Genomic DNA, 55,306 nt, shown 5'->3' on the forward strand with positions numbered 1-55,306 from the left:
CGCGCCGCCGGTCTCGGCCGCGTGGTCGAGGATGGTCAGCGGATCCATGCGCACGATGCGCCCGCCGACATTGCCGTAGCGGTCGCAGGCGCCGGTGCGGCCGTCGGCGATGTAGCACATCACCGGACAGGCATCGCAGCGGATCTTCTCCGCCACCTGCTTCTCACCGGGATCGTGGGTTTCGAAACGTTCGGCAAGCTCGCTCATCGGCGCGCCTCCTTTTCGCGGATCGCCGCCAGGATGCGGCTCGGCGTCGCCGGCACTTTGGTGACCAGCACGCCGGTGGCATGTCGGATGGCGTTGAGGATCGCCGGCGCGGTCGGGATCAGCACATGCTCCCCCAAACCCTTGGCGCCGAAAGGTCCTTCCGGGTCCGGAACTTCCACCAATATGTGCTCGACCGGCGGCACGTCGCCGATGGTCGGGATGAGGTAGTCGTGCAGGTTCTCGGTGCGGCCGGGGATATATTCCTCCATCAGTGCCATGCCGATGCCTTGCGCGATGCCGCCCTCGATCTGCCCCTCGACCAGTACCGGGTTGATGGCCTTGCCGACATCATGCGCGGCGGTGATCTTGAGCAGCTTCACCGTGCCCAGCTTGAGATCGACCTCAAGCTCGGCGATCTGGGCGCCATAACCATAGACGGCGTAGGGCTTGCCCTGGCCCTTGGCGTCGAGCGGCAGCGTGGGCGGATCGTAGGTCTCTTCCGCGACGAACACCAAGCCATCGGCATCGATCTTCAGTGTACGCAGATCGATGCGTCGCGTCGCATCCACCTCGCGGATGGAGATGCTTGCGCCCTCGAGCGCGATCGTTGCTTGATCGGACACATTGGCGAAACGCAGGATCTTTTCGCGCAGCGCGCGGCCCGCCTTCTCCGCCGCCTTGCCGGTGACAAAAGTCTGGCGCGAGGCGGATGTCTTGCCGGCGTCGGGCGTGATGGCGGTGTCGGCGCTCTTCAGCCTGAACTTGTCCAGCGGCAGGCCGAGCGCGTCGGCGCAGATCTGGCTGATGACCGTGTTGGAGCCTTGGCCGATGTCGACGGCGCCCTGGTGCAGCACGACATCTCCGGAGGCCGAGACGCCGACCTTGATCGTCGAAGGATTGGGCAGCGAGGTGTTGCCGCAGCCATACCAGCAGGAGGCGACGCCGACGCCGCGCTTGCTTGCCGTGTTGATGGCGTTGAAGGCTTCCGCATCGCCAAGCGCGCGCGCCCAATGCTGCTGAAGCCTCTCCAGGCATTCACTGATGCCGACGCCCGACTCCAGCCGTTGGCCCGTGACCGTTTCGCAGCCGTTTCGAAGGCAGTTCTTCAGCCGGAAATCGAGGCGATCCATGCCAAGCTTGCCAGCGAGCGCGTCGTAGAGCGTTTCCTGCATAATGGTTGCCTGCGGCACGCCGAAGCCGCGGAAGGCGCCGGCGATCGGGCCGTTGGTATGGATGGCCCTGCCCGTCGCCCGATAGTTCGGCGTCTGATAGGGGCCGGAGGCATGCACCGGCACGCGGTTGGCAACCGTCGGGCCCCAGCTTGCATAGGCACCGGTGTTGAAATCGCCCTCAAAGATCATTCCGGTGACGCGGCCCTCGGAATCGGCACCGATGGTCGCCTCCATTTCGGCCGGATGGCGCTTGGTGGTCGACATCATGGATTCGTTGCGCGTGTAGGCGAGTGCCGCCGGCCTGCCGGTCTTCATCGCCACAAGGCCGATCAGAGGCTGAAGCGAGACATCGAGCTTCGAGCCGAAGCCGCCGCCAGTGGCGGTCGGCACGATGCGCACCTTTTCGACCGGGAGGCCTAGCACCTTGGCCGTGTCGTCGCGATCCATGTAGGGCGCCTGGGTGCAGGCGACGATGACGAGCGTGTCGCCATCCATGTAAGCGAAGCCGGCCTCCGGCTCGATATAGGCATGCTCGACGAAAGAAGTCCCGAAGGCGCCGGAGACGGTGACAGCCGCGGCGGCAAGGGCGCCGTCGGGATCGCCACGCTCGACATAGCCGGAGGTGAGCAGGTTCGCCGGCCGATGCCGGTGGATCAGGAGTGCGCCGTCGGCTTTCGCCTCGCGGGGCTGCAACACATGCGGCAGTTCCGTCCAGGCGATCGGAAAATCCGTCAGGTCGAGGTCGGGGATGGCTTCGCGCTCGCCCGCCACCAGCGCGACCGCCTCGCCGCGAAGGCGCGCGAAACCTTCGGCGAGGGCCGGCTGATCAGCAAAGGGGCCGATGACCCCGAAGCAGTTCCTGCCCGGAATGTCGGCGGCGGTGAAGACGCCGGCAATGCCGGGATGCGCTTTGGCCCAGGCGTCGAGATCCCCGAAGCTGAAACCGGCGTGATAGTAGGGCGAGCGGACGACCAGCACCGACAGCGCGTCGTGCGGAAAGGAATCGCCGCCGAATTTTTCGTCGCCGGTAACCTTCGGCACGCCGTCGAGCCGGATCGGCGAGGCGCCGACGGCGCGGCCGACCTCCGGCAGGCGACGGTCGAAACCGTCCATATGCTGCGAGGCATGCATCACCGCCGCGACGATTTTCCGGTACCCCGTGCAGCGGCAGAGCACGCCGCCCAGCGCATCCTGCGTCTCGGCTTCACTCGGCGTTGGGTTGCGCTGCAGCAGCGCGGTAGCCGCCACCAGCAGGCCCGGCGTGCAGATGCCGCATTGCGCGGCGCCGTGTTCGAGGAAGGACGCCTGCAAGGCCGACAGCCTGCCGTTGGCGAGGCCCTCGACCGTCGTGACGGACGCGCCGGAGACCGAGGCCGCCGGCACAAGGCAGGCGCAGACGGGATTGCCGTCGACCAGCACGGTGCAGGCGCCGCAATCGCCGGCGTCGCAGCCGACCTTGGTGCCGGTCAGCCGCAACTCGTCGCGCAGAACCTGCGAGAGCCGCCGCACCGGCGGCACCGACACGCTGACAGCCGCGTCGTTGACCTCGAAGGCAATGTCGGTGCGCTCCATTGTCATGCGGCCACCTTGCCTTCGCCCAGGCTGGTCGCAGCGCACACTGCGCGGACAACGATCTCGCGCGCCGCATGCTCCCGGTATTCGGCGCTGCCGCGCACATCGGCGATTGGCGACAGTTCGTCGATCGGCGCGGACAGCACCGCATCGGCGAGCGCGGCGGTAACCGGCTGGCCGCGCAGGGCCGCCTCGACGCCGGCAAGACGACGGGCGACGGCGGAGCAGGCGCCGACAGCGATAGCAGCATCGGCGACCACGCCATCTTCGATCACGAGACGCGCCGCCGCCATGGCGATCGAGATCACGAGATAGCGCCGCGCGCCAAGCTTGACGAAGGCGGACGAGCCGACAGCCGAACGTTTCGGCACACGAATGGCGGTAACCATCTCGTCCGGCTGCAGCGCCGTGCGGCGATTGCCGAGAATGAACCCGCCAAGCGGCAGGTAGCGCGTGGCTTTCGCCGACCGCAATTCGACTTCGGCATCGACCACCTGCAGCGCCGGAACGCCGTCGGCGGCGGGCGAGGCGTTGCAGAGATTACCGGCGACCGACGCGACGTTCTGGATCTGGACCGAGCCGACTTCGCGCGCGGCCGCCTTCAGCGCATCGAACGCCCTGGGCAGCTTGTGGCGCACGACGTCGGTCCAGGTGGTGCGGGCGCCGATCCACCAATAGTCGTCCGTCTCGGCGATGCCGCGCAGCGCGGCGAGACCATTGATGTCGAGAATGTTGTCGCGGAATGGTTTCGCGCCCTGCGCCGGATAGAAATCGGTGCCGCCGGCCAGAATGCGCCAGCGGTCCTCGCCAAGCAGAGCGAGCGCCTCGTCGACCGTGGTGGGTTTCGCGTAACGGATCACGCTTTGCCTTCCCAGAAAGGGGCCTTTCCGAGGGAATCTGCCGCCGTCCAGCCGGGCAAATTCATTCGTATGCAAATGATATCAACTTCGCCGCGATTGTCAAAGCGAAGTGGTCGGCCACGGCTTTGTTATGCCTGTGGAGGTTGACGCAGCCGGCCATCTGGTCAAGGTTCCGTGTCCGGTCGCGTCAACTGGAGCCCAAGCCGAGGAAGAAGGGAGGCCGCATGGCCGACGAAGCGCTCATCGTCATCGACCTGCAGAACGACTTTTGCCCCGGCGGCGCGCTGGCCGTGGCCGGGGGCGACGAGATCGTGCCGCTGGTCAACGACCTGATCCGGCGGACCGATCACGTGATCCTGACGCAGGACTGGCATCCGGCCGGCCATTCGAGCTTCGCTTCCAGCCATCCAGGCAAGCAGCCCTTCGAAGCGATCGAGATGCCCTACGGGCCGCAGACGCTTTGGCCGGATCACTGCATCCAGGGCAGCCTTGGGTCCGATTTCCATTCCGGGCTCGCCTGGACCAAAGCGGAACTGGTCATCCGCAAGGGTTTCCGCACCGCGATCGACTCGTATTCGGCTTTCTTCGAGAACGACCACACGACCCCAACCGGCCTTGCCGGCTATCTCAAGGAGCGCGGCATCGACACCATCACCTTGGTCGGCCTGGCCACCGATTTCTGCGTCGCCTTCTCGGCACTCGATGCCGCCAAGCAAGGTTTCAAGACGACGGTGCGGCTGGATGCCTGCCGCGGCATCGATCTCAACGGCTCGGTCGGCACGATGCTGAAACGGATGCGCGAGGCCGGGGTGGTGCTCGAAGATCACCTTTCGGACTGACCGCGCCGTGAGGCATCGAGGGGGCTTTGCGACATTGGCGAAGGTGTTGGCGGCAACCATGACGGCCGCACTCCATCTCGCCTTTCCACAAGCGGTTTTCGCAGCCGAGGCGCATGAGCTGCCCGGCGCGGCGATGTCGCTCTGGTGGGCGCTGCCCTTTGCCGGCCTGTTGCTGTCGATCGCGACCGGGCCGCTGCTGTTCCATCATGTCTGGGAGCATCATTACGGCAAGATCGCCGCCGCGTGGGCGGCACTTGCCGTGGTTCCGCTGGCGATCGCTTTCGGCATGCCGGCGGCAAGCGAGGCGGTGCTGCACACGCTGCTCACCGAATATCTGTCCTTCATCATCCTTTTGTTCGCGCTGTTCACCATTTCCGGCGGCATCCTGGTCGCCGGCAACATCCACGGCACGCCGCTGGTCAATTCAGGCTTGCTGCTGATCGGCGCGATCCTCGCCTCGGTCATCGGCACGACGGGCGCCTCGATGATCCTGATCCGGCCGATGCTGCGCGCCAACGACAACCGCCCGTTCAACGCGCATGTGGTGATCTTCTTCATCTTCCTGGTTTCGAACATCGGCGGCTCGCTGACCCCGCTCGGCGACCCGCCACTCTTCGTCGGCTTCCTGCGCGGGGTCGACTTCTTCTGGACGACCGCGAACCTCTGGCGCGAGACGCTGTTCACCGGCGGGCTGGTGCTGATCATCTTCCTGGCGCTCGACATCGTGCTGCATCGCCGCGAGGGCGGCTTGCCGAAGATCAAGGACCCGACACCGGACACGAAGGTGCGCCTGCGCGGCCTCGCCAACCTGCCGCTGCTGGCCGGCGTGATCGGTGCGATCCTGCTTTCCGCCAGCTGGAAGCCGGGCATCAGCATCCCGATCCTCGGCATCGGCCTGGAGCTGCAGAACCTGGTACGCGACGCGATCATCCTGGCGCTGGCCTTTCTGTCGCTCAAAGTCTCGTACAAAAACCACAGGGAAGCGAACGGCTTCAGTTGGGGGCCCATCGCCGAGGTGGCGAAACTGTTTGCCGGCATCTTCATCTGCATCGTGCCGGTTATCGCCATCCTGAGAGCCGGGCACGATGGGGCGCTGGCGCCGCTGGTTTCGCTGGTCACCTCGGCGGACGGCCAGCCCGACGATCTCGCCTATTTCTGGCTGACCGGAGCGCTGTCGTCCTTCCTCGACAACGCGCCGACCTATCTGGTGTTCTTCGAGCTTGCCGGCGGCGACGCCAGGCACCTGATGACGGAGGCGGCCTCCACGCTCGCCGCGATCTCGGCCGGCGCCGTGTTCATGGGCGCCAACACTTATATCGGCAATGCGCCGAACTTCATGGTCTTTGCTATCGCCAGACATCGCGGCTTCAAGGTGCCGGGCTTCTTCGGCTACATGGCGTGGTCCGGCCTGGTGCTGATCCCGACGTTTTTGATCGCGGGGTTTTTGTTTTTTAGGTGAAGCGGTGCAGAGCTTTACCTCCCCTTGTGGGGAGGTCGGGCCAGGTCCGGGTGGGGCTCGGCGCCAGCTCCCGCTGCTTCGCAGTGACCTTCAGCCCACGCCCACATAGCGCCGAACCGCGGAGGGGTCGGCGCGCAGTTCCTCGACATCGACGGTCTCGCGGTTGCGGCCGTTCTCGATGAATGAGATGCGGTCGGCGACCGACAGCACGGCGTCGACGCGCTGCTCGACCAGGATCGTCGAGACGCCCAGATCGCGCAGCTTCGCCACCGTCTCGCGGATCTTGGCGATCATCGAGGGCATCAGCCCTTCGGTGGGCTCGTCGAGAAGAAGCACCTGCGGCTCGAGGCAGAGCGCACGCGCCATGGCAAGCATTTGCTGCTCGCCTCCGGAAAGCGTGCCGGAGCGTTGCTTCAAGCGCTCTCGCAACAGCGGGAAAAGGTCGAGGACGCGTTCCCGCGTCGCCTTGCCCTTGCCGCGGGTCATCAGGCCGATCTCGACGTTTTCCGCCACCGTCATGTCGGCGAATAATCGCCGGCCCTGCGGCACATAAGCGACGCCCGTCTTCGGCACGTCATGCGCGGCAAGTCCGGTCAGCTCCTTGCCGGCCAGTCTGATCGAACCGGCAGCGGCCGGAACCAGCCCCATGATCGCCTTCAGCGTCGTCGTCTTGCCGGCGCCGTTGCGGCCGAACAGGCAAAGCACTTCGCCCTTGTTGAGGACAAGGTCGAGCCCGTAGAGCACCTGCACCTCGCCGTAAAAACAGTCGAGGCCGGAAATGGCGAGCAGCCCGCTCTCGGTGCCGGGGAGATCAGCCATGGGTCGCTCCGAGATAGGCATCCTGCACCTCGGCATTGGCGCGGATCTGCTCGGGCGTGCCCTCAGCGAGAATCTTTCCCGAATTGAAGACGGTGATGCGGTCGGCAAGCTGCATGACCACCGGCATGTTGTGCTCGATGAGCAGCACGGTGGCATGCTTGGCGATCTCGCGCACCAGTAGGACGAAATTGTCGATCTCGCTGTCGGCCAGCCCTTGCGTCGGCTCGTCGAGGATCAGCAGGCGCGGCCTCAGCGCCAGGCCCATTGCCACCTCCAGCAGGCGCTGGTGGCCGTAGGAAAGCTGGCCGGCCGGGGTGCCGGCGCGGTCGGCGAGGCCGGTGCGTTCCAGCGCCGCCATGACGCCGCTCCTCACCTGCCCCTTCGAGCGGCCGTCGGTCAGCGTGCGCTGCACCGGCAACGCGACATTGTCGTAGGCCGTGAGATTGGCGAAGACGCTGGTGATCTGGAAGGTGTAGGCAACGCCGAGGCGAACCCTTTTGTAAGCCGGCATGGTCGTGATGTCGGCGCCGTCGAAGACGATCATGCCGGAGGAGGGTTGGATGCGGCCGCTGAGCAGACTGACGAAAGTTGTCTTACCGGCGCCATTGGGGCCGATGATGGCGCGGATTTCGCCCGGCATCAGCGCGAAATCGACGCCGTCGACGGCGCGCAAGCCCCCGAAACGGCGCGAAAGACCCTTGGTGGTGAGCAGCGGCATCACGGCAACCATCCGAGCCAGCGCTGGCGGACGCTGCCCAGAACGCCCTTCGGAAAGAAGAGCACCAGCACGATCAGCGCCACGCCGACGATCAAAAGATAGGCGGAGGTGAAGCCGCTGGTGATGTCGGTGACATAATACATGAACAGCGTGCCGATGAGCGGCCCGAGAATGGTCGCGGCGCCGCCGAGCAGCACCCAGAGCAGTGGCAGGATCGAATACTGCACCGACGCGAAGCTCGATCCAATATAGCCGAACAGCAGCGCGTAAGCCGCACCGGACGCGGCGCAGATGGCGCCCGAGGCAATGACGGCGACGAGCTTGTTGGCGACGGTGTCGTAGCCCAGCATCTTCGTGCGCTCCTCATTCTCGCGAATGGCGACCAGCACGCGGCCGAAGCGGGAGCGAACGACAGCAAGCGTGATGAGCAGCACGACCGAGAACAGCGCCAGAGCGCTCATGTAGCGCACAGTCGGATTGGTCAGGTCGAGCGATGCGCCGCCGATCGCGATTATTCTCGACGGCTGCTGGATGACAAGGCCCTGGTCGCCGCCGGTCCAGGCGGCGAAATAAAGGATGAGCAGATAGAAGACCTGCGCGAACATCATGGTGACGATCATGAAGGCCACACCCGATGTGCGCAGCGCGAGCAGGCCGATGACCAAGGCAAGCAGGGCGCCGCAGGCAACCCCGGCGACGAAGGCTTCCGGCACGCCCCAGCCCAATTGATAGACAGCCAGCCCGGCACCATAGAGGCCGGCCGAGAAGAACATGGCGTGACCGAGGCTGAGCAGGCCGACATAGCCGAAGAGCAGGTTGTAGCCCATGGCGAAGACGGCAAGCGCCATGATGCGCGCGAACAGGCCCTGATGATAATCGGGCAGGACGAAATTCAGCGCGAACAGGAGCGCGATGACGCCGATATGCAGCGCGTAGGTCTTCGCGGGGGAAGCATCCTTCATCGCGCCGCCGTCCCGAACAGGCCTTGCGGCCGGAACACCAGCACCATGGCGACCACCAGCGTGGCGATGATCTTGGCCAAGGTCGGCGAGAAGAACACCGAGACGATGCCGTCGGAGAGGCCGATCAGGATGGCGGCGACCACCGTGCCGCGCAATGAGCCGAGGCCGCCGATGATGACGACGATGAAGGACAACAGCAGCGGGTCCTGCCCCATCAGGTAATGCGCCTGGCTGATCGGCACGATCAGCACCGCCGCGATTGCCGCCAGCATGGCGCCGATGGCGAACACGCCGGCATAGACGCGCTCGACCGGGATGCCGAAGGCCTGCGCCGTCTCGCGGTCATACTGGGTGGCGCGCATGATCAGGCCGATTTTCGTCCGTGTCAGCACCAGCCAGGTGATCACCAGCAGAACCGCGGAGGCGGCAATGACCGAAAGCTTGTAGCCTGAATAGCCGAACCACGGCAGCAGGATGCGGTAATTGAAGGGTGGCTCGACCGGGCGCGCTTCCGGGCCGTAGAAGGTCAGCGCCAGTTGCTGGATGATATAGAGCATGCCGATGGTGGCGACGATGGTGCCTTCGGGATTGTAGTTCAGCCGGCGCAGCACCAGCCATTCGGCAAGAAACGCGACCAGCCCGACCAGCAACGGCGCGATCACCAGCGCGGCGACGAAGCCGATAGCGGGATGGCCGGAAATCGCCGTCGAGATCGCCCAGGCAAGCACGGCGCCCAGCATGAAGAACTCGCCATGCGCGACATTGACGATGCGCATGACGCCGAACACCAGCGACAGGCCAAGCGCCGTCAGCGCCAGCACGGCGGACGTGACGAGGCCTTCCAGGGCGGCGAGCAGGAGGTGGGGTCCGAAGTGCATGGGCTAGATACCGGCGGATGCGCGAGGCACCCCCCACTGCCCTGCCGGACTGTCCGGCAGGACAGAGGGGGGTGGCTTGGCGCTCACGCTCGGTGAAACGTCGAAGCTCACAGCGCTTGCGTCGTGTAATCCCCTTCCGGCTCGTAGAGGCCGTCCTCGATCTTGGTCTTGTGGACGACCTTCAGCTTGCCGCCTTCGACCTTGGAGATGTTCTGGATGCCGAAGCATTGGTGGATCTTGCCGTTAAAGGTTTTCGGACCCTGCGGATGCTCCGGCCCTTCGGCGAATTCCTTCAGCGCTTCGGTTGCCTCGACCAGCTTGGCGCGGTCTTCCGGCCCCTTGTAGCCGGCATCCTCCATCGCCTTCTTGACGACATAGAGCGTCTCCCAGCAGCCGAACATGTGGGCAGCGGTGGAGACGTCCTTGGGGTCGCCGACGGCGGCGCCATTGTCGTCGATGCCGACGGCGGCGCGATAGGCCTTCTGCGCGGCCGAGTCATCGGGCTGCGCGTAGCGCGGCGAGCCTTCCCAGAAATGGCTGCCGTCGAGGAATTCGAGGCCGGGGCTGTTGATGTCGACGGCCTCGAGGGAGTCGATGAAGCCGAAGAGCTGCGGCCTTTGCGAGCCGTAGAACTCGCCGAGTTCCTTGACGAACGTGAGCACGGCCGGACCGACCATGACGTGGTAGATCACCTCGGTCTCGGCCGGGATCTGCGGGAAGTATTTGGTGAAGGACGACTCCGTCGGGGGGATGGCGATCTGCGCGATCACGTCGGCGCCTTGCGCCTTCAACGCCGGCGGCAGGTAGTCGCGATGGTCGTAGCCGAAGGCGAAGTCGGGGAAGATCTGCGTCACCTTCTTGCCGGCATTCGCCGCGATCCACGGCGCCATCGACTGGATCTGGCTCTTCACGTCGGTGATGCCGGGCTGGAAGACGTAGCGGTTGAGCTTGGTCGAGGCGACGTGGTGGCCTTCGCTGACCACGAAATAGGGGATCTTGTTTTCGCCGGCGGCGGGCGCCGAGCCGATCACCACATGCGAGAACAGCGTGCCGAAAACGATGTCGGTCTTATGCTGCGTGGCGAACTTGCCGACCACCTCGGCGCCGCGGGCAGGATCGGTGCCATCATCTTCGATCACCAGTTCGACCTTGCGGCCGCTGATACCGCCGGCATCGTTGATCGCCTTGACGGCGGCAGCGCTCGTCTTCTCGTACCAGCGGCCGTAGGCGGCGCCGATGCCGGTGCGGTGCGACTGGAAGCCGATCTTGATCGGCGCCGAACTCTGCGCCTGGCTGTAGCGAACGAAGCCGGGCGCGAGCGCCAGGCCGGCGCCGGCGGCGATGCCTTTCAGCGCTGTGCGGCGGGAAAGCGTGCTTTTGGAGAGGTCGAAAAATCCGTTCTTGTCAGCCATGTCCGTTCCCCTGTTTTCAGTTTTTTGACCAGCGATAAGGCGGCTCGATCCTCCGCGCTCGGAGGACGCGAAAATTGCATGTGTACAAACTAAATCACCAAAGCCGTGACGTGGCAAGCGAGCTTCCACTCCAGCGCCGCCGCGCGTCCTCTAGGGGACGCGCAAAGGACGCTGGAGCACTTTCATTTTGCGCATGATCCTTTCCGAAAATCGAACCCGATTTTCGGGGTCATGCGCGCGTCATGACGGGCCCTTGTCTCATCCGGCCGTCGGCGTAGCAAGCAGCCATAGGCCGAATATGGTGTAGGCGATCATCAGAAGCGTCAGCGGCAGCTGGCTGAGCGCCGCGCGCGACGGCTGCGGGTGGAGTCGCCAGGCTAGGCCGTGTGCGATCAAGACCGCTAGCACATGGCCGACGATGATGACGCCGGCCTGCAGATTCCAGAGCCACCAGGCCGACTCGGCGCCGGCGACAACGCCCGCCTCGACCATCCTGTCGGCGGTGCCGAACAGGTTCCAGCCGAGCGCGAACGGGTCGGACAAAGCGACCAGCGCGTATTGGCCGTCGACGAGCAGCGCCGTGAGGTAGTGGGCGATGTGGTAGGCGAGCGCGATCGGCACGATCGACCAAACCAGGAGGCCGGCGGCTTTCTCGAACGGTTGCCCGTCGCCGGCAAGGCGCTGGCCGAGTGAAACGGCAAGCGCGAACACGGCCGCCAACAAGATGAATGTCAGCACCAAGCCAAAGCTGCCGATGCCGATCAACGCGGTGCGGCCGGGAAATTCCAGCGGATTGACGCCGAACAGGCCGAGCCAGAAGAAGGTTTTGGAAAGACCGTCGAAGGATACGGACGAGAGCGCCAGCAGCAGGAACGCCGTGCCGCTTGCCGGCAGCGACGAGGCGGAAAGCAGCTTCGCACCGGGCCAGCCGAGGTGGAGCCGGCCTTTCTCGCGCTGCAAAGGCGCGAAGCGGGCGACCATGGAGAAAAAGACGGTGAGGAATTCGCCGCGCCGACTCCAGTCTCCGTAGCCGAAGACGCATATGGCGGCGAAGCTGAGCAGCCAGTAGATGCCGGCGGCGAAGGCCAGGCGCGACGGATCGTCGGGCGCGGGATCGATGAGCTGGAACCAGGCGAAGCCGAAGAACAAGACGAACGCCGGCCAGTAGCCGAGCCATTTGGGAAGGCGCGATGGGTCGGCTTCGTAAGTGCGAAGGCTGAAGACGCGAGATGCAACACGCCAGGGGCCGTACCACGGGTTGAGCCAGGACCAGAGATCGCCGAGTGCGCCCTGCAGCAGCGTGAAACCGGCCCAGAGCAGTGTCCAGATCACCAGAGGCAAGGGGTTGGAGAGTGGATCACGGCTGCCGAACAGGCCGGTGGCGATGAGAAGCACGAAGCCGGCAAAGGAAAGCAGGCTGAGGACGGTGCGCGGGTGATCGCTGACAGTGAACAACGAGAGGCGCCGGCGCCAGAAGCGGTCAAGAGCGGCGGGCGGCAGCAGCGCCAGCGTCAGAAAGCTGAAAGCGACCGCAAGCGCGCCACCAGCGATGTAGTAGCCCGTGGGAAGAAGCAGGACGTGGCCGCGGTCAGAGGCGTGGGCGAAGGCGGGGGTGGGGAGGAGAGGTATGAATGAGGCCGCCATTGCGAATGACGTATTTCGAAGCCGTCGATTTCCACCGACGTGCTCCTTCGCACCCACCTCTGTCCTGCCGGACATCTCCCCCGCAAGGGGGGAGATCGGATGTCGCGCGCGATTTCGCCAATTTTGACCGCCGCAGAAAGAGGCAGATTGCGCGAAACTGCCAATCTCCCCCCTTGCGGGGGAGATGTCCGGCAGGACAGAGGGGGGTGGGCGGGAACTCAAGTTATCCGGTTATCCGAAATTCTATTCGAGCAGTCCTCACACCTTGACCAGCTGCTCCACCCGCCCCTTCTCGCCGAAGATGCGCAAATAACGCTTGACCTCCTTCTCATCGCCGGTCGACTTGGCGGGGTTGTCGGAGAGCTTGACCGCCGGCCGGCCATTGGCTTCGCTGACCTTGCAGACCAGCGAGATGGCGTCGAGGCTGTTGGTCTCGGTCGGCGCGCAGCCTTCGAAATCATTGGTGAGGTTGGTGCCCCAGCCGAAGGACATGCGCACCTTGCCGCGGAAATGCTTGTAGGTCTCCTCGATGGTCTCGACCTCGAGCCCGTCGGAGAAGATGAGCAGCTTCTGTTTCGGATCCTTGCCCTTCTCGCGCCACCAGGCGAGGATCTTCTCGCCGCCTTCGATGGGCGGCGCGCTGTCGGGGCGGAAGCCGGTCCAGTCGGCGATCCAGTCCGGCGCGTCGCGCAGGAAAGCGGACGTGCCGAACGTGTCGGGCAGCACGATCAGCAGATTGCCGCCATAATAGCGCTGCCAGTCCTGCAGCACCTTGTAGGGCGCCTGCCTCAGCTCCTCAACGGAATTGGCAAGTGCCGCAAACACCATAGGCAGCTCGTGCGCATTGGTGCCGAGCGCCTCGAGGTCGTTGTCCATGGCCAGAAGCACGTTCGACGTGCCGGTGAAAGCCTCGCCGATGCCTTCCTTCAGCGCCTCGACGCACCAGCGCTGCCACAGGAAGGAGTGGCGGCGGCGGGTGCCGAAATCGGAAATGCGGATGCCGGGCAGTGCCTTCAGCCGCTCGGTCTTGGCCCACATCTTGGCCTTGGCGCGGGCGTAGAGCACGTCGAGCGCAAACTGGCCGAAGGAGCGCATGGCGGCGCGCGAGCGCAGTTCGTTGATGATGGCGAGCGCCGGTATCTCCCACAGCGTGGTGTACATCCAGGGACCGGGGAAGGACAGTTCGTACTGGCCGTCGCGCTTGGTGAGTTCATAGTCGGGAAGGCGGAAATCCTCCAGCCAGGCGAGGAATTCCGGCTCGAAGATCTGCTTGCGACCATAGAAGGTGTTGCCGCCGAGCCAGATCATCTCCTTCTTGGTGAAGCGCAAGGTGCGAGCGTGGTCGAGCTGCTCGCGCAGTTCGCCTTCGTCGATCTCGTCGGCGAGCCGCACCGAGGTCGTGCGATTGATCAGCGTGAAGGTGGCGTCGACGTTGGGGTACATGCCCCAGATCATCTGCAGCATCAGAAGCTTGTAGAAATCGGTGTCCAGCAGGCTGCGGACGATGGGGTCCAGCTTCCAGGTGTGGTTGTAGACGCGCCGCGCTATATCGGTTCGTGCCATATCTGCTCACCCAAAAAGCGCGTCGCGCTTGCGTGATTCCAAGCGCGGCGCCTCAAGTCCCTGTTATGAAGCATTCCGGACGGAAAACCGCCGCGCAGCTCCCAGAATTGTTAACCAGCTGCGGTCTTAGCATTGTATTTTTGAAAGCGCTTCCTGCTTTGCAAGCAGGCCCGACAAAAAGCAGCTATGCAAGTCCAGCGATCATGACGCTGCGCCAGAGCATTTCACCGTTGCACGGCAACCGCGAAATGCTCTTGGCTTTCTTGTTGTTGACGCGAATCTCCGGACGGAAGACCGCTCACACTTTTCCTGGAATCGCTCTAGCCCCGATCACCTTGAGCGCCGGGCGCTTCCTGCGGCTCGGCACACGGCCGGCGACCGGGGCATCGGCGCGGCCCTCGTCCTGCTCCTTTTCGGCAAACAGCCAGTCGATGAAAAGCTGGACGATCGGCGCCGAGCGCATCTCGTTGCGGCAGACGACATAGAAGTCATCGACCGCCGGCACCGACAAAGCGAAGGGCGAGACGAGCATGCCTCTGGCGAGCAGGGCGCGCGCGGTCACGGAATCACCGAGCGCCACGCCGTGGCCGTGGACGGCGGCCTCCACCGCTATGCGCGCGTCGCCGAGGTGATGGCGGCGGCCGCGCTCCAGGTCGAGCGCGTCGGCGGCGGCCAGCCAGGTGTGCCACTCGCGGCCGTCGTCGCCATGCAGGAAAACGTGGTCGGCAAGGTCGCGCACACTGCGGATCGGGCGGTTGTTGATCAGCGTCGGGCTGACCACCGGAAACAGCTCGAGACCCGACCATTTGCGTATCCAGCAGTCGCTCCAGCTGCCATCGCCATAATGCACGCAGACGTCGATGTGCGGCGCGCGGATGTCCCTGGCGTCGTTGGAGGGGATCAGCGTCAGCTGGATGTCGGGATATTGCGCGGTGAAGGAGCCGAGCCGCGGCGTCATCCACAACAGGAGCAGCGCCGGCACGCAGGACACCGACAGCACACCGGTGCTTGCGGGGCGTGTCATGCGTTGCGTCGCGGCGGCGATGCCGTCGAAGGCCGCCGAAACCGCCGGCAGGAACTCAGCGCCGTGCGGCGTCAGCTTCACGCGCTGACCCGCGCGCTGGAAAAGCTTTACGCCGAGCGATTGCTCGAGCGCCTTGATCTGGTGGCTGACCGCGCCATGCGTGACGTTGAGCTCGCCTGCCGCCTTGGTCAGCGAGGCATGTCGCGCCGTCGCCTCGAAAGCGCGCAACGGGTTCAACGGCGGCAAGCGCTTGGCCAAGGACAGCTCCCGACTTTGTGAGATTTTCTCACAGCAAAGACCCTAACAATATCAATTGATTTTTCAATACAGTTGCCCGACACTTTTGCCCGGAACAGCTCAACAGACGTAGATTTCGCAGGCGCCGGCGGGCAACGATCAGCCGGATGACTGCTGGCTTGGCAGGCGTCGGTGCAGCCGCCGCGCTGCAAGCAGTCACGGAGGAGGACCGGACATGGGTTACGATCGCGGCAAGCTCGAAGCGTTGCGCCGCAAATATGGCGAGAGCCATGGCGGCGAGATGTTCGATCCGAAATTCCGCAAGGTCGCCGACAAGATCTTCAGCAAAAGCGGCACCCGGCTAGCGCCCTATTCCGGCATCCCGACCTTCCTTGCCGCGCCGTACCGGCAGGTGGCGGCCGACAATCCGGATTTCGGCGACTTGCAAGTGGCGATGATCGGCGTGCCGATGGACCTTGGCGTCACCAACCGGCCGGGCTCACGCTTCGGGCCGCGGGCGCTGCGCGCCATCGAGCGCATCGGCCCCTACAATCACGTGCTGGAATGCGCGCCGACGCATGAGCTGCGCGTCGCCGACATCGGCGACACGCCGTTCCGCAGCCGTTACCGGCTGGAGATCAGCCACGAGGACATCGAAAAGCGCACCAACCAGATCGTCGACGCCGGTGTGCTGCCGCTTTCGGTCGGCGGCGACCACTCGATCAGCCATCCGATCCTGAAGGCGGTCGGTAAGCAGGCTCCGGTCGGCATGATCCATATCGACGCCCATTGCGACACCAGCGGGCTGTTCGACATGACCAAGTTCCACCACGGCGGACCGTTCCGCAACGCGGTCCTGGACGGCGTGCTCGATCCCACCCGCACGATCCAGATCGGCATTCGCGGCTCGGCCGAGTATCTGTGGGAGTTCACCTATGAATCCGGCATGACGGTGGTCCATGCCGAGGAGGTGACCGGCCTCGGCATACCCGCCATCATCGAGAAGGCGCGGAAGATCGTCGGCGACGGCCCGACCTACATCTCCTTCGACGTCGACAGCATCGATCCGGCCTTCGCCCCGGGCACCGGCACGCCTGAAGTCGGTGGGCTGACGACGCGCGAGGTGCTCGAGCTGCTGCGCGGCCTGAAGGGACTCAACATCGTCGGCGGCGACGTCGTCGAGGTGGCGCCGCAATATGACGCGACCACCAACACCGCCCATGTCGGCGCGCAAGTCCTGTTCGAGATCCTGAGCCTGATGGTGTTCAGCCCGGCAATCAAGAAAGGCTGACACGAGAGCGTTTCACCGCTTCATGGAATCGGCGAACCGCTCTAACGCTTTGTTTCTACGCAATTCCGGACGGAAGCTATACGAAGTCGCCAAGCGTAGACCGCTTCCCGCTTTTCCTGGAATTGCTAACCAGTACGGCCGTCGCGCTGGAGCCGGCGGCCGGTTTCAACAACAAGCTTCCAGCAGGGGAACTAAAATGACTCTTCGAAACACACTGAAATCCGCACTTGCGGCACTCATCATGCTCGGCGCCGCCGGTCTTGCCTCGCAGGCCAAGGCCGACGCCATCGACGACATCACCAAGGCCGGGGCCATCAATGTCGGCATCTTCTCCGACTTCCCGCCTTTTTCCTCGGCCAGCGCCGACATGAGCATCAAGGGCTATGACATCGACGTCGCGCAGGCGATCGCCGATTCCTTGAAGGTGAAGCTGAACCTCGTCAGCGTCACCGGCCAGAATCGCATCCCGTATCTCACCGACAAGCGCGTCGATATCCTGATGAGCGTCGGCTATTCGAAGGAGCGCGAGCAGGTGATCGATTTCGCCGCCGCCTACGCGCCCTATTACATCGCCGTCATCGGCCCGGCCGAGCTTGCCGTCAAAGGCAAGGACGACCTTGCCGACAAGTCGATCGCCGTCAATCGCGGCACGCTGGAGGATACCTCGCTCACCCAGGCGGCGCCCGCCTCGGCCGACATCCGCCGCTTCGACAACTACAATTCCGTCATCCAGGCCTTCATCTCCGGACAGACGCAGCTCATGGTGGTCGGCAACGATGTCGGCGCGCAGGTGCTGGCCAAGCAGGTTGCATTGAAGCCCGAGCAGAAGTTCCAGCTGCTGACCTCGCCCTCGCATATCGGCCTCAACAAGAACGAGGATAGGCTGAAGAAGGCGGTGAACGATGCGGTCGCCAAGATGCTGGCGGACGGCAAGCTGGACGAGAGCTCGAAAGCCTGGCTGAAGACGCCGCTCAATCCCGACAACCTCAAGGATTGATCTCGCTTGGCGGTTCAGCGCGCATGAAGCGCTGAACCGCTCCCGTACTTGTTTCTTGCGCTACACGCTTTCCAACAGGGCCAATCGCGATGGGCTACAGCCTGGACTTCGGCTGGCTTGCGGGTGCAGCGGGCGTGATCGCGCGCGGCGCGGCGATGACGCTGCTTCTGATCGTCGTCACCACGCTGGCCGGCACTTTCCTCAGCATCCTGGGCGCCGCCGGACGCCGGAACGGCCCGAGGCCGCTCAAGCTGGCGATCGGCTGGTATGTCGAGGTGATGCGCAACACTCCGTTCCTGGTGCAGCTGTTCTTCATCTTCTTCGGACTGCCCAGCCTCGGCATCCGACTCGATCCGATCCTGGCCGCCATGCTGGCGATGACGCTCAACATGGCGGCCTACACGATCGAGATCGTCGGCGCGGGTCTGGACGCGGTGCCGCGCGGGCAGACGGAGGCAGCACTTGCGCTCGGGCTCAGGCCCAGGCAGGTGTTCATCAAGATCGTGCTGCCGCAGGCGCTGAAAGTGATCTATCCGGCGCTGACCAGCCAGATCGTCATCATGATGCTGGAATCGGCCGTGGTGTCGCAGATCGCGGTGCGTGAACTGACCTACGAGGCCGACATGCTGCAGGCGCGCACCTTCCGCGCCTTCGAAACCTATCTGGTGGTGACCATGGTCTATCTCGGCCTGTCGATGGGGCTGCGCCGGCTGCTGGTCAGCGGCGGACGCCGCGCACTCGGAGCCGGCGTGTCATGATCGAATTCACCCTCTGGGACATATTGCGCAACCTTCTGCTCGCCGCGCGGTGGACGGTGCTGTTGTCGCTTGCCGCCTTCGTCGGCGGCGCGCTGGTCGGGCTGGTCGTGCTGTTCTTCCGCATAGCCAAGAACAAATGGATCAAGCGGATCGCTTCCGGCTATATCGCGCTGTTCCAGGGCACGCCGCTCCTCATGCAGCTTTTCCTGATGTTCTTCGGCCTGCCGATGTTGGGGCTGCGCATCGAGCCATGGACCGCCGCGGCGCTCGGCCTCACCTTCTTTGCCAGCGCCTATCTCGCCGAGATCTGGCGCAGCGGTGTCGATGCGCTGCCGCGCGGCCAGTGGGACGCCGGCGCCAGTCTCGGACTGCATTATCTGCAGGAACTCAGGCTGATCATCCTGCCGCAGGCCTTCGCCATCACGCGCGCCCCGACCGTCGGCTTCCTGGTGCAGCTGATCAAATCGACGGCGCTGACCTCGATCATCGGTTTCGAGGAGTTGGTCAGGACCTCCAACGCCATCAACAACGCGACCTTCGAACCCTTCACCGTCTACGGGCTGGTGGCGCTGATCTTCTTCGTGATGTGCTTCCCGCTGACGCAATATGCGCGGCGGCTTGAGCGTGTCGCCGCACACTGAAGGTCGACGAGGGCCGCCGCCTGACCGGCGGCCGCTCTTCTCAATGGCTGAACGACAGCGCCGGCGCGATGCGATCGCGCCGCAGCCAACGGACGAGCAGGAGCACCGCCACCACCGCCAGGCCTGACGAAAGGCCGATCCAGATGCCGACGCCGTTGAAGCCGAAATGGAAGGCGAGCAGCACGCCGAGCGGAAGGCCGACCCCCCAATAGCCGATCGCGGCATAGATCATCGGCACCTTGGTATCGTGCAGGCCGCGCAGCATGCCGGCGGCCACCGCCTGCGCGCCGTCGAAGATCTGGAACAGCGCGGCAAACACCAGGAAGGACACGGCAAGCGTGATCAACCTGGCATTGGCCGGATCGGCGAGATCGATGAAGGCGCTGATCAAAAGATGCGGCCATAGGATCATCACCAGCCCCATCAGCGCCATGAAGGAGACGCCGATGACAAAGCTGGTCCAGCCGGCGCGCGAGACGCCCTCGGGATTGCCGGCGCCATGTGCCAGGCCGACGCGCACGGTGACCGCCTGGTTGAGGCCGAGCGGCACCATGAAGGAGATCGAGGCGATCTGGATGGCAATCGCGTGGGCTGCCAGCGAATCCGCGTCGATCAGACCCATCAGCAGGGCTGCCGCATTGAAGATCGTCACCTCGAAGGCGAGGATGCCGGCGATCGGCAGGCCGAGCCTCAGCAGGCCGCGGAAGCGCGGCCAGTCGGAGCGCCAGAAGCGGCCGAAGAGGTGATAGCGGCGGAATTTTTTCTCCAGCACCACCACGGCCGCCAGTCCAACAAACATCAGCATGCTGGAAAGCGAGGTGGCGAGGCCCGAGCCGGCGATGCCCATCGGGCGGACGCCGAGGTTGCCGAACATGAAGACCCAGTTGAAGAAGGCGTTGCAGGCGACGGCGACGAAAACGATGATCAGCGCCCAGCCGGGCCGCTCCAGCGCCGAGATGAAGGAGCGCAGCACGATATAACCGTAAAAAGGCAGCACCGCCCATTGCAGCCAGTGCAGGTAGATGCCTGCCTGGTGCGCGAGGTCCGGCTTCTGCCCCATGGCCAAAAGCACTTCTTCGCCATGCCAGAGGAACAGCCAGATCGGGATCGAGACGAGGACCGCCAGCCAGAGTCCTTGGCGCACGGTGCGGCGCAGGTCGCGCACCGAATGGCGGCGGCGGCCGAGCTCGGTCGCCATCATCGGCGAGGTGGCGAGCATCAGGCCAAGCCCGAAGATCAGCGGCATGAAATAGAGGTTGGAGCCGAGCGCGCCGGCGGCCAGCGTGTCGGGTCCCAAACGGCCCATCATCATGACGTCGGTCGCGGTCATGGCGGTCTGGCCGAGATTGGTGAGCACCATCGGCCAGGCAAGCGACAATGTTGCCCTGATTTCCTGACGCCAAAAATTTTCCGGCGCGCGAGCGCCGGCTTCGATCGCAGACATTTTCCGCTCTTCAGACCACGGCGCGTCGGGACTCGCCCGGAAGCCGCACGCAAACGGCGCAAAATGGCGCCGTTTGCGCCGTCTTGTGAACGAAATGCGACATATTGGCAAGGAGGAGGAGCGGCGACCTATTGAGCCAGCGGGAAGCGCAAGAGCCGGGCCTTCTATTGGATGGTGTCGAGCGCCTGCCGCTGGCGGTGCATTTCGAGGAAGATGCGATAGTCGCGGTCGAAGCGAGCGCCGGCGGCCGGATTCGGGGGCCGCGTCCTGCCGCCCTGCTGCATGGCCACGCAAGCGGCGTTGAGGTCGGGGTAAAGCCCAGCGGCGGTCGCAGCGACCATTCCGGTGCCGAGCAACACCGCCTCGTCGGCCAGCGGCTCGATGACGGTGCAGCCGGTGGCATCGGCATAGAGTTCCATCAAGAGCGGGTTCTTGGTGTGGCCGCCGGTGACGTGCAGCGTGTCGATCAAATAGCCGTTCTCGTTCAGCGCCTCGAGCACATGGCGGACGCCGAGCGCGATGCCGACGGCGGTGCGCCAGTAGAGCTTGCACAGGCTGTCGAAGGACGAATCGAGTGTCAGCCCGCTGACGACGCCAACCGCGTGCGGGTCGGCGAGCGGCGAGCGATTGCCGTGGAAATCCGGCAGCACATGCAGCCGCGCCGCCAGCGCATCGCCCTCGGCGGCGCGCAGTTCGGCGACGCGCTCGGCGATCCTGGCATGCATTGCCGCATCCGGCTCGCCGCCGGCGCCGTGCCAGCGGATGATGTGGTCGAGCAGAGCGCCGGTCGCCGACTGGCCGCCCTCCGACAGCCAGAGCTTTGGCAACGCCGCGCCATAATACGGTCCCCAAACGCCGGCGAAGGGCTGCGGATCCTGCGACATCGCCATGACGCAGGACGAGGTGCCGGCAATCAGCGCCAGGTGCCGGCTGATGTCCTTCTCGTCGCCGGCGAAGCCGCCGAGCACACCGAGCGCGCCGGCATAGGCGTCGATAACCCCGGCGCCGACCCGGCATTTCTCCGTCAGGCCGAGATCTGCCGCCGCATCGGCCGTGAGTTGCCCGATATCGATGCCGACGGGGCTCGCCTTTTCCGGGAGATTGCCATGCTCGAAGAGATCGCCGATGCCGACGAGCTTGAAGAAATCGCGCCGCCAGCCCGTCTCCTCATGCGCGAGATAGGTCCATTTGGCCGTCAGCGTGCATTGCGAGCGGGCGAGCGATCGGGTCGCTTTCCAGGTCAGGAAATCGGCGAGATCGAACAGATAGCCGGCTTCATTCCAGGTTGCGGGCAGGTTGCGCTTCAGCCACATCAGCTTCGGCGTTTCCATTTCCGGCGACATCACCCCGCCGATATAGTCGAGCACTGCATGGCCGCTTCTGGTGCATTCGTCAGCTTCGGCGATGGCGCGATGGTCGAGCCAGACGATGGTGTCCCAGCGCTTCTCTCCCGTGACCGAGACGCTCAGCTGATCGCCCCGCCTGCCGCGCACCACCAGCGAGCAGGTGGCGTCAAAGGAGATGCCGACAATATCCGATGCGGCGACGTTCGTCTTCTCGCGCGCGGCCCGCACGGCGGCGCAGACTGCCGACCAGATATTTTCCGAATCGTGCTCCGCGTGATCGGGCTTAGGCTGGTGCATGGCGATCGGCCGCTCGGCGCGGCCGAGCAGGTTGCCATGCGAGTCGAGAATGCCCGCGCGAGCGCTCCCGGTGCCGACATCGACCGCGCAAACGAAACTCGTCAAGATGCTTTTACTCTCGCTCCCAGGTCTGCAATCAGGTCGGGCAATTGCAGCATGTCAGCGAATATAAAGTCCGGTTCGGTCGACGCAAGCCGCGCCTTGAGCGCAGGGTTGTTTGCATGCGATCCGCCGGTGAAGGCAAAGACACGCATCCCCGCCGCTCGCGCCGCGGCGATGCCGGCCGGGCTGTCCTCGATGACAAGGCATTTGCCCGGATCAGCGCGCATCGCGGCGGCGGCATGGAGAAACAGGTCCGGCGCCGGCTTGCCGCGCTTGACCATGGCGGCGCTGAAGAGGTGCGGCTCCAGCAGGCCCAGCAGGCCGGTGACCTCGAGCGCGTAGCGGATGCGCTCCAGCGTGCCGGAAGAGGCGACGCAATGGGGCAGGCCAAGCTTCGGCAGGATCTCCTTGATGCCGGGGATCGGCTTCAGCTCCTCGCGGAACTTGCGCATCAGCTCGACGCGCATGGCGGTGAGATGCTGGTCGCTGATCTCAAGCCCGAAATCGCTGCCGAGGATCTCGCGCACGCTCTTCATGCTCTTGCCGAGGAAATGCTCGTAGGCGGCGTCCTCCGAGACCGTGCCGCCGGCGAGCTCGATCATGCCCAGCAACGCGGTCACCGAAAGCGCCTCGCTGTCGACCAGCACGCCGTCACAGTCGAAGATGACGAGCTCGGGCGTCATTGCGGCTGCGTCCAAAGAGCTTCAGAGCTTATCGGCGAGATAGCGCGTCAAGGTTTCGCGCGCGCCGTTCGCCCACAATTCGTTCAGCGCATGGGCGAAGGCTTCGGCAAAGACGGCGGAGCGGCCGACATCGCCATAGATGTCGTCCATCGCCAGCCAGGCCTCGGGCGAGTTCTTCGCCGCTTTGGCGGTCGCCTGCATCCGGTCCCAGTTCGGATCGTTCGGCTCGATGACGGCGCCGCTGTCGGTGGTGCCGAAGCAGTAGCGGCACCAGAGCGCGGACTCCAGAGCCAGGCCGGCAACACCTTTCCCCGCCTTCAGTCGGTCCGCGGCGGTCGGAATTATGAATTTCGGCTGGCGGTTGGAACCGTCGAGGCAAAGCCTTCGGATGGTGTCGCCGATCTTGGGGTTGGAGAAGCGGCGCTCGATGAGCTGGTAGTAATCCTCGAGCACCGTGTCGGGCACCGGCGGCACGGTCGGGATGATCTCGTCGCGCTCCACCTTGGCGAGAAAGCGGCGCACCAGAGGCTCCTGCATCGCCTCATGCACGAAATGGATGTCCATCAGGCCCGCCGGATAGGCAATGGCTGCGTGGCCGCCGTTCAAGATGCGGATCTTCATCAGCTCGTAAGGCGAGACATCCTTGACGAACTGGACGCCGGCCCGTTCCAGCGGCGGCCGGCCGGCGGTGAAATGATCTTCCAGCACCCATTGTTTGAACGGTTCGCAGAAGACCGGCCAATTGTCCTCCAGCCCGAAATCATTGGCCAGAATGCTGCGCTCGCGATCGGTGGTGGCCGGCGTGATGCGGTCGACCATGCCGTTCGGGAAAGCGACGTTGTCCCTCACCCAGTTGGCCAGAGCCTCGTCGATCAGCCGGGCAAGGCCGATGACGCCGTCGGAGGTGACGTGGCCATTGTGGGGGATGTTGTCGCAGGACATGACCGTGAACGGCACGATGCCGTCGGCGCGCCGGCGCACCAGTCCGGCAAGAATGATGCCGAAGACTGTCTTCGGTGCCGCACCGGGCTGGGCATCGGCGACTATGTCGGGATGGGCCGGATTGAACTTTCCGGAGGCCGGATCGATGAAATAGCCGCCCTCGGTGATGGTCAGCGACACAATCTTGATCGCAGGGTCGGCGAGCTGCTCGACGATCGCCTCAGCATCGCCCGGCATCAGGAAATCGACCATGGCGCCGGTGACGCGGGCGCTCATATGGCCCTGGTCCTGCTCGACCACGGTGGTCAGCCAGTCCTGCTCCTGCAGCCTGGCGCGGCCGGCCTTCTCGCCCTCGAACACGCCGGCGCCGATCAGCGCCCAGTCATGGCCGAGGCCGGAATTGAACAGGTCGTCGAGATAGACAGCCTGGTGCGAGCGGTGGAAGTTGCCGACGCCGAAATGCACGATGCCGGCCTTCAGCGCGGCGCGATCGTATTTCGGACCGGAAACCTTCGACGGAAGCTTGGCGAGGTTCGAGGAAGAGAGTTTCACGGTCATCTTACTTACCCTTTGGCCGATATGCAGCCCGACAATCCAACCCCCAATTCACCCGCTTGGGGGAGCGGTGAGGGGCAGCATCCGTTTGCCGGTATGCGCCCCTCACCTGCCCCGCGACGCGTCCTCCCCGGAGGAAGAGAGGCGCGCTTCCCCCTCAACTCATCCATTGACCGCCATCGACGTTGTAGGTCTGGGCGACAATGTATTCGGCTTCGTCACTGGCGAGGAAAACCGCCATGCCAGTCAGATCTTCGGCTCGACCCATGCGGCCATAGGGCACGCTTTCGCCGACGAGCCTCTTCTTCTCGCCCTTCGGCCGGTTCTCATATTTGGCGAACAGCGAATCGACGTGATCCCAATGCTCGCCGTCGACGACGCCCGGTGCGATGGCGTTGACGTTGATGCGGTGCTTGATCAGGTCGAGTCCGGCCGACTGGGTAAGCGAGATGACGGCGGCCTTGGTGGCGCAATAGACCGCGACCAGGGGCTCGCCGCGGCGCCCGGCTTGGCTCGCCATGTTGATGATCTTGCCGCCCCGGCCAGCAGCGATCATCGAGCGGGCCGCCGCCTGCAGCATGAACAGCGTGCCGGCGACATTGACGGAGAAGAGCTTGTCGTAGCTCGCGCGGCTGATCACGACGATGGGCGCAAGGTCGAACAAGGCGGCATTGTTGATCAGGATGTCGAGGCCGCCGGCGTTCGCTTCGACGGCTTTCACGCTGGCCTCGATCGAGGACTGGTCGGTGACGTCGAGCCGGATCGCGTAAGCGGCAGAGCCGATATCCTTTGCCGTCGCTTCCGCCGCTTCGAGATTGATGTCGGCAATCGCCACCCTGGCGCCTTCGCGAACATAGGCTTCGGCGAAGGCCCTGCCGATGCCGCGCGCCGATCCGGTGATCAGCGCCGATTTGCCTTTGAGCCTCACTGCGCCAGCGCCTTGCCGTCGGCGCCGAAGCGATGGAGCTTGGCCTTGTCGGGCGTCAGGTAGACGGTGTCGCCGTGCTTGACGGCAACCTCGCCGTCGGCGCGCACATTGATCGTGCCGATGCCATCGGTCTGGACATGCAGGAAGGTGTCGGAGCCGAGATGCTCGGCAACGCCGACCGTCGCCTTCCAGTCGCCGGCCGTGGTCGAGATGTTGATGTGCTCGGGCCGGATGCCGATGGTCTTGGCGCCATATTTGTCGGCCGGCGCGCCTTCGATCAAGTTCATCTTCGGCGAGCCGATGAAGCCGGCGACGAACAGGTTCTTCGGCGTTTTGTAGAGTTCCATCGGCGAGCCGACCTGCTCGATGTTGCCGGCATTGAGCACGACGATCTTGTCGGCCATGGTCATGGCCTCGACCTGGTCGTGGGTGACATAGATCATCGTCGTCTTCAGCTGATGATGCAGTTCGCTGATCTCCAGCCGCATGGTGCCGCGAAGGGCTGCGTCGAGGTTGGACAGCGGCTCGTCGAACAGGAAGGCCGATGGCTGGCGCACGATGGCGCGGCCGATGGCGACGCGCTGGCGCTGGCCGCCGGAGAGCTGGCCCGGGCGCCGCTCGAGATAGTTGGTGAGGTTCAAGACGCGCGCCGCGTCCTTGACCTTCTTGTCGATGGTCGCCTGGTCCTCGCCGGCCATCTTCAGCGGGAAGGCGATGTTCTTGGCGACCGTCATATGCGGGTAGAGCGCGTAGGATTGGAAGACCATGGCAAGCTTGCGCTTGGCCGGCGCCTCGCGGGTGACGTCGCGGCCATCGATGCTGATGGTGCCGCCGCTGGTGTCCTCCAGCCCGGCGATCAGCCTGAGCAGCGTTGACTTGCCGCAACCCGAGGGGCCGACGAACACGACGAACTCGCCGTCCTCGATGGCGAGGTCGATGTTCGGAATGATCGTCGTCGACCCGAAGGACTTGGAGACGTTCTTGAGCGTGATGTTTCCCATGGTTTCCTCCCCGGATTTCGCCCGCCGCTTACGGTTTACTTCACGGCGCCAAAGGTCAGGCCGCGCACCAGCTGCTTCTGGCTGAACCAGCCCATGATCAGAATCGGCGCGATCGCCAATGTCGAGGCGGCCGAGAGCTTGGCCCAGAACAGGCCCTGCGGACTGGAGAAGGAGCTGATGAAGGCGGTGAGCGGTGCGGCCTCGGTGGTGGTCAGGCGGATCGTCCAGAACGCCTCGTTCCAGGCCAGGATGATGTTCAAGAGCATGGTCGAGGCAATGCCGGGAACGGCCATGGGCGTCAGCACATAGATGATCTCGTTCCACAGCGAGGCGCCGTCCATGCGCGCCGCTTCGAGGATCTCGCCCGGGATCTCGCGGAAATAGGTGTAGAGCATCCAGACCACGATCGGCAGGTTGATCAGCATCAGCATGATGGTGAGGCCGATGCGGCTGTCGAGCAGGCCGGTGTCGCGGAAGATGAGATAGATCGGGAACAGCACGGCGACGGCCGGCATCATCTTGGTGGAGAGCATCCACATCAGGATGTCCTTGGTCCGCTTGGTCGGCGAGAAGGCCATCGACCAGGCCGCCGGCACGGCGACGATGAGCGCAAGGACGGTCGAGCCGACCGACAGGATCACCGAATTGAGGAAGAACTTGAAATAGCCGCTCTGCGCCTGCACCTCGGAGTAGCTTTCCGTGGTGCCCGACGGGATCAGGGCGAAGCCCTGGATCGCCTCCTGCTCCGACTTGAAGGATGTGATGATCGTATAAAGGATCGGGAAGAAGATCAGCAGGGCGACGACCCAGGCCGCGACTGTTGCGATCGTCTTGTGCTGGGTGGTCACTGCGCGTGCCATGTCAGGTCCTCCCGTATCGGCGATGTTGGCGGCAGGGTCGACCCCAACTCCGGTTTGCTGCGCAAACCACCTCTCCCCCGATCGACGGGGTAGAGGAAGCGCGGGGCTTCGATGCAGGCGTTTCCTCTCCCCCGGGCAGGGGGAGAGGTGTCCCGCGCAGCGGGACGGAGTGGGGGTGGTTCAGCGCAAGTGGCATCGTCTTGCCCCTACTTGTCCAGGTTCCTGCCGACCGCGCGCATGACGAAGAAGGCGACGATGTTGGCGAGAATGACCGCGATGACGCCGCCTGCCGACGCCTGGCCGATTTTGAATTCCAAGAGCGCCTTCTGGTAGACGAGGAACGGCAGGTTGGTGGAGGCGTAGCCGGGACCGCCATTGGTGGTGACCAGGATCTCGGCATAGACCGAGAGCAGGAAGATGGTCTGGATCAGGATGACGACGGTGATGGCGCGCGACATGTGCGGCAGCGTCAGATACCAGAAGCGGCTGAGGAAGCCGGCGCCATCCATCTCGGCCGCCTCTTTCTGCTCACCGTCAAGCGATTGGAGCGAGGTGAGCAGGATCAGCGTCGCGAAGGGCAGCCATTGCCAGGCGACGATCAGGATGACGGCGGTCAGCGGGTGCTGACCGAACCAGTCGATCGGGTTGGCGCCGAAGAAGCGGGCAATATCGGCAAAGACGCCGTATTGCGGGTGCATGATCATGTTCTTCCAGACAAGCGCCGCCACCGGCGGCATGACGAAGAACGGCGAGATGACCAGGATGCGCACGAAGCCCTGACCCCAGATCGGCTGGTCGAGCAGCAGCGCCAAAAGGATGCCGCCGATCACGGTGATGACCAGGACACTGACGACGATGGTCAATGTGTTGAGGATCGACTGCAGGAAGGCGGGGTTGGAATAGAAGAGCTTGTAATTGGCGAACCAGACGAACCCATCGCGGATCGGATTGAGCGGGTTGTACTGGAGGAACGAGAACCACAGCGTAAAGACCAGTGGCACGATCATCCAGACGAACAGCAGGATCACCGACGGCGCCATCATGAAACGGGCAAGCGAACGGGTTTGCTGAGTAGCCATGACGGTCACCCTCCCAAGGTCAGCCGGATTTTAGACTTGTGCCAGAATTCCTGATTGCAAAGGTGGCCGCCCGAACTGGGTTTCGGGCGGCCTATGCCGGTCATGATCCGCTACCGGCGTTCGGCACCGGGAGGAGCCTTACTTGAGGTAGCCGCCTTCGGTCATCGCGGCGGTCGCCGCGTCCTGGGCCTGCTTCAGCGCATCATCGACGCTCGACTGGCCGGCAAGAGCGGCGGAGAAGAGCTGACCGACGGTGGTGCCGAGGCCCTGGAATTCCGGGATGGCCACGAACTGCACGCCGACATAGGGCACCGGCTTGACGGTCGGATGCGTCGGGTCGGCGGCATTGATGGAGTCCAGCGTCATCTTCGCGAAGGGCGCTGCCTTCTGGTACTCCGGATTGTTGTAGAGCGAGGTCCGCGTTCCGGGCGGAACGTTGGCCCAGCCTTCCTTCGAAGCCACCAGTTCGAGGTAGTGCTTCGAGGTCGCCCAGGAGACGAACTTCTCGGCGGCGTCGGCCTTCTTGGTGCCGGCGGGGATTGCGAGAGACCATGCCCACAGCCAGTTGCCGCGCTTGCCGAGACCCTTGTCGGGCGCCAGCGCATAGCCGACCTTGTCGGCGACCTGCGAGGCCTTCGGGTCGGAGACGAAGGACGCGGCGACGGTGGCATCGATCCACATGCCGCACTTGCCCTGCTGGAACAGCGCAAGATTCTCGTTGAAGCCGTTGGAGGACGCGCCCTCAGGACCATCTGCCTTCATCAGGTCGACATAGAACTGCAGCGTGTTCTTCCATTCCGGCTGGTCGAATTGCGGCTTCCAGTTCTCATCGAACCAGCGGGCGCCGAAGGAGTTCGACATGGCGGTCAGGAAGGCCATGTTCTCGCCCCAGCCGGCCTTGCCGCGCAGGCAGATGCCGTTCACGCCATTGGCCCGATCGGTCATCTTGTCGGCGGCCTCCTTGATGAAGTCCCAGGTCGGCGCGTCGGGCATTTTGAGCCCCGCCTTCTCCATCAGGTCCTTGCGGTACATGACGAAGGAGCTCTCGCCGTAGAACGGCGCGGCATAGAGCTTGCCGTCGACCGAAAGGCCGCCGGCAATGGCCGGGATGATGTCCTTGACGTCGTAGTCGTCGCCGAGCTTCTCGAGCGGCAAGAGCCAGCTCTGCTTGGCCCAGATCGGAACCTCGTAAGTGCCGATGGTCAAGACGTCGTACTGGCCACCCTTGGTGGCGATGTCGGTGGTGACGCGCTCGCGCAGCACGTTCTCTTCGAGCGTGACCCAGTTGAGCTGGATGTCGGGATTGGCCTTCGTGAAGTCGTCCGTCAGCTTCTGCATGCGGACCATGTCGCCATTGTTGACGGTGGCGATGGTGATGGATTCGGCATGCGCGGCAAATACAAGGGCGCTGGCCGACAACAGGCCCAGGGTGAGCGTGCGAAGTTTCATCAATTCCTCCCTAAAACCAAGATGAGCATTTGCCTTGGTTGTGGGCAATTACTCACTAAGTGTGAATTATGTCAAGCCGGAATCGATGCTGCAGCGCAGCACAAATCGATGTCGCGCCCGTCTGGGCGATGCGTAGCGGAGACGGCAGGCTGTGATGCCGGCCTACTGACAGGCGATCTCGGCGAGAATCCAATCGCGGAAGGCGCGGATCTTCGGCACGTTGCGCCGGGCAGTGGGATAGACCAGCCAGTAGGCGTGGCCGTCGTCGCCGACGAGGTCGAAGGGCTGGATCAGCCGGCCGTCGGCAAGCTCGTTCTTGAACAGGGCGCTGGTGACGATCGCAACACCTTGCCCGGCCATCGCGGCATTGGCCTCATAGGCCTGCGCGCCCATGCTGGTGCCGGGACGGCTGGCGAGTTCCTCCGCGGGCAGACCGGCGAGCGCGAACCATTCCTGCCACCAGATGTCGCCGGGATCGAGGATGGGGAGCTTGAGCAGGTCGGCCGGCTCCTTGACGCCGCCGATGCTCGCCGCAAGCCTGGGGCTGAGCACCGGGGTGAAGTCGGCCCTGAACAGCATATGCGTTTCCACGCCCGGCCACTTGCCGCCGCCGGAGCGGATGGCGATGTCGACGTCCTCGCGCGAGAAATCGACGACTCGGTTCGAGGTGTCGACGCGCACGGCAAGCGAGGGGTGCGCGACCTGAAAGGATCCCAGATGCTGCGCCAGCCAGTTCGAGGCGAAGGTGAGCAGGGTGGAAACGCAAAGCACGCCGTCGGCGCCGGCTCGTGCGGCCGCATAGGCGCCGCTCAGCAGCGCGAATGCCTCGCTGACAGCCGGCGCAAGACGCTGGCCGGGTTCGGTCAGCTCGATCTGCCGTGGACGGCGCAGGAACAGCGGCGCGCCGATGCGCTCTTCCAGAAGCTTGATCTGATAGCTCGCGGCGGCCTGGGTCATGCCGAGCTCCTCGGCGGCCTTGGTGAAGGAGAGGTGTCTGGCCACGGCCTCGAACACCCGAATCGCCTGCAGGGGCGGGAGCTGGACATTCTGCCGGGAGCTCAGATCGGGCATAAGGCCTCTTTATGGGTCATGATCGACGTTTGATTGGAAGCACGTGCCGATCAGCCCGATATTTGGGGTCGACGATCACTCCAGTTCAAGCATAGCGAAGGCTGACGATCATGACCCCGATGCAGGAAAAACTCGATTCGACCCCGATACATGGATGGATTTCGCTGCTGGCGCGGGAATTCTCGTGGTTCGCCAGCCGCAGGCGCGGCTATGTCGATGTCCGAGAACTGTCGGAGCACCTGCAGCGGGACATGGGCTTCCTCGATGGCAACGATCCGCATGGACGCTACAAATAGCCGGGTTTCTTTTTATCGCCAACGGCTCGTCGCGTCAGATTCGGCCCGAGCCCAGCATCACGATCACGCGCCGCCGAGCAGGGCGGTGGCTGTCCGTTCGTCGGTGATGAGGCCGTTGACCAAACGCCGGTTCACGGCGGCGAGGATGCCCGGCAGCTTGCGCTCGCCCATGGCAAGCGCGATGACCAAGGACTTCTCGCGTGACGGCAAGGCGGCGGACGAAACGCGGTCGTTGGTGATGCCTTCGATCATGCGGCCTTCGCGGTCGAAAACCCAGCCGACGATCTCGGCGACGCCGCCGGCTTTCTGCAGCGCCTTCAGTTCCCTCTCTGAGATGAAGCCGTCCTCATAGAGCGGCGCCTTCGGGCCGAGATCGCCGATGCCGACGAATGTGACGTCGGCCTCCGCGGCCAGCGCCAGCGTCGGCTGGATCATCGGCTGGCTGAGCAGCATGTCGCGCTCTTCCGGCGAGGAGGCGATGACCGGCAGCGGCATCGGGAAGGAGCGCGCCTTGACCCGATCGGCCATGGTGAAGATGACGTTGTAGAAGGCGGCCGAGCCGTCGGGCGAGATGTTGCCGGTCAAGGACACCACCTTGTGCTGCGGGCACTCCATCGGCGGCAACAGCTCGATCGCCGCCTTCAGGGTGCGCCCGGTGCCGATGGCCATGACGATGGGGGCGGCGGAGCGCAGCCGCCGCTCGATTTCGGCAGCCGCCGCCTCGGCGACGCCGATCGTCGTCGAGGACGAGGTCGGATCGCTCGGCACCACCTCGACGAGATCGAGCGCGAAACGCGACTTCAGCCGCGCGGCAAGGTCGAGGCAATTGGCGATCGGATGATCGACGCGGACCTTGATCAGCCCTTCCGACATCGCCAGCGAGACGAGCCGCTGCGCCGTCTGCCTGGAAATACCGAGCTTGGCGGCGATCTGATCCTGGGTGTTGCCGGCAACATAGTAGAGCCAGCCGGCCCGCGCGGCGTCGTCCAACCTGGTGCTGCCGGTTTCCTGTCGCGCGTTCACATTCTGCCTCCCCAAGCCCGACAATAGCGGGCCCTCTAGATTACAGCGAAAGCGGCCCTGCGCAATTGTCAAGTTGAAAGAGCAATTGCTTGCGCCGCTGCCGACCAAGGTTGGCCCTGTTCGCACTCGCTTCAAGCATTTGCCGGGAGAGCGGTTTATCTCTGACCGGAAACCCATTAAGGGATCGGCAAAAGGAGCCTTGCATGACGCCGAAAGCGGTTTTCTGGGACATGGACGGCACGCTGGTCGACAGCGAGCCGCTGCACGAGGCAGCACTTGTGGCCGCTTTGCGCAGCGTCGGCATCACGCCGCCGACCGACCTGCACGAACGCGTGCTGGGCGTCGCGGCATGGCCGGTCTACGAAATGCTGCGCGACCAGTTCGGCCTCGACCTGCACTTCGATGACTGGATCGTGCGCAAATACGACCACTATCTGCCGATGGCCGAGACGCTCAAGCCGCGGCCCGGCGCGATCGAGGTGTTCAACCAATTGCGCGCGCTAGGCGTCGAGCAGGCGGTGGTGTCCAATTCCGACCGGCTGATCGTCGACGCCAATCTCGGCGCGGTCGGTCTCGTCTATCCCGGCATGCACACGGTGAGCCGAAACGACGTACGCCAAGGCAAGCCGCATGCGGAACCCTTCCTGCGCGCGGCTTATCTCGCCGGCGTCGATCCGGCCGACGCGGTCGCGGTCGACGACAGCCGCACCGGCGCGATGGCCGGCCTGGCTGCCGGCATGAAGACGATTTTCTGGCCGGAAGCGCCGATGGAAGGGCCGCCCGGCGCAATCGTCATCAACAGCGCCGAGGAACTGCGGGCGCAATTGGGTCTCTGAATAGACTTTCCAGGCCTCGACGCTGCCCCTCATCCGCCTGCCGGCACCTTCTCCCGGTGACTACGGGGAGAAGGGACACGCTCCGACGCTGCGATTTCCCTCTCTCCGTGCTTCACGGGGAGAGTGTGAGGGGCAGCGCCCGGCTTCGAAAATAAGCGAAAGCCAAGCCTCCAGCGTCAACCCACAACCGCGGGGCTCAGTTCCTGTAGACCGGCTCTTCCTCGTCGAGGATTGCCTTCAGCTCCGCAAGGTGGCGCTCGGCCTGGCCGGGATAGTCGTCCATCTCGCTCGCCGTCTTTTCCGCGATCTCATCGGAGAGCGTGCGCAGCGGCCGACCGGTCCACAGCGCCTTGATGTAGTTCTCGGCGGCACGCTCGAAATAGAACATGCGATTGAAGGTGTCGGCGACAGAATCCCCGATGACCATCACGCCGTGATTGCCCATGACCATCACCTTGACCTTGGGATCGACGAGCAGTCTCGAGCAGCGCTCGCCCTCCTCTTCGAAGGCCAGCCCGCCATAATGAGGGTCCACGACATGACGGTTGAAGAACATGGCCGAGTTCTGGTCGATCGGCGGCAAGGTGGAGTCGGCCAGCGAGGCAAGCACCGTGGCGTGGATCGAATGCACGTGCATGGCGCAGCGCGCATGCGGCACGTTGCGGTGGATGGCGCCGTGCAGGCCCCAAGCCGTGGGGTCGGGCGCGTTGGGGCCGGAGAGCGTGTCGGGATCGTTGGCGTCGATCAAAAGCAGATCGCTCGCCTTGATACGCGAGAAATGCACCTGGTTCGGGTTCATCAGGAACTTCGTGCCGTCCTCGTTGACCGACAGCGAGAAATGATTGGCGACCGCCTCATGCATGTTGAGCCGCGCCGTCCAGCGGAAGGCGGCGGCGAGATCGACCCGCTCCTCGTAATAAGGCAGGTTGGTCAGCGTTTCCTTCTGCAGACGGGCAAGGCTCATCGAAAATCCTCCGGTTTGGGCCGAGCATGCCGTGCATGGCGGCTGCCAGCAACCGCAAACTGATGGGTCAGGCGGCAGGCCGTGCCGATTGCAGCCCCCCCAGCTCGACGATGAACTCGAGCACTTCCTGCAGGCCTTTGCCGCGCGACAGATCGGTGAAGCCGAAAGGCCGCTTGCCGCGCATGCGGGCGGTATCCGCCTCCATGACGTCGAGGTTGACGTTCACATAGGGCGCCAGATCGCTCTTGTTGATGACGAGGAAGTCTGAGCGGGTGATGGCCGGGCCGCCCTTGCGCGGTATCTCCTCGCCCTGGCAGACCGAAATGACATAGAGGGTCAGATCGGCAAGGTCCGGCGAGAAGGTGGCGGCGAGATTGTCGCCGCCGGATTCGATGAAGACGATGTCGAGGTCGGGGAATTTGCGGTTCAACTCGGCGATCGCCCGCAGGTTGATCGAGGCGTCCTCGCGGATGGCCGTGTGCGGACAGCCGCCGGTCTCCACGCCGACGATGCGCTCCTCCGGCAGCGCCTGCAGGCGCGCCAGCATCATGGCGTCTTCCTTGGTGTAGATGTCGTTGGTGACGACGGCGATCGAGAACCTGTCGCGCAGTGCCTTGCAGAGCTTTTCGGTGAGCGTCGTCTTGCCGGAACCGACGGGACCGCCGATACCGATGCGCAGGGGACCATTGGCTTGGCTCATGCCGGAAACTCCGTGATGGCGAGGATTGCGAAGCCCAGCCCGATCAACAGGCAGAGCGGCGAGTAGAGGCGCTGGTCGAGCCGTGCGAAAGGCTGCTCCGGCGTCAGCCCGCGCCACCAAGGCGTGAAGCCGGCGATGCCTCGCCCGAAGAAGACGATGCCGAAGAGCAGCGCGGTAGCGGCAAGGCCCTGCCTGGGAAAGGGCGAGGCGAAGACGCCTTCAAGGGCCAGCGGCCATAGCGTCGCAAGCGCCAGGCACGCGGCGACGGCAAAGCTCGCGACGGGCGAGGGCATGTCGTCGACGCCGCGAAAGCCGACGACGGCACGGGCGCAGGATTTCGCGTCCTTTCCCGGCCAGATGCCGCCTATGCCCCAATAGACATGCAGCGTGGTGATCAGCAGCAGGATGAGGGAGAGGACAAAGGCAAGTATGATCATGAGCGGAACAGACGCGAATATTGGGTTTCGTGCTTCATCGCCGCAATGTCGGATATCAAGGCCGAGCCGCCGAGGTCATCGAGCGTGGAGTTCGCGGCGCGAGCAGCTGTCGCGAGCGCCAACGGTTCGAAGCCGGCTAACAAAGCGGTGGCATCGACCTGTCCTACAACGCCGAGCCGGATAGCGGCCTGCACGAGGTTGGAGAAGAAGGCCTGCAGGAAGGCCGACAGCGCGTCCGCCAAGCCGATGCCATCGCTGCCAGCGATCGCGCCGACAGCGACGCAATAGGGGCAATCCGCAGGCAGGCGCTCGAGCGCATGACAAGGCCAGGCAGAGGCGGCTTTTTGGAAGGCGGCGCCTTGGAGCATGGTTTCCATGTGACGCTGCTGCGATCCGGCAAGCGCCTCGGCAAGCGCGGCGACTTCCGCGATATCGCCGCCGTCATGCGCGCGCCGCCAGCTTTCGGCAAAGAGCACCGCATCGTTCCAGCCCGAGCCCATCTCGACCAGCGTCTCCAGCCACTCGGCGAGATCCCGGCGATCGGCGACAAGTCCGTCATGCACGGCCCTTTCGAGGCCATGACTGTAGGAGAAGCCGCCGACCGGAAAGGACGGCGACAGCCAGGCCATCAGCCGCAGCAGTGCGGTACCGGACGGCTGGTCAGTCATGGTGATGGTGGTGATCGTGGTCGTGGTCATGATGGCCATGCGCGTGATCATGATCGTGATGGTCGTGGCCGTGATGATCATGCGCATGGCCATGGTCGTGGCCATGTCCGGAATAGGCGCCGCGCACGGGACTGAACGGTTCCAGCACCTCGCTGACCGTGGCGCCGAGCCCTTCCAGCATCGCCTTGATGACATGGTCGCGCAGGATGAGGATACGGTCCGCCTCGATTGCCGCCGCGAGGTGGCGGTTGCCGATATGCCAGGCAAGCTCGGTGAGATGCACGGTGTCGCGGGCGCGGATGTCGTAGACCTCTTCGGGCGCGGCGACGATCTCGAGCTGGCGGCCGTCCTCCAGCACCAGCCGGTCGCCATTGCCGAGAGCCACCGGCTCGGGCAGATCGACCAACAGCCTGTCGCCGCCGTCGGTTTCGATGGCGCGACGGCGCAAATGCCGCTCGTCATGCGGCAAGATGGCCTTGTCGAAAGGTGTCGCCGCTCCGCCCTCGCCGGCCGGGAGCACCGAGACGGCGCGCGGAAATTTGGTGAAATCGGTGTTGATGTTGAGCTTCATTTCATGGCTCCGCCATTGGCTTGCGCCCGCGCCCGGGCGGGTCGCGACAGCACGCGATCGAAATAGGCGTTGACGCGATCTGAGTCGACCGAGAACCGGCCGGCGCGCGCCCAACCACCCATATCGCCGAGCAGAACGTCGACGGCGGAAAAGCGGTCGCCGAGCGCAAAAGGCTTGTCGCCGAGCCGGCGGTCTAGTGCCTTGACTTCCGAAGCGAAATCATGGGCGGCGGCAGGGCCGACATCGACGCACAGCTCCCTGGGCAGGATGAAGCGGTGGCGCAATTTGTTCCAGAGCGGCGCCTCGAACTCGCTCTGCGCGAAATGCATCCAAGAATCCAACTCGGCGCGGCCGGCGAGCCCGGGATCGGCGCCCATTCCCTTATCGGCATGCTTGTGCGCCAGATAGACGCAGATCGCCGCCGAATCAGTGATCGTCAGCTCGCCGTCGATCAGGATCGGCACCTTGCCGGAAGGGTTCAGCGCATAGGTCTCGGGCGAGCGCAGCTTCACCTCTACGAACTCATAGGATTGCCCGAGCTCCTCGAGCATCCAGAGCACGCGGCTGACCCGGGAACCTCGTGATCCGACGGCCTTGTACATGGTTCGAATCCTGCCTTTTCCCGGAGCCTAGACCATCCAAGCCATCAGCCCAATGACGATCAGGCGATGAGGTCGAAGAGCCGCAGGAATGAAATCCGGTAGCTAAAACAGAAAATACCGCTGCGCCATCGGCAGCACCGTCGCCGGCTCGCAAGTCAAGAGCTCGCCGTCGGCGCGCACCTCATAGGTTTCAGGGTCGACCTCGACATGCGGCGTGGCGTCGTTGAGCACCATCGAATGCTTGCCGATGCCGCCGCGCGTGTTCTCGACCGCGACCACCGCCTTCTCTACGCCAAGCCTGCCCTGCAAGCCGGCATCAAAAGCCGCCTTGGAGACGAAGGTGACCGAGGAGTTGGTCAGCGCCTTGCCGTAGGCGCCGAACATCGGCCGGTAGTGCATCGGCTGCGGCGTCGGGATCGATGCGTTGGGATCGCCCATCGGGGCGGCGGCGATTGTGCCGCCTACCAGCACCATCTCCGGCTTCACGCCGAAGAAGGCCGGGTTCCACAGCACGAGATCAGCGCGTTTCCCGGCCGTCACGGAGCCGATCTCCTTCGACAGGCCATGCGCGATCGCCGGGTTGATGGTGTATTTGGCGATATAGCGGCGAACCCGGAAATTGTCGTTGTCGCCCGTCTCCTCAGCCAGCGCGCCGCGCTGGCGCTTCATCTTGTCGGCGGTCTGCCAGCAGCGGATGCCCACTTCGCCGACGCGGCCCATGGCCTGGCTGTCGGAGGAGATGATCGAGAAGGCGCCGATGTCGTGCAGGATGTCCTCGGCCGCGATCGTCTCCTTGCGGATGCGGCTTTCGGCAAAGGCGATGTCCTCGGGAATCGACGGCGACAAATGATGGCAAACCATCAGCATGTCGAGATGCTCGGCCAGGGTGTTGACCGTGTAAGGCCGCGTCGGGTTGGTCGATGACGGGATGACGTTGGGCAGGCCGCAGACCTTGATGATATCGGGCGCATGGCCGCCGCCGGCGCCCTCGGTATGAAAGGCGTGAATGGTGCGGCCCTTGATCGCTGCAACCGTGTTCTCGACAAACCCGGACTCATTCAGCGTGTCGGTGTGGATCATCACCTGCACGTCATAGTCGTCGGCGACCGAAAGGCAGCAGTCGATCGCGGCCGGCGTCGTGCCCCAATCCTCATGCAGCTTCAGCGAGCAGGCGCCGGCGAGCACCATTTCCTCCAGCGCTGCCGGCTTTGAGGCATTGCCCTTGCCGGACAGCCCGATATTCATCGGGAAAGCGTCGAAAGACTGGATCATGCGCGCCATGTGCCAGGGGCCGGGCGTGCAGGTGGTGGCCAAGGTGCCATGCGCCGGACCGGTGCCGCCGCCGAGCATCGTGGTGATGCCGCTCATCAGCGCTTCCTCGATCTGCTGCGGGCAGATGAAGTGGATATGCGCGTCGAAGCCGCCGGCCGTCAGGATCTTGCCTTCGCCGGCGATGATCTCGGTGCCCGGACCGATGATGATGGTGACGCCATCCTGGGTGTCCGGATTGCCTGCCTTGCCGATCGCGGCGATGCGACCGTCCTTCAGGCCGATATCGGCCTTGACGATCCCGGCGAGCGCGTCGACGACCAGCGCGTTGGTGATGACGGTGTCGACGGCGCCGCCCGCCCTAGATACCTGGCTCTGGCCCATGCCGTCGCGGATGACCTTGCCGCCGCCGAATTTCACTTCCTCGCCATGGACGGTAAAATCCTTCTCGACCTCGATAAAGAGCTGGGTGTCGGCAAGCCGCACCTTGTCGCCGACCGTGGGGCCGTACATCTGCGCATAGGCGGCACGGGAAATTCTTGCCATCAGCGATTGCTCCCAAAAGCGAGTTTGTGTGGGCGCGGAGCGCACATTGTCGCCATCCAATGGTCATGCAATGACCCGCTCGACGACACCTTCCGATCCCATTTGGCGGTTGAGGTGACCGAGTCAGCCCAAAACGACCGTTTTCCAAACCGAGGGAAGGAATATCCATGCGAAAGACGATACTTTTCGCGGCCGCCGCCAGCTTGATGATGGCGGGTGCGGCCGGCGCGCAGCAGCCCGCGCCGCAGCCGAGCCCGGCGCCTGCGGCACCTGCTGCCGCCGCGCCCAAGGCGCCGACGATCGAGAGCGTCAGCATCGTCGATATTACGGAACTGCCAAAGGACACGCAGACGCAGGTCAATCAGATCGTCGCCCAACGCGGCGACGCCGGCCTGCAGGCCCTGCGCAAATCGATCGACGCGACACCCAAGGTGAAGTCCGCGCTCGAAGCCAAGGGAATGAGCTCGGCGCAGGTGATCGCCGCCAGCCTGCAGCCCAATGGCGCGCTGACGCTGATCACCAAGAAGGCGAGCTGACGACCAACGCTGGCGGGCCGGTTGCAGGCCCGTCAGCATCATCGCGAACGGAACCTCCCGCAAACAAGACTCGTTTCGCCTTTTTCGCCCCCCCACAAGTTCAACCAGGAGCGAGCGATGGCGAGCGCCCCGTGCCCCGGAACAGGATTTCCAGCCCTTGTCTTTCCAGCCCTTGTGGTGGCCATGCTTCTCGTGGTCGCCGCCCCAGCGTTCCCCGCGCAGCCGGCGGACGGCAAGCCGCCACTGGACAGCACCAAGCCGGGCGCGACGATCGTCGATTCCGATGTGCGGCAGGAGGAGGCGCTGTCGAAGACGGAGGCCGGCAAGGTCATCACCGCCATCGACCGCACGCGCGACAATATCGGCACCGTGCGCAAGACGACCAAGCTGGATACCGTCGATATCGTTTTCCTGACGGATGCCGCGCGCAGCGAAGGCGGGCCGCCGCCTGCGATCGAGAACAAGGTAAAGCAGCATCAGGAAGACGTCGCGGAGCTGCGGCAGGAGATCGAAGCGAACGCCCTGCTCTTCAACGCCATCGATTCGCGGCGCGTGCAGGCCGAGGACGTGCTTGCCGTCGAGTTCGACAATCCCGGGAAGGTCGTCATCTACGCGGCCGCCAAGCCGCCGAAGTGATTTGAGCGCGCCGCCACGCCTCACAGCTTGCCCATCACCTTCTGTTGAAATCCATAGACCTCGCGCCTGCCGCCGAGCGGCACCAGCGTGACGTCACGTTCCTGGCCCGGCTCGAAGCGCATGGCCGTGCCGGCGGCGATGTCGAGCCGCATGCCGCGGGCGCGTTCGCGGTCGAATTTCAGGCCCTCATTGGTCTCGAAGAAATGATAGTGGCTGCCGACCTGGATCGGACGGTCGCCGCTGTTGGCGACCTTGAGCATCACCGTCGGCAGGCCCTTGTTCAGCTCGATGTCGCCCTTTGCCGTGATGACTTCGCCGGGGATCATCGCAGCCTCACAGCACGCCGAAGGCAAGGCCCGCGCCGACCGTCGCGCAGGCGGCGCCGGCAAGACGCGCCAGGGCGCGGAAGCGGAGCCCAAGTCCGAGCGCGGCCGCGATGCCGATGCCATGAAGAAGCGCCGTCGCCACGGCGAAACCCGCCATATATTCGAGGCCGCCGGCATTCTCCGGCACTTCAGTGCCATGCGCATGGCCGTGGAACAGGGCGAACAGGCCGATGATGGCCACACCCGCCGAGACCGGCAGGTCGACCGCCAGCGCCACCAGCAACCCGAGGGCAACGACCGAAGCGAGGATACCCGGCTCGACGAAAGGCACCGGCACCTGCAGCATGCCGAGTGCTGCGCCCGCCACCATCACGCCGACAAAGGCGAGCGGCCATGCCCACACCGCCTTGCCGCCTTTCATCGCCGCCCACAGGCCGACCGCGATCATGACGGTCATATGGTCGAGGCCCGACAGCGGGTGCATGAAGCCCGCCGTGAGGGACGAGGTCGTGCCGACGCCGACATGGGCGTAAGCCGGCATCGCCGCCGCCAGGAAGAGGATCGCGGCAAGTGCGGTGCGTTTCGTCGAAGCGGAAGTCATGGGCGGGTCCTTTTCGAATTGCCGACTCAGGCGGCCTTGCGGGGGCCGCAGCCCCCGGCCTTGAGCACGCGTTTGGTCGAGGCCGGGTATTTCTTCAACTTTGCCGCCGGCCGGATCGGCCGCGGCGCGAAATTGCCGCCGCAGTTCGGGCAGACGCCGCCGAGAACATCTTGCGCACAATCGGCGCAGAAGGTGCATTCGAAGGTGCAGATCAGCGCATCCGCCGCCTCGGGCGGCAGATCCTTGTCGCAGCATTCGCAATTGGGTCTGAGTTCCAGCATCGGATCCTCCTCACCGGATCGGTTCGTGCACGGTCACCAGCTTGGTGCCGTCGGGAAATGTCGCCTCGACCTGGACGTCGTGGATCATCTCGGCAATGCCGTCCATGACCTGGGCCCGCGTGACGACATGGGCGCCGGCCTCCATCAGCTCGGCCACCGAGCGGCCGTCGCGGGCGCCCTCGACGACGAAATCGGTGATCAGCGCGATCGCCTCGGGGTGGTTGAGCTTGACGCCGCGTTCCATTCGCTTGCGCGCCACGATCGCCGCCATGGCGATCAGCAGCTTGTCCTTTTCACGCGGCGTCAGGTTCATGCGTCTTCTCGGTACTCACGATCAAAGTAGTCGAAGGTCAAAGTGACCATAATTTGGGCAGGCCAGCCCGTCCGTTGAGCAGCTCGACGAGCGGAACCAGCCGCTTGCGGAGCTGGTAGCCGTCGCCGGCGGTGAGCCTCGCAAGAAGCTTGCCAGATTGCCCGACGCTCCAGAAACTGGCGCCACCCTGATCACCGATGATCGCGCGGGCAGGCTCCAGCAGGGTTTCCGCACGCGGGGAGACGAGAAGCATCGTTGCAATTGCAAGCGCGCCACTGGCCACGGCCTGGCGCTGGAGCCCGGCCGCGATATCCGGGCCGATGCGAAAGTCCTCGGCGTGGATGAGCCTGCCACCCTGGCGAACCCGCCAGCGGTCATGGAAATTGCCCAGGACCGTCCGTTCGCCCATCGCAAGCCGGCCGAATAGCATCGCCTCCAGGAGCAGCGCCTCGGCCTCGACCGCCAGCTCGACATGCAGCGCGCGGGCAAAGGCTGCGCGGTTGAAAACGATGGTTTCCTGCGGCAGCCAGGCAATGCGGCCGCCGGCGCCAACCGTGAGGCTGACCTTCGTCTCGGCCCGGTCGGATGCGGCGCGATAGATCTTCTCGCAGGCCTGGGTGGTGATCGATGCCGAGGCGCCCTCGCCGACCTCGATCTCCCAGCCAAGCCGGTCGCCGCCGGTCAGCCCACCGGCCGTGTTGATCAGCACGGCCTCGAGCGGGTCGCCTTGCACCGCCGGCATGCGAATCTTCGCCGATCCGTCCTGATAGAGACGTTGAAGGCGGGTCCTGCCGCCGCTCTTGCCGCAGAAAAGCCTGCCTCGCCCGGCAACACGTTGCGCGGCAGGCAGCGAAATCAGGATATCGTCGATCGTGTCCACGGCGCCAACGTTAAGCACTCCACCGGCTTTGTCGATATATAGCTTGTTGCTTGACATCGTTTCGGTTTCTATAGAGGGAGCCACCTTGGAGCGGTCACGCGGATTCCTGGCGAGGTAAGGGGCGACGACGTTTGTGAATCCGGTGACACAGGGGGCGCTGATCAGTTGGCGTCGGAAAACGACAGGGGAAGGAACCGAATGGCTGACCAGCTGACGACCGAAATCATCGAAAAGATCAAAGCGCATGCCGAACCTGGCGGCGAAGAAATCACGCCGAGCACGGATCTCAACACGCTGGGGATCCATTCGCTGGAGTTGACCGAGATCATCTTCGATCTCGAGGAGAAGTACGGCATCGAGATCGAGATGAACACGGTCGACGCCTGGAGTAACCTCAAGAACGTCGGCGACATGGTCGAGGCGGTTCGCGAACTGATCGCGAAAAAAGCCTGACTGCATGCTCAAGCGCGTCGTCATCACCGGCATTGGCGGAATATGCGGGCTCGGCACCGATGTGCCGGCGATCTGGGACGCCATGCGCGCCGGCCGCTCGGCAATCGGCCCGATCGACAATCCTTCGCTGCATGACCTGAAGGTCAAGGTCGGTTCCGAAATCAAGGCGTTGCCCGATCACGGCATCGACCGCAAGCAGGTGGTGTCGATGGACCGCTTCAGCCTGCTGGCGGTGATCGCCGCACGCGAAGCGATGCGGCAGTCCGGACTCGTCGCGCATACCGACAACACCTATCGGATGGGTGCCGTTGTCGGCGTCGGCGTCGCCGGCTTCGAGACGATCGAGGAAAATTACCGCGCGATCCTGATCGAGGGGCGCAACCGCGCCGCTATCTTCACCGTGCCGAAGGTTATGCCGGGCGCGGCCGCCGGCCAGGTCAGCATGAGTCTCGGCCTGCGCGGACCCGTGTTCGGCGTCACTTCGGCCTGCGCGTCGGCCAATCATGCCATCGCCTCGGCCGTCGACCAGATTCGGCTCGGCCGCGCCGACGTCATGGTCGCCGGCGGCACCGAGGCGCCGCTGGTCTGGGGCGTGCTCAAGGGCTGGGAGGCGCTGCGCGTGCTCTCGCCCGACACCTGCCGGCCGTTCTCTGCCGACCGCCAGGGCCTGTCGCTCGGCGAAGGCGCCGGTATGGCGGTGCTGGAAAGCTACGACCACGCAATGGCGCGCGGCGCCACTATCCTTGCCGAGATCGCCGGCGCGGGCCTCTCGGCCGATGCCTCCGACATCGTCGCGCCGACCGTCGAGGGACCGGAAGCGGCGATGCGCTTCTGCCTGGTGGATGCAGGGCTCAATCCCGAGGACGTCGACTATCTCAATGCGCATGGCACCGGCACCAAGGCCAACGACCAGATCGAGACCGCGGCGATCAAACGCGTCTTCGGCGAGCACGTGAGCGCACTCTCGGTCTCCTCGACCAAGTCGATGCATGCGCATTGCCTTGGCGCCTCGGGCGGGCTGGAGATGATCGCCTGCGTCATGGCGATCCGCGACGCCATCGTGCCGCCGACTGTCAATTTCCGCGAGCCAGACCCTGAATGCGATCTCGACGTGACGCCGAATGTGGCGCGCGAGCGCAAGGTGCGCGCAGCGCTGAGCAACAGTTTTGCCTTCGGCGGCACCAATGCCGTGCTGGCCTTCAAGGCGATCTGAGACGGGCGATCTGAGATGGGCGACCCGACGCGGGCGCTCGCCGGCGCCGGACGCGTTCCCATCCTTGCGGGTGCCGGTTGACTGACCGTCCATGGGGGGCGATTGCCGGCCATATTGATCCCAGAGGGCCGGGGTCCTAAGTCTTGCCCACCCGCCACGCGCGCCGCCACGCGCCCATCCGCATCCGGAGCCCCGATGACCGACCTGTCCGCCTTTCCGATCGCCAAGCGCTGGCCGGCCAAGCATCCCGATCGCCTGCAGCTCTATTCATGGCCGACGCCCAACGGCGTGAAGATTTCGATCGCGCTGGAGGAGATCGGCCTGCCCTATGAACCGCATCCGGTCGACATCGGCAAGAACGAGAGCTGGACGCCGGAGTTCCTGTCGCTCAACCCGAACGGCAAGATACCGGCGATCATCGATCCGAACGGGCCCGGCGGTAAGCCGATCGGGCTGTTCGAATCCGGCGCCATCCTGCTCTTTCTCAGCGACAAGACCGGCAAGCTGATCCCGGCCGATCCCATCCGGCGCTACGAGACGATCCAGTGGGTGTTCTTCCAGATGGCCGCGATCGGCCCGATCTTCGGACAGGTCGGCTTCTTCAACAAATTCGCCGGGCGCGAGATCGCCGACAAGCGGCCGCTGGAGCGTTATCGCGACGAGTCGCGGCGCCTTATCGGCGTCCTGGAAACGCGGCTCAAGGGCCGGCAATGGATCATGGATGACGAGTTCACCATCGCCGATGTTGCGACGCTGGGCTGGGTGCGCAATCTGATCGGCTTCTACGAAGCGCGCGATCTGGTCGGCTTCGACGATTTCCCCGGTGTCGCGGCATGGCTGGAGCGCGGCCTCGCACGGCCCGCCGTGCAGAGGGGCCTGACTATCCCGGTCAGGAGCTGAGTCGCTCTATTTGGGCTTGGCCTTGGCGCCGCCTCGGCCGAGCACGGATGCGGCAAGCCGCGCGGTGGCCACCACCGCGCCGGTCGCCACGCTTGCCACAGTGCGGATCGGCCCCGACCTTGCCGCTGGCTTATGAGGTTTGGCGGCCTTCGCGGGGGCCTTGTGCGCCGTGCCGGGCGAGACCTTCTTGGGCGCCGCCTTGCCGAAGCTTGGCTTGGCGTCCTTGGAGCGCTCGGCGGTCGCCGGAGCGGCACCAACTCTGGATTGATTGGCTCTGCTTCTTGCAGGCGCGGGTTTTCTGGTCTTGGTTGCCATAAGACGGTTCCCTGTTATCGCGCAATTCCGGAAACCGTTACACACTTTCCTGGAATCGCGTCAGTGCCGGACAATTCGGGTCATGGAGATAACGACCTGTAAATCTTAAGGTTCCCGCCCGAAACTGGTGAAAATTGAGCAGGTTAACCAATCACCAGGTCGGCCTCCCGGCGACGCGCCAGCACGCGCTCGATATTGGGCATGTCGTTGGAGGCGATCCAGGCGCGGGCGTCCTCGTCGGACTTGCCATGGCCGCGCCAGCGCTCCATCAGCCGGCGCTCGAGCTCGTCGCGCGGGACATCGACGAAAATGGTGAAATCGAACAGCTCTGCCAGCCGCGACCACGGCTCCTCGTCGAGCAGCAGATAGTTGCCCTCGACCAGGATGAACTTGGTGTCGGCGGAAATGATCTCGGCGGCGGCGCGCGAGAGTTCGATGCTGCGGTCGAAGACCGGAATGGCAATGTCCGGCTCGCCGGAGCGGATCCGCTTCAAAAGCGTCTCGAAGCCGGCAAAATCGAAGGTTTCCGGCGCCCCTTTTCGCGCGCGCAGGCCGCGCCGGTTGAGCACGATGTCGTCATAGTGGAAGCCGTCCATCGGCACGACTTCGGACGTGCCCTCCGGCAGCAATTCATGCAGCCTGCCCGATATGGTCGACTTGCCGGCTCCCGGCGGGCCGGCAATGGCAACGACGAAACGCCTGGCCTTGCCGGCGCGCTTGAAGATGGCGGCAGTGATATGGGCTAAGTCGGACATCAGCGCCTCTTCGCTAGCGACTCCGGCCGCATCTTGGCGGCACTGGGGAGAAATTTCAAACGGTTATAAAGCCGCTGCCGCACGCCCTTGAGATCGGTCGTCATCCTATGGCGGAGCAAGGGCCTCAGGCGGGCACGGAACGGCCGATGCGCAGGAATTCGCCGTCGAACGGTATCTCCTTCGCTGAACCATTCTGGGCAAGGATGCGCAGTCGATCGGTCGCTTGTTCCAGGCCGCTTGGCGGTTCGACGTCCGCTGCCGGAACCGCGCCGATGACATGGCGGAAGGAGACGCTGCGCCCTTCGGCAAGCGCGAAGGCCGTCGCCACGCCTTCATGCTTCAGCCAGTTGTCGCCGAGCGAGGCGGTGTGGCCGACCGCGGCGCGGCCGTCCTCGATGCCAAGCACGCCGACATGGCGGCCGCTCCAGGGCGCGTAGTCGCGCCCGCCATTGCTGAACCACAGCATGGTGACCGGCAGCTCGGCCGGATTCTTCAGCACCAGCACCAGATCCTGCTCGGCGCGGCGGGCGAGCGCCGTCCAGCCCGGCCCGCCATGATCGGCCTCGACCAGGGTGATGAAATCCTCGCGCCGGTCTTCCATGCGGTAGTCGGCGAGATCGGCGGTGCCGCCGGCCGCGAGCGGGAAACGGGTGAGGTCGGTGGTGCGGGCGGGATAGGCCAGACGAAACCGGCCGCGCGCCGGATCGGGCTCCAGAGGGGTCTCAGGCGTGACCGCCAGACGTTTCGGCGTGAAGGCGAGCCGGCCGCCGTCCTGCATCGCCGTCATCGGATGGTGGGCGACGGAAATGGCGCCGGAACCGCCGGAGAAGATGTGTTCCTGGTAGAGGAAGCGATGGTTGTCGCGGAGCGTGAAGACCTTGTCGACGGAAGCACCCATCACCTTGCGGCGCAAGCGGAAGACGGCGCGCCAGCCGCCGGCGATGGCACTGCTTTCGACGACATCCCACTCGCTGTTGGCCGTCCAACCGTGGAGGGGAGCAGCTTCGACATCGCTGGTGGAGAACGGCGCGCAGAGGAAGTCGCCGGACAGGCGCACCGTGCCTTCGGGGAGGTTTTGCGGCAACGTCGCGCGCGGCGAGCCGACCCAGGGCGCGCGGTGCAGCGGTTTTAGGCGGCGGCCATCGGCCTCGATTTCCAGGGAGGCGATGTGGCCGACGGCGAGATCGAGGGAGACCGAGATGCCTTTTGCGTTGATGCTGAGGGTGTCCATACCAAACCTCGAATCTTCGGTGACAACAAAGCCTGACCGGCGGCAGCGGCGCAAGCAGGGCGATAGGCATTTTGCATCAGGCGAATGCCACCAATTGTCGAACTCGGCGCTGCCGACCTTGAAGGCAATTCAACCTCCTGCAAACCGCCAAAAGCTGGGCAAATGCCTCATTCCCGCCGTTAACCAGTTGGACGGAGCGGATGCGGTACGCTAGCTTCGCCGCATCTCAGCAACCGTTTTTGAACAATCTTGTCCACTCCGCTTTCGCTCCTCCAGAAATTGATGACCGCGCTGGTGCTGCTGCTCCTCATTGCCGGCTGCACCACCGCCGCGCCGCCGGAAACCGTGCTGGCCGTGCCGGCGCAGCCGCAGAAATATGCCGCGATCGTGGTCGACGCTTCGACCGGCAAGACGCTGTTCGAGGTCAATTCGACGGCGCAGCGCTATCCGGCGTCGCTGACCAAGATGATGACGCTCTACATGCTGTTCGAGGCGCTGGAGAGCGGCCGGGTGAGCAAGGATATGCAGATCCCAGTATCCAACCACGCCGCCTCGCAGCCGCCGACGAAGCTGCGCTTCAGGCACGGCGAGACGATCGACGTCGATTCCGCCATCCGCGCCATGGTGGTGAAGTCGGCGAACGACGTGGCGGTGGCGGTGGGCGAATATCTCGGCGGCGGCAGCGAGGAGCAGTTCGCCGCCATGATGACCGCCAAGGCGCGCCAGCTCGGCATGACCAGCACCAATTTCCGCAACGCCTGCGGCCTGCCCGACGACGGCCAGGTGACCACGGCGCGCGACATGGCGGTGCTGGGCATCGCGCTCCAGCGCCGCTTCCCGCAGCATTTCCACTATTTCTCCGAAAGCGATTTCATGTTCCGCGGCCGGCTGGTGCGCGGCCATAACGACATGCTGGGACGGGTGCGTGGCGTCGATGGCATCAAGACCGGCTATATCCGCGCCTCCGGCTACAACATCGTCACCTCCTACAATGCCGACGGCAGGCATCTGATCGTGGTCGTGATGGGCGCCCAAAGCGCGCGCCAGCGCAACGACCATGTCGAGGCGCTGATCCAGCGCAGCTTGTCGCCGATGAGCGCCGATGCCCAGACACGGCTGATGTATGCCGGCCAGCAGCCCGCCGCTTCGGCGCTTCCGGGTTTGCCGGCGGCGGGAGTGCCGGCGCCCGGTTTGGAAGCGCCGAGTTCGTCGCTGCCGGGTTTGCCGGCGCAGTAGCGAAGCCCGGGTGGCGGCGACCTGCTCAAGCGACCGGCCCAGATAGGCCCGCCGGTGGTGACGTGGCGCCGGTGAGGCAGGACCAATGCTTTCGACGGTGGCGCTGCCCCTCGCCTGCCTGCCGGCATTCTCTCCCCGTAAGTGACGGGGAGAGGGGCGCTCTCATCGCCGGTTTCGCCAATCGCCAGCGTTGCAGGAAAGGCGCCGAGCTTGCGGCCAGCCTCTTCTCCCCGTCGCATACGGGAGAAGGTGCCGGCAGGCGGATTTCAACCAAATCTCCCAGAATTGGATCTATGTCTGTGCGCGCCGAAAGCAGATCCACTCCATCACAAGAACTTGTTCGGTCACACCAGCTTCACAGTCGCGATGGATATGCCGCGCCGGCTCGGCGTATCGTATCGAAGCCCGAGAAGAGGAGCACTGAGCATGGCCGGCGACCCCAAGGCATCCGCGCAGACAATAGCCGACAATGAAAACGACTCGGGCGGCGAATATCTCGAGGCGGCCACCGTGCCGGAAGATCAGCATGAGGCGGCGGACGAGATCCTCGAAGCGCCGGAGGTGCCGGATTCGGAGCCGCACCTGCCCGGCGCGGCGCGCGCAAAGCCCAAGAAAAAACCGTCGGCGATCAGCGGCCGGAAGTTCCGCAAGCGCGACCTGGTGCGCGTCGACGACCTGAGGCCGAGCCTCGCCGACCGCATCCGCTCCGACCATCCCGACCTGCCGCGCGGCGCCCGCATCAGCCGCGAGGAGCTCGCCCGCTACCGCATGCGCTACATGGAGGAATTGCTGCAGCAGGAGCATGGCGAATTCTCCGAGCTCGACCGCCAGGTGGTGGAATCGATCGCCAGACAGGACACGATCTCGGAGAACTCGGAAGAAGAGTTCGAGGAGCGCCGCTCCTTCGCCGACCGCGTCTCGGACGACATGGCGGCCTTCGGCGGCAGCTGGTGGTTCCTGATCTCGTTCGCGGCGGTGCTTCTGATCTGGATCGGCCTCAACCTCTTCGAGGGCGCGGCCGCCGCCTTTGATCCCTACCCATTCATCCTGCTCAACCTGCTCCTATCCTGCATCGCCGCTATCCAGGCGCCGATCATCATGATGAGCCAGAAGCGGCAGGAGGCGAAGGACCGGCTGCGCTCCTTCAACGACTACCGGGTGAACCTCAAGGCCGAGCTCGAAGTGCGGCACCTGCACGAAAAGCTCGACTACCTGATTTCGCGCCAATGGCAGCGCCTGGCCGAGATGCAGCAGATGCAGCTCGACGCCATGCACGAACTGACCGCCAAGAAGCAGAAGCGGGCGACAAGAGGGGTGCAGCGGAGAGCGGTGAAGAGCGAGGTGGAGGGGTGAGGGCTGGCGAGAGCTTGCGCCTGAACAACGCTCGGAAGTCGCGATGCATTGCCGAAGTGGGGCCGCCGGCCTCCGAGCCTACATCAGTTGGGACCGCTCGCTCTCGACTCCAGCACCTCCACCGGACGAATGCGAGCCTGCCCGCTACGGCGAATATCCCGCCAAGCCAATTGCCCGTTGAAGCTAGCACGCGCTTCCGCTAAGAAGCCGTGGCTGGCCGGCTCACCGGCTGGTTCGTTTTCCGGTTTCCTGGGAAGCACCCGTAGCTCAGCTGGATAGAGCGCTGCCCTCCGAAGGCAGAGGTCACAGGTTCGAATCCTGTCGGGTGCGCCATCTATTGGCACCGCTGGCTGCTGGCACTGGCCGGCTAGGCGACCGCAGTTCCCGCGACGCCGTCCGCGCGCAGCTCAGATGGCGCTGAAGGTCAGGGCACGATGCCGCGGCAGGCCCAGGCGACGCTGGCGAAAGACCTCGGCCCATCGGCACGACCGGCCTCATAGGCATCGCGTACTGCAGCCTCCGTGCGGGTCCGCTCGGCTGCGTCGAGCGTGGTCATATATTTGCCGAGCGGGCCTTCGCCGGCGGCAATCGGCGCCCAGTAGTCGTCGAAGTTCTGGTAATCCATGCGGACCATCAGTTCGGTTTCGGTGACGTCGGCGAGGCCCTGTTCGACAAAGGTCCGCTTCATTTCGCCGGGCTGCAGCATCGGCTGGAAGCAGTAGCGATTGCGCATCTGGCGGCCGCTTTCGCTGAGCGCGGCAACGGTGTCGATCATCATGCGCATGGCCGGCATGCCGCCAAGATGGTCCCACACAACGGCGGCGACCACGCCGCCCGGCCGCGTTACGCGGCGCATCTCGGCCACCGCCTTGCCGCTCTCCGGCACGAAGTGAAGCACCAGCAGCGCCAGCGCACGGTCGAACACATTGTCCTCGAAAGGCAGCGCCGTGGCGTCCGCCTGCTCAATAGTGATGCGCGGATCGGTGTTCCTCTCCTTCGCCGCCGCGACGAAGACGGATGAGAAGTCGATGGCCTGGATTTCGGCGAGATCGCGCGACTTCGCCAGTTCGAAGGTCAGGCTGCCGGTGCCGCAGCCGACGTCGAGGATCTTCTCGCCGCCGGCCATGCCGACGAAGTCGATGAACTTGGGCGCGAGCCTGCGGCTCCAGCGGCCCATGAGTTGCTCATAGCCGAATGCGGCGTGAACGGTGAAGCTTGATGTCATCCCGTCCTCCCTTGCTGGTTTCAGCCTAGACCCACGCGGGAACCATGCCAAGCAACGAAACCAGCCTCGGTCCCGAGATCGCACAGGTGGGCGTTGGCAGGAGCATACGATACCGAGGCCGAGCGCCAGTCCGCTCTATCGCAAACAGATTGCCGCCGAGCGAGCCCGGATCGCCGAGATGAACGCGCCGGCGGAGGCGTTGCCAGTCCGCCGCCGAATCCAGTCATGGCCCGGCTTTTCGCCGCCGCAAGCGAGGATGCCGACGTGTTTCCGCAGCGTGATCGAGATCGCCATGTGCGCTTCGCAGCCGCAGATCACCAGAGCGCATATGGCGGCAAAACTGGCCGAGTTGGGCGGCCGCCCCATGCCGCCCATGCCAGCATCATCGATCGCGCCCGGATGGCATGCCTGCCTGCCGGCCGATCTTTTCGCAGTCCGGATTGCAACCTGTCCGCGGCGTCTACGAGTGGAGACTTCGCTCACGCAGGCGTCGTTTTGCCGGTCGAGAGCGCTTCGAACACCTCACCGGTTTCGGCCACGAGCGTCTGCATCAATTCGCCGGCAGGAAGCTCCCGGTTCAAGGCGGCCGCCTGCCCATAGAGATGAAAGGCGAAATCTCCTTTTGCACCGGCCTCGCCGAGCGGAGCGCTGAGCGCAACCATTTGCGGAAAGTCGGGGAGGCGCGCCCGGTTCACCTCCATCTCCAAGGCGAAGCGGGTGCGTCTTGCCCGCGCCGCGCGGCCGGTGAAGGCATCGGTGACCATCGTGTCCATGTCCGTGGCGGCGCGGATCAGGGCTCGGCGCGGTCCGTCGGTGCCGGCCTCGTCGCAAGACAGGAAGCCGGTGCCGATCTGCACGCCGCTGGCGCCAAGCGCGAAGGCGGCCGCTATGCCGCGGCCGTCGGCGATGCCTCCGGCGGCAATGACCGGCAGCTTGACGGCATCCACGACCTGGGGAACCAGCGCCAACGTTCCCACGCCGTCACCGGGACGGTTGGGGGCGTGCGATCCCCTGTGGCCACCTGCCTCCCAGCCCTGCGCTATGACCGCGTCGGCTCCGCCGTCGGCGAGTTGGCGCGCCTCGGCGACATTCGTCGCGGTGCTGAGAACCACGATCCCCGACTGCTTCAACTTGGCGACCGCGGCCGCGTCCGGAATGCCGAAATGGAAGCTGACGACCGGTGGCCGGATCTCGAGCAGCAGTTCAAGCTTTTCTTCGTCGAAACCCGGTCCGCTCGGCGGAAGCCTCCGCGAGGGTTCGTCGAGCGACAGCTCCTCGTAGTAGGGCCGCAACCTGTCGATGACCTGGGTCAGTACGGCGTCGCTGGTGTCCGGTCTGGGAAAAACAAAGAAATTGAGGTTGAAGGGACGCTCGGTCGAGGCGCGCAGCTGGCGCGCAGCGGTGCGCAAGCCGTCCGGCAGCATCGATGCGCAGCCGAGCGATCCCAGCCCGCCGGCGTTGCTCACTGCGGCGGCGAGTTCCGGAGTCGCCGAGCCGGCCATCGGAGCCTGGATGATCGGGTGCTCGATCTTTAAGAGATCGCATAAACGACGGTTCGGCCACACGAGCGTTTTTCCTGTGTCGGGAAAGGAACACGCGCAATCCATCATAGGCCTGGATCAAGACGGGGTCACCGGAATTGTGCGAGGCACGCTCCCACGCTCTCGCGCTCCACCAGCGGGCATTCAAGTTTGGTGATGGGATAGCGGCCGCGGCCGGGCGTCGGCGGTGCCTCCAATTGCTCGATCGCCCACTGGCCCATCGCCAGATGCGGCAGGATCGATGTGGTCAGCGGCGGGAAGAGGTGGCGGGCGATCTCCTCGTCGTCATAGCCGATCACGGAAATGTCGCCAGGGATATGCAGGCCCGCCTCCTTCAGCGCTTCGTAACAGCCGATCGCCGTGCGGTCGTTCTGGCAGAAGATGGCGGTCGGGCGGTCCTTCAGCGCAAGCAGCTTCACCGTCGCGGCATAACCGGCGCTGGCCGACCAGTCGCCCTCCACCACCAGGTCCGGATCGAAGGGGATGTCGGCGGTGGCCAAAGCGCGGCGATAGCCCTTCAGCCGATCCTGCGCCGCCTGCATCCACGGTTCGCCGGTGATGGTGGCGATGCGGCGGTGGCCGCGGCTGATCAGATGCCGCGTGGAGCTCTGGCCGCCGGCGATCTCGGAAGGCACCACGGCCGGGAAGGCATAGTCGGCGGTGTAGCAGTTGAGCAGGATGACCGGAATGTCGAGGCTGTAGAGGAACTCGGGCGCGGTGATCTCGCGGGTGAAGATGGTCATGTAGATCAGCGCCGAGAGGCCGCGCCGGGTGAGCGCCTGGATGGCACGCGGCTCCATGACGGTGTCACCCATGGTCTGCGCCACCAGGAGCACGTTGCCGGCATTCCACGAGGCCTGGCGCGCGCCCTCGATGGCCACCACCGCCTCGGGGCTGGTGGCGAGCTGGTCGACGGCAAAGCCGATGACGCCGTCCAGCCCTTCGAAGGGCGTGACGGGCGGACGCAACGCTGAAAAGACCGGCGGCGAATAGCCCAGGGCTCTGGCTGCCTCGATCACGCGGTCGCGCGTCTGCTGCGACAGTCTGATGCCCGGCGAATCGTTGAGCACGAAAGAGACCGTCGCCTGCGAGCAGCCGGCGGCCCTCGCTATATCGGTCATGGTGACACGGCCCTTGGGCTTGGCCGGCGCCTTGCGGCGTCTGGACGTTTCCCGTGGATCGCGGAGGTGCGTCGGTTCGCTCATGGTCGTTTCCCAAACCTGCCGGGCTGTTACGCAAAGCCCGCCACCCAGCAGGAATGCTTATAACTATTATCACATGAAAGGGCGTTGGCGCCAGCCACGGCACGCGGCGACAAAATGGCCAAAAAGGTCAGCAAAGCTGTCAGTTTTCACCAGTTTTGCCGACCCGACCAGCGCAAATGCTGCTTCCGCCGGCGCCCACCGCGGCACCCGGTTCGCCGTGGTTGGGGCGCCTGGCCGAACCCGCGACTAATACTATTTACTAATATCGCTAAGCGATCTACTGTCAACGCGTCGCCGGGCAAGCTGCGGCGACGGCATCTGGGAGGAGCGCAGGTTCGCTGCCCGGCAATTTGCCGGAAGAGGGCTGCCCTCGTCCTCACGAAAATGTCAGACAAATCGGACTATTTACGAACGTCAAATCTGTGTCTAGTGTTTCGGTCGCGGCTGGATCGGCCCCGGACTTAGGTGCAAGACCCTTGAGGAGGAGGGCGTCCAGGCCGCAGCCGAGACAGCAGCGATGAGTTTCAAAAGGGAGGTTGAAGCATGAAATCCATGATACGCAACGCGTCCGTCGCCGCGGCGGCCTTGGCTATTGGCCTGACGGCCAGCGCAGCCGTGCGCGCCGACGACAAGCCGACGCTGGCCTTTGTCGTCAACGGCGCGTCAGACTTCTGGAAGGCGGCGGAAGCCGGCGTGAAGAAGGCGCAGGGCGAACTGCCCGACTACAATCTCGAGCTGAAATATCCCGAGCAGTCGTCGGTCGCCATCCAGCAGCGCCTGATGGACGACCTGGTGACGGCCGGCGTGAAGGGCATCATGGTGTCGGCGGTCGACCCCAAGACCTCGACCGACGGGCTGAACAAGATCGCGTCGCAGACGGCTCTGTTCACCACCGACAGCGACGCCCCGCAGACCAAGCGCGTCGCCTATATCGGCTCGTCCAACGTCGATGCCGGCAAGCAGGCGGCCGAGATCGCCAAGAAGGCGATGCCGAACGGCGGCAAGTGCCTGGGCTTCGTCGGCCTGCTCGGCGCCGACAATGCCAAGGAGCGCATCGAGGGCATGAAGGAGGGGCTTGCCGGCAGCAAGATCGAGCTGGTGGACGTGCGCGGCGACGACATCGACCAGGCGCGGGCCAAGAAGAATGTCGAGGATGCGCTGGTCGCCAGCCCCGACATCACCTGCATGGTCGGCTTCTACTCCTACAACACGCCGCGCATCTATGAGGCGCTGCGCGACGCCGGCAAGCTCGGCCAGATCACCGTCGTCGGCTTCGACGACGATCCGATCACGCTGGGCGGCGTCAAGGAAGGCACGGTGGCCGCGACCGTGGTGCAGCAACCCTTCGAATGGGCCTATCAAGGCATGAAGCTGATGGCCGCCTACCTCAAGGGCGACAAGTCGGGCATTCCGGCCAACGGCCTGATCATCGTGCCGACCAAGATCATCGGCAAGGACGATGTCGATGCTTATGCCGCCAACCTGAAGGCGATGGCCGGCAAGTAATGGATGCACAGTTGCGCCGGCTCAAGCTTCGCCTTGAGCCGGCGTCAGTATTGACGGGCCGCATGCGGCCCGTCAGTC

The 55,306-nt window shown here is 64.7% G+C and carries 57 protein-coding genes and 1 tRNA gene (1 of these 58 cut by a window edge); 17 read left to right on the forward strand and 41 right to left on the reverse strand.

Annotation, left to right across the window (positions count from 1 at the left end; translation table 11 throughout):
- The 3 genes in view from P9217_RS09810 to P9217_RS09820 are tightly spaced (each overlapping or abutting the next) and all read right to left on the reverse strand, a layout consistent with a single transcriptional unit that may run on beyond the window.
- A protein-coding gene (locus P9217_RS09810; protein WP_278086103.1) for a 6-hydroxynicotinate reductase crosses the window boundary here: on the reverse strand, nucleotides 1–207 show its beginning. It extends 1,335 nt beyond the left edge of the window; 207 of the gene's 1,542 nt are visible here — the first part of the coding sequence; it begins with the start codon at nucleotides 205–207; its stop codon lies off the left edge, out of view.
- A complete protein-coding gene (locus tag P9217_RS09815; RefSeq protein WP_278086102.1) occupies nucleotides 204–2,957 on the reverse strand; it encodes a molybdopterin-dependent oxidoreductase in 2,754 nt (917 codons plus the stop codon). Before P9217_RS09815 ends, P9217_RS09810 begins: the two co-directional genes overlap by 4 nt.
- A complete protein-coding gene (locus P9217_RS09820; protein ID WP_278086101.1) occupies nucleotides 2,954–3,811 on the reverse strand; it encodes a xanthine dehydrogenase family protein subunit M in 858 nt (285 codons plus the stop codon). The genes P9217_RS09815 and P9217_RS09820 overlap by 4 nt, the downstream gene beginning before the upstream one ends.
- A 224-nt stretch (nucleotides 3,812–4,035) precedes the next feature.
- On the opposite strand from P9217_RS09820, the gene pncA reads away from it, so the two are divergent.
- Together pncA and P9217_RS09830 are read left to right on the forward strand one after the other, a co-directional pair.
- Nucleotides 4,036–4,650, forward strand: coding sequence for a bifunctional nicotinamidase/pyrazinamidase (gene pncA, locus P9217_RS09825; RefSeq protein ID WP_095776932.1), 615 nt, complete (start codon nucleotides 4,036–4,038; stop codon nucleotides 4,648–4,650).
- Between the two features lie 58 nt (nucleotides 4,651–4,708).
- Nucleotides 4,709–6,109, forward strand: coding sequence for a sodium:proton antiporter (locus tag P9217_RS09830; RefSeq protein WP_278086100.1), 1,401 nt, complete (start codon nucleotides 4,709–4,711; stop codon nucleotides 6,107–6,109).
- 90 nt (nucleotides 6,110–6,199) lie between these two features.
- Here P9217_RS09830 and P9217_RS09835 read toward each other — a convergent pair whose 3' ends face one another.
- The 8 genes from P9217_RS09835 to gcvA (P9217_RS09870) form a co-directional block, all read right to left on the reverse strand.
- Nucleotides 6,200–6,928 carry an ABC transporter ATP-binding protein gene (locus P9217_RS09835; RefSeq protein ID WP_067324011.1) on the reverse strand — a complete coding sequence of 243 codons (729 nt, stop codon included), beginning with the start codon at nucleotides 6,926–6,928 and terminating at the stop codon, nucleotides 6,200–6,202.
- Nucleotides 6,921–7,649, reverse strand: coding sequence for an ABC transporter ATP-binding protein (locus P9217_RS09840; protein WP_067324686.1), 729 nt, complete (start codon nucleotides 7,647–7,649; stop codon nucleotides 6,921–6,923). The genes P9217_RS09835 and P9217_RS09840 overlap by 8 nt, the downstream gene beginning before the upstream one ends.
- Entirely contained in the window at nucleotides 7,646–8,608 is a 963-nt protein-coding gene (locus P9217_RS09845) for a branched-chain amino acid ABC transporter permease (protein ID WP_095799110.1), read from the reverse strand. The genes P9217_RS09840 and P9217_RS09845 overlap by 4 nt, the downstream gene beginning before the upstream one ends.
- Nucleotides 8,605–9,486 carry a branched-chain amino acid ABC transporter permease gene (locus P9217_RS09850; RefSeq protein WP_095799109.1) on the reverse strand — a complete coding sequence of 294 codons (882 nt, stop codon included), beginning with the start codon at nucleotides 9,484–9,486 and terminating at the stop codon, nucleotides 8,605–8,607. The genes P9217_RS09845 and P9217_RS09850 overlap by 4 nt, the downstream gene beginning before the upstream one ends.
- Nucleotides 9,487–9,593: 107 nt before the next feature.
- Nucleotides 9,594–10,898, reverse strand: a complete 1,305-nt coding sequence (locus P9217_RS09855) for an ABC transporter substrate-binding protein (RefSeq protein ID WP_095799108.1) — start codon at nucleotides 10,896–10,898, stop codon at nucleotides 9,594–9,596.
- Between the two features lie 258 nt (nucleotides 10,899–11,156).
- A complete protein-coding gene (locus P9217_RS09860) occupies nucleotides 11,157–12,617 on the reverse strand; it encodes a hypothetical protein (protein WP_278086099.1) in 1,461 nt (486 codons plus the stop codon).
- Nucleotides 12,618–12,800: 183 nt separating this feature from the next.
- Nucleotides 12,801–14,105 (reverse strand): nicotinate phosphoribosyltransferase, encoded by a 1,305-nt coding sequence (pncB, locus tag P9217_RS09865; protein ID WP_095799106.1) that lies wholly within the window; start codon nucleotides 14,103–14,105, stop codon nucleotides 12,801–12,803.
- Between the two features lie 298 nt (nucleotides 14,106–14,403).
- Complete coding sequence (gene gcvA / locus P9217_RS09870; protein WP_095799105.1) at nucleotides 14,404–15,387, reverse strand: transcriptional regulator GcvA; 984 nt, start codon at nucleotides 15,385–15,387, stop codon at nucleotides 14,404–14,406.
- Between the two features lie 214 nt (nucleotides 15,388–15,601).
- Here gcvA (P9217_RS09870) and speB point away from each other — a divergent pair, with 214 nt between their 5' ends.
- The 4 genes from speB (at nucleotide 15,602) to P9217_RS09890 (ending at nucleotide 19,053) form a co-directional block, all read left to right on the forward strand.
- Nucleotides 15,602–16,657, forward strand: a complete 1,056-nt coding sequence (gene speB, locus P9217_RS09875) for an agmatinase (RefSeq protein ID WP_095782179.1) — start codon at nucleotides 15,602–15,604, stop codon at nucleotides 16,655–16,657.
- A gap of 196 nt (nucleotides 16,658–16,853) precedes the next feature.
- Entirely contained in the window at nucleotides 16,854–17,654 is an 801-nt protein-coding gene (locus P9217_RS09880) for a transporter substrate-binding domain-containing protein (RefSeq protein WP_067323996.1), read from the forward strand.
- 89 nt (nucleotides 17,655–17,743) lie between these two features.
- The gene (locus P9217_RS09885) at nucleotides 17,744–18,412 is read left to right on the forward strand and encodes an amino acid ABC transporter permease (protein ID WP_095799104.1); all 669 of its coding nucleotides are present in this window, start codon (nucleotides 17,744–17,746) and stop codon (nucleotides 18,410–18,412) included.
- Nucleotides 18,409–19,053 (forward strand): amino acid ABC transporter permease, encoded by a 645-nt coding sequence (locus tag P9217_RS09890; protein WP_066999193.1) that lies wholly within the window; start codon nucleotides 18,409–18,411, stop codon nucleotides 19,051–19,053. Before P9217_RS09885 ends, P9217_RS09890 begins: the two co-directional genes overlap by 4 nt.
- Before the next feature lie 40 nt (nucleotides 19,054–19,093).
- On the opposite strand, the gene P9217_RS09895 is transcribed toward P9217_RS09890, so the two are convergent.
- The 10 genes from P9217_RS09895 to gcvA (P9217_RS09940) all read right to left on the reverse strand — a co-directional run bounded on the left by P9217_RS09895 (nucleotide 19,094) and on the right by gcvA (P9217_RS09940) (nucleotide 30,810).
- A complete protein-coding gene (locus tag P9217_RS09895) occupies nucleotides 19,094–20,497 on the reverse strand; it encodes an MATE family efflux transporter (protein WP_095825552.1) in 1,404 nt (467 codons plus the stop codon).
- Nucleotides 20,498–20,661: 164 nt separating this feature from the next.
- Nucleotides 20,662–22,248, reverse strand: coding sequence for an FGGY-family carbohydrate kinase (locus P9217_RS09900; RefSeq protein ID WP_095799102.1), 1,587 nt, complete (start codon nucleotides 22,246–22,248; stop codon nucleotides 20,662–20,664).
- Nucleotides 22,242–22,925 carry an HAD family hydrolase gene (locus tag P9217_RS09905; protein WP_095799101.1) on the reverse strand — a complete coding sequence of 228 codons (684 nt, stop codon included), beginning with the start codon at nucleotides 22,923–22,925 and terminating at the stop codon, nucleotides 22,242–22,244. Before P9217_RS09905 ends, P9217_RS09900 begins: the two co-directional genes overlap by 7 nt.
- A gap of 21 nt (nucleotides 22,926–22,946) precedes the next feature.
- Nucleotides 22,947–24,425, reverse strand: coding sequence for a mannitol dehydrogenase family protein (locus tag P9217_RS09910; protein WP_095825550.1), 1,479 nt, complete (start codon nucleotides 24,423–24,425; stop codon nucleotides 22,947–22,949).
- 154 nt (nucleotides 24,426–24,579) lie between these two features.
- The gene (locus tag P9217_RS09915; protein ID WP_278086098.1) at nucleotides 24,580–25,350 is read right to left on the reverse strand and encodes an L-iditol 2-dehydrogenase; all 771 of its coding nucleotides are present in this window, start codon (nucleotides 25,348–25,350) and stop codon (nucleotides 24,580–24,582) included.
- On the reverse strand, nucleotides 25,347–26,351 hold the full coding sequence (locus P9217_RS09920; protein ID WP_066999175.1) for an ABC transporter ATP-binding protein: 1,005 nt from the start codon (nucleotides 26,349–26,351) through the stop codon (nucleotides 25,347–25,349). The genes P9217_RS09915 and P9217_RS09920 overlap by 4 nt, the downstream gene beginning before the upstream one ends.
- Before the next feature lie 35 nt (nucleotides 26,352–26,386).
- The gene (locus tag P9217_RS09925) at nucleotides 26,387–27,211 is read right to left on the reverse strand and encodes a carbohydrate ABC transporter permease (protein WP_067323984.1); all 825 of its coding nucleotides are present in this window, start codon (nucleotides 27,209–27,211) and stop codon (nucleotides 26,387–26,389) included.
- A gap of 206 nt (nucleotides 27,212–27,417) precedes the next feature.
- Nucleotides 27,418–28,290: a sugar ABC transporter permease gene (locus P9217_RS09930; protein WP_127404037.1), complete on the reverse strand. Its 873-nt coding sequence runs from the start codon at nucleotides 28,288–28,290 to the stop codon at nucleotides 27,418–27,420.
- A 138-nt stretch (nucleotides 28,291–28,428) separates the two neighbouring features.
- Nucleotides 28,429–29,739 carry a sugar ABC transporter substrate-binding protein gene (locus P9217_RS09935; RefSeq protein ID WP_278086097.1) on the reverse strand — a complete coding sequence of 437 codons (1,311 nt, stop codon included), beginning with the start codon at nucleotides 29,737–29,739 and terminating at the stop codon, nucleotides 28,429–28,431.
- A gap of 162 nt (nucleotides 29,740–29,901) precedes the next feature.
- A complete protein-coding gene (gene gcvA, locus P9217_RS09940; protein ID WP_278086096.1) occupies nucleotides 29,902–30,810 on the reverse strand; it encodes a transcriptional regulator GcvA in 909 nt (302 codons plus the stop codon).
- A gap of 110 nt (nucleotides 30,811–30,920) precedes the next feature.
- Here gcvA (P9217_RS09940) and P9217_RS09945 point away from each other — a divergent pair, with 110 nt between their 5' ends.
- On the forward strand, nucleotides 30,921–31,106 hold the full coding sequence (locus P9217_RS09945) for a hypothetical protein (RefSeq protein WP_095782167.1): 186 nt from the start codon (nucleotides 30,921–30,923) through the stop codon (nucleotides 31,104–31,106).
- A gap of 63 nt (nucleotides 31,107–31,169) precedes the next feature.
- Here the strand turns inward: P9217_RS09945 and P9217_RS09950 are convergent, their stop codons facing one another.
- Nucleotides 31,170–32,129, reverse strand: coding sequence for a sugar-binding transcriptional regulator (locus P9217_RS09950; protein ID WP_278086095.1), 960 nt, complete (start codon nucleotides 32,127–32,129; stop codon nucleotides 31,170–31,172).
- Between the two features lie 203 nt (nucleotides 32,130–32,332).
- On the opposite strand from P9217_RS09950, the gene P9217_RS09955 reads away from it, so the two are divergent.
- Entirely contained in the window at nucleotides 32,333–32,965 is a 633-nt protein-coding gene (locus P9217_RS09955) for an HAD family phosphatase (protein WP_066999155.1), read from the forward strand.
- 196 nt (nucleotides 32,966–33,161) lie between these two features.
- Here P9217_RS09955 and P9217_RS09960 read toward each other — a convergent pair whose 3' ends face one another.
- The 7 genes from P9217_RS09960 to ureC form a co-directional block, all read right to left on the reverse strand.
- A complete protein-coding gene (locus P9217_RS09960) occupies nucleotides 33,162–33,929 on the reverse strand; it encodes a class II aldolase and adducin N-terminal domain-containing protein (protein WP_278086094.1) in 768 nt (255 codons plus the stop codon).
- Nucleotides 33,930–33,996: 67 nt separating this feature from the next.
- Nucleotides 33,997–34,629 (reverse strand): urease accessory protein UreG, encoded by a 633-nt coding sequence (gene ureG, locus P9217_RS09965; protein ID WP_278086093.1) that lies wholly within the window; start codon nucleotides 34,627–34,629, stop codon nucleotides 33,997–33,999.
- The gene (locus P9217_RS09970; RefSeq protein WP_127247898.1) at nucleotides 34,626–35,066 is read right to left on the reverse strand and encodes a DUF3995 domain-containing protein; all 441 of its coding nucleotides are present in this window, start codon (nucleotides 35,064–35,066) and stop codon (nucleotides 34,626–34,628) included. Before P9217_RS09970 ends, ureG begins: the two co-directional genes overlap by 4 nt.
- Nucleotides 35,063–35,734, reverse strand: coding sequence for an urease accessory protein UreF (locus tag P9217_RS09975; RefSeq protein WP_278086928.1), 672 nt, complete (start codon nucleotides 35,732–35,734; stop codon nucleotides 35,063–35,065). Before P9217_RS09975 ends, P9217_RS09970 begins: the two co-directional genes overlap by 4 nt.
- Nucleotides 35,727–36,305, reverse strand: coding sequence for an urease accessory protein UreE (ureE, locus tag P9217_RS09980; protein ID WP_278086092.1), 579 nt, complete (start codon nucleotides 36,303–36,305; stop codon nucleotides 35,727–35,729). The genes P9217_RS09975 and ureE overlap by 8 nt, the downstream gene beginning before the upstream one ends.
- Nucleotides 36,302–36,907, reverse strand: coding sequence for a glutathione S-transferase family protein (locus P9217_RS09985; protein ID WP_278086091.1), 606 nt, complete (start codon nucleotides 36,905–36,907; stop codon nucleotides 36,302–36,304). The genes ureE and P9217_RS09985 overlap by 4 nt, the downstream gene beginning before the upstream one ends.
- A gap of 102 nt (nucleotides 36,908–37,009) precedes the next feature.
- Nucleotides 37,010–38,725, reverse strand: coding sequence for an urease subunit alpha (gene ureC, locus P9217_RS09990; protein WP_278086927.1), 1,716 nt, complete (start codon nucleotides 38,723–38,725; stop codon nucleotides 37,010–37,012).
- A gap of 164 nt (nucleotides 38,726–38,889) precedes the next feature.
- Here ureC and P9217_RS09995 point away from each other — a divergent pair, with 164 nt between their 5' ends.
- Both P9217_RS09995 and P9217_RS10000 read left to right on the forward strand, forming a co-directional pair.
- Nucleotides 38,890–39,258, forward strand: a complete 369-nt coding sequence (locus P9217_RS09995; protein WP_278086090.1) for a hypothetical protein — start codon at nucleotides 38,890–38,892, stop codon at nucleotides 39,256–39,258.
- 117 nt (nucleotides 39,259–39,375) lie between these two features.
- Nucleotides 39,376–39,894 carry a hypothetical protein gene (locus P9217_RS10000; RefSeq protein ID WP_245299678.1) on the forward strand — a complete coding sequence of 173 codons (519 nt, stop codon included), beginning with the start codon at nucleotides 39,376–39,378 and terminating at the stop codon, nucleotides 39,892–39,894.
- 20 nt (nucleotides 39,895–39,914) lie between these two features.
- Here P9217_RS10000 and P9217_RS10005 read toward each other — a convergent pair whose 3' ends face one another.
- The 5 genes from P9217_RS10005 to P9217_RS10025 are packed head-to-tail and all read right to left on the reverse strand — an operon-like array spanning nucleotide 39,915 to nucleotide 42,295.
- Nucleotides 39,915–40,220 carry an urease subunit beta gene (locus tag P9217_RS10005; RefSeq protein ID WP_127247901.1) on the reverse strand — a complete coding sequence of 102 codons (306 nt, stop codon included), beginning with the start codon at nucleotides 40,218–40,220 and terminating at the stop codon, nucleotides 39,915–39,917.
- A gap of 7 nt (nucleotides 40,221–40,227) precedes the next feature.
- A complete protein-coding gene (locus tag P9217_RS10010) occupies nucleotides 40,228–40,821 on the reverse strand; it encodes a HupE/UreJ family protein (protein ID WP_278086089.1) in 594 nt (197 codons plus the stop codon).
- Nucleotides 40,822–40,847: 26 nt separating this feature from the next.
- Nucleotides 40,848–41,102, reverse strand: a complete 255-nt coding sequence (locus tag P9217_RS10015) for a DUF1272 domain-containing protein (RefSeq protein WP_066999128.1) — start codon at nucleotides 41,100–41,102, stop codon at nucleotides 40,848–40,850.
- 10 nt (nucleotides 41,103–41,112) lie between these two features.
- Nucleotides 41,113–41,415 carry an urease subunit gamma gene (locus P9217_RS10020; protein WP_066999125.1) on the reverse strand — a complete coding sequence of 101 codons (303 nt, stop codon included), beginning with the start codon at nucleotides 41,413–41,415 and terminating at the stop codon, nucleotides 41,113–41,115.
- 37 nt (nucleotides 41,416–41,452) lie between these two features.
- Nucleotides 41,453–42,295, reverse strand: coding sequence for an urease accessory protein UreD (locus P9217_RS10025; RefSeq protein ID WP_278086926.1), 843 nt, complete (start codon nucleotides 42,293–42,295; stop codon nucleotides 41,453–41,455).
- Between the two features lie 198 nt (nucleotides 42,296–42,493).
- On the opposite strand from P9217_RS10025, the gene P9217_RS10030 reads away from it, so the two are divergent.
- From P9217_RS10030 to P9217_RS10040, 3 genes are all read left to right on the forward strand, one after another.
- Nucleotides 42,494–42,748, forward strand: coding sequence for an acyl carrier protein (locus tag P9217_RS10030; protein ID WP_040975089.1), 255 nt, complete (start codon nucleotides 42,494–42,496; stop codon nucleotides 42,746–42,748).
- A 4-nt stretch (nucleotides 42,749–42,752) separates the two neighbouring features.
- Complete coding sequence (locus P9217_RS10035; RefSeq protein WP_278086088.1) at nucleotides 42,753–43,961, forward strand: beta-ketoacyl-[acyl-carrier-protein] synthase family protein; 1,209 nt, start codon at nucleotides 42,753–42,755, stop codon at nucleotides 43,959–43,961.
- A 195-nt stretch (nucleotides 43,962–44,156) separates the two neighbouring features.
- Nucleotides 44,157–44,861 carry a glutathione binding-like protein gene (locus P9217_RS10040; RefSeq protein WP_278086087.1) on the forward strand — a complete coding sequence of 235 codons (705 nt, stop codon included), beginning with the start codon at nucleotides 44,157–44,159 and terminating at the stop codon, nucleotides 44,859–44,861.
- 6 nt (nucleotides 44,862–44,867) lie between these two features.
- On the opposite strand, the gene P9217_RS10045 is transcribed toward P9217_RS10040, so the two are convergent.
- The 3 genes from P9217_RS10045 to P9217_RS10055 form a co-directional block, all read right to left on the reverse strand.
- Complete coding sequence (locus P9217_RS10045; protein WP_278086086.1) at nucleotides 44,868–45,176, reverse strand: hypothetical protein; 309 nt, start codon at nucleotides 45,174–45,176, stop codon at nucleotides 44,868–44,870.
- Between the two features lie 143 nt (nucleotides 45,177–45,319).
- A complete protein-coding gene (locus tag P9217_RS10050) occupies nucleotides 45,320–45,931 on the reverse strand; it encodes a nucleoside triphosphate hydrolase (protein ID WP_127216826.1) in 612 nt (203 codons plus the stop codon).
- A 124-nt stretch (nucleotides 45,932–46,055) separates the two neighbouring features.
- On the reverse strand, nucleotides 46,056–47,162 hold the full coding sequence (locus P9217_RS10055) for a hypothetical protein (RefSeq protein ID WP_278086085.1): 1,107 nt from the start codon (nucleotides 47,160–47,162) through the stop codon (nucleotides 46,056–46,058).
- Nucleotides 47,163–47,444: 282 nt separating this feature from the next.
- Here P9217_RS10055 and P9217_RS10060 point away from each other — a divergent pair, with 282 nt between their 5' ends.
- The 3 genes from P9217_RS10060 to P9217_RS10070 all read left to right on the forward strand — a co-directional run bounded on the left by P9217_RS10060 (nucleotide 47,445) and on the right by P9217_RS10070 (nucleotide 50,084).
- Nucleotides 47,445–48,398 (forward strand): D-alanyl-D-alanine carboxypeptidase family protein, encoded by a 954-nt coding sequence (locus P9217_RS10060; RefSeq protein WP_278086925.1) that lies wholly within the window; start codon nucleotides 47,445–47,447, stop codon nucleotides 48,396–48,398.
- A 426-nt stretch (nucleotides 48,399–48,824) separates the two neighbouring features.
- Entirely contained in the window at nucleotides 48,825–49,751 is a 927-nt protein-coding gene (locus tag P9217_RS10065) for a DUF1003 domain-containing protein (RefSeq protein ID WP_278086084.1), read from the forward strand.
- 256 nt (nucleotides 49,752–50,007) lie between these two features.
- A tRNA-Arg gene (locus tag P9217_RS10070) sits at nucleotides 50,008–50,084 on the forward strand.
- A gap of 91 nt (nucleotides 50,085–50,175) precedes the next feature.
- On the opposite strand, the gene P9217_RS10075 is transcribed toward P9217_RS10070, so the two are convergent.
- From P9217_RS10075 to P9217_RS10090, 4 genes are all read right to left on the reverse strand, one after another.
- Nucleotides 50,176–50,976: a class I SAM-dependent methyltransferase gene (locus P9217_RS10075; RefSeq protein WP_278086083.1), complete on the reverse strand. Its 801-nt coding sequence runs from the start codon at nucleotides 50,974–50,976 to the stop codon at nucleotides 50,176–50,178.
- 135 nt (nucleotides 50,977–51,111) lie between these two features.
- Nucleotides 51,112–51,351 (reverse strand): hypothetical protein, encoded by a 240-nt coding sequence (locus P9217_RS10080; RefSeq protein WP_278086082.1) that lies wholly within the window; start codon nucleotides 51,349–51,351, stop codon nucleotides 51,112–51,114.
- A gap of 104 nt (nucleotides 51,352–51,455) precedes the next feature.
- Complete coding sequence (locus tag P9217_RS10085) at nucleotides 51,456–52,541, reverse strand: nitronate monooxygenase (RefSeq protein ID WP_278086081.1); 1,086 nt, start codon at nucleotides 52,539–52,541, stop codon at nucleotides 51,456–51,458.
- A 65-nt stretch (nucleotides 52,542–52,606) separates the two neighbouring features.
- Nucleotides 52,607–53,638, reverse strand: coding sequence for a LacI family DNA-binding transcriptional regulator (locus P9217_RS10090; RefSeq protein WP_095799446.1), 1,032 nt, complete (start codon nucleotides 53,636–53,638; stop codon nucleotides 52,607–52,609).
- A gap of 627 nt (nucleotides 53,639–54,265) precedes the next feature.
- Here P9217_RS10090 and P9217_RS10095 point away from each other — a divergent pair.
- Nucleotides 54,266–55,228: a sugar-binding protein gene (locus P9217_RS10095; protein WP_067323936.1), complete on the forward strand. Its 963-nt coding sequence runs from the start codon at nucleotides 54,266–54,268 to the stop codon at nucleotides 55,226–55,228.
- The last annotated feature ends 78 nt before the right edge of the window (nucleotides 55,229–55,306 follow it).

It is taken from the genome of Mesorhizobium sp. WSM4989, from assembly GCF_029625795.1.
Taxonomy (GTDB): Bacteria; Pseudomonadota; Alphaproteobacteria; order Rhizobiales; family Rhizobiaceae; genus Mesorhizobium.

Coding starts and splice junctions, on each gene's coding strand:
- P9217_RS09815 (WP_278086102.1), bottom strand. CDS start 2,957: ATGACAATGGAGCGCACCGACATTGCCTTCGAGGTCAACGACGCGGCT.
- pncA (WP_095776932.1), top strand. CDS start 4,036: ATGGCCGACGAAGCGCTCATCGTCATCGACCTGCAGAACGACTTTTGC.
- P9217_RS09830 (WP_278086100.1), top strand. CDS start 4,709: ATGACGGCCGCACTCCATCTCGCCTTTCCACAAGCGGTTTTCGCAGCC.
- P9217_RS09835 (WP_067324011.1), bottom strand. CDS start 6,928: ATGGCTGATCTCCCCGGCACCGAGAGCGGGCTGCTCGCCATTTCCGGC.
- P9217_RS09845 (WP_095799110.1), bottom strand. CDS start 8,608: ATGAAGGATGCTTCCCCCGCGAAGACCTACGCGCTGCATATCGGCGTC.
- P9217_RS09850 (WP_095799109.1), bottom strand. CDS start 9,486: ATGCACTTCGGACCCCACCTCCTGCTCGCCGCCCTGGAAGGCCTCGTC.
- P9217_RS09855 (WP_095799108.1), bottom strand. CDS start 10,898: ATGGCTGACAAGAACGGATTTTTCGACCTCTCCAAAAGCACGCTTTCC.
- P9217_RS09860 (WP_278086099.1), bottom strand. CDS start 12,617: ATGTCCGGCAGGACAGAGGTGGGTGCGAAGGAGCACGTCGGTGGAAAT.
- pncB (WP_095799106.1), bottom strand. CDS start 14,105: ATGGCACGAACCGATATAGCGCGGCGCGTCTACAACCACACCTGGAAG.
- speB (WP_095782179.1), top strand. CDS start 15,602: ATGGGTTACGATCGCGGCAAGCTCGAAGCGTTGCGCCGCAAATATGGC.
- P9217_RS09880 (WP_067323996.1), top strand. CDS start 16,854: ATGACTCTTCGAAACACACTGAAATCCGCACTTGCGGCACTCATCATG.
- P9217_RS09885 (WP_095799104.1), top strand. CDS start 17,744: ATGGGCTACAGCCTGGACTTCGGCTGGCTTGCGGGTGCAGCGGGCGTG.
- P9217_RS09890 (WP_066999193.1), top strand. CDS start 18,409: ATGATCGAATTCACCCTCTGGGACATATTGCGCAACCTTCTGCTCGCC.
- P9217_RS09895 (WP_095825552.1), bottom strand. CDS start 20,497: ATGTCTGCGATCGAAGCCGGCGCTCGCGCGCCGGAAAATTTTTGGCGT.
- P9217_RS09905 (WP_095799101.1), bottom strand. CDS start 22,925: ATGACGCCCGAGCTCGTCATCTTCGACTGTGACGGCGTGCTGGTCGAC.
- P9217_RS09910 (WP_095825550.1), bottom strand. CDS start 24,425: ATGACCGTGAAACTCTCTTCCTCGAACCTCGCCAAGCTTCCGTCGAAG.
- P9217_RS09920 (WP_066999175.1), bottom strand. CDS start 26,351: ATGGGAAACATCACGCTCAAGAACGTCTCCAAGTCCTTCGGGTCGACG.
- P9217_RS09925 (WP_067323984.1), bottom strand. CDS start 27,211: ATGGCACGCGCAGTGACCACCCAGCACAAGACGATCGCAACAGTCGCG.
- P9217_RS09930 (WP_127404037.1), bottom strand. CDS start 28,290: ATGGCTACTCAGCAAACCCGTTCGCTTGCCCGTTTCATGATGGCGCCG.
- P9217_RS09935 (WP_278086097.1), bottom strand. CDS start 29,739: ATGAAACTTCGCACGCTCACCCTGGGCCTGTTGTCGGCCAGCGCCCTT.
- gcvA (WP_278086096.1), bottom strand. CDS start 30,810: ATGCCCGATCTGAGCTCCCGGCAGAATGTCCAGCTCCCGCCCCTGCAG.
- P9217_RS09945 (WP_095782167.1), top strand. CDS start 30,921: ATGACCCCGATGCAGGAAAAACTCGATTCGACCCCGATACATGGATGG.
- P9217_RS09955 (WP_066999155.1), top strand. CDS start 32,333: ATGACGCCGAAAGCGGTTTTCTGGGACATGGACGGCACGCTGGTCGAC.
- P9217_RS09960 (WP_278086094.1), bottom strand. CDS start 33,929: ATGAGCCTTGCCCGTCTGCAGAAGGAAACGCTGACCAACCTGCCTTAT.
- ureG (WP_278086093.1), bottom strand. CDS start 34,629: ATGAGCCAAGCCAATGGTCCCCTGCGCATCGGTATCGGCGGTCCCGTC.
- P9217_RS09970 (WP_127247898.1), bottom strand. CDS start 35,066: ATGATCATACTTGCCTTTGTCCTCTCCCTCATCCTGCTGCTGATCACC.
- P9217_RS09975 (WP_278086928.1), bottom strand. CDS start 35,734: ATGACTGACCAGCCGTCCGGTACCGCACTGCTGCGGCTGATGGCCTGG.
- ureE (WP_278086092.1), bottom strand. CDS start 36,305: ATGAAGCTCAACATCAACACCGATTTCACCAAATTTCCGCGCGCCGTC.
- P9217_RS09985 (WP_278086091.1), bottom strand. CDS start 36,907: ATGTACAAGGCCGTCGGATCACGAGGTTCCCGGGTCAGCCGCGTGCTC.
- P9217_RS09995 (WP_278086090.1), top strand. CDS start 38,890: ATGCGAAAGACGATACTTTTCGCGGCCGCCGCCAGCTTGATGATGGCG.
- P9217_RS10000 (WP_245299678.1), top strand. CDS start 39,376: ATGGCGAGCGCCCCGTGCCCCGGAACAGGATTTCCAGCCCTTGTCTTT.
- P9217_RS10005 (WP_127247901.1), bottom strand. CDS start 40,220: ATGATCCCCGGCGAAGTCATCACGGCAAAGGGCGACATCGAGCTGAAC.
- P9217_RS10010 (WP_278086089.1), bottom strand. CDS start 40,821: ATGACTTCCGCTTCGACGAAACGCACCGCACTTGCCGCGATCCTCTTC.
- P9217_RS10015 (WP_066999128.1), bottom strand. CDS start 41,102: ATGCTGGAACTCAGACCCAATTGCGAATGCTGCGACAAGGATCTGCCG.
- P9217_RS10020 (WP_066999125.1), bottom strand. CDS start 41,415: ATGAACCTGACGCCGCGTGAAAAGGACAAGCTGCTGATCGCCATGGCG.
- P9217_RS10030 (WP_040975089.1), top strand. CDS start 42,494: ATGGCTGACCAGCTGACGACCGAAATCATCGAAAAGATCAAAGCGCAT.
- P9217_RS10035 (WP_278086088.1), top strand. CDS start 42,753: ATGCTCAAGCGCGTCGTCATCACCGGCATTGGCGGAATATGCGGGCTC.
- P9217_RS10040 (WP_278086087.1), top strand. CDS start 44,157: ATGACCGACCTGTCCGCCTTTCCGATCGCCAAGCGCTGGCCGGCCAAG.
- P9217_RS10045 (WP_278086086.1), bottom strand. CDS start 45,176: ATGGCAACCAAGACCAGAAAACCCGCGCCTGCAAGAAGCAGAGCCAAT.
- P9217_RS10050 (WP_127216826.1), bottom strand. CDS start 45,931: ATGTCCGACTTAGCCCATATCACTGCCGCCATCTTCAAGCGCGCCGGC.
- P9217_RS10055 (WP_278086085.1), bottom strand. CDS start 47,162: ATGGACACCCTCAGCATCAACGCAAAAGGCATCTCGGTCTCCCTCGAT.
- P9217_RS10060 (WP_278086925.1), top strand. CDS start 47,445: ATGACCGCGCTGGTGCTGCTGCTCCTCATTGCCGGCTGCACCACCGCC.
- P9217_RS10065 (WP_278086084.1), top strand. CDS start 48,825: ATGGCCGGCGACCCCAAGGCATCCGCGCAGACAATAGCCGACAATGAA.
- P9217_RS10075 (WP_278086083.1), bottom strand. CDS start 50,976: ATGACATCAAGCTTCACCGTTCACGCCGCATTCGGCTATGAGCAACTC.
- P9217_RS10080 (WP_278086082.1), bottom strand. CDS start 51,351: ATGGGCGGCATGGGGCGGCCGCCCAACTCGGCCAGTTTTGCCGCCATA.
- P9217_RS10090 (WP_095799446.1), bottom strand. CDS start 53,638: ATGACCGATATAGCGAGGGCCGCCGGCTGCTCGCAGGCGACGGTCTCT.
- P9217_RS10095 (WP_067323936.1), top strand. CDS start 54,266: ATGAAATCCATGATACGCAACGCGTCCGTCGCCGCGGCGGCCTTGGCT.